The sequence below is a fragment of the Methylobacterium sp. AC832 genome (assembly GCF_979256025.1).
Genome location: NZ_CEEDMV010000001.1, coordinates 1329150 through 1385876, shown reverse-complemented (window position 1 = coordinate 1385876; position 56727 = coordinate 1329150). Strand labels below are relative to the sequence as shown.

Below are 56727 nucleotides of genomic sequence, written 5' to 3'. Positions count from 1 at the left end.
TTCCTGGGTCGACCAGAACATGAATATCGATGAGGCCTTCACCATGCTGAAGCAGGCCGTCGATGCGAGCCCGCGCGACGGCATGATCATCGACAGCCTCGGCTGGGCTTATTTCCGCCTCGGGCGCTACGACGATGCCGTGCGCGAGCTGGAGAAGGCCATCGAACTCAAGCCCGGCGACCCCACGATCAACGACCATCTGGGCGATGCGTACTGGCGCTCGGGCCGGAGGCTCGAAGGCAAGTTCCAGTGGCAGCACGCCAAGGACCTGAACCCCGAGCCGGACGATCTCGTCAAGATCAACGCCAAGCTCAAGGATGGCCTGCCGGAACTCGAAAAGCCCGCCGCTACCGCCGAGAATCCTCCCGAGGCGGAGAAGGTGAATCCGGATCTGCCGAAGGGCGCCCCGGCTCCGAGCGAGCCCCCCGGCGCGGCCGACAAGAAGACCGGCGGCTGAGACCCGGCTTGACGGGCGGGGGATCGCGGGGCCAGACCGGCCACGCATTCCCGCGGTCGACAGATCCGCCCCTCTCCGACAGAGCAAGCCTTGCCCATCCTCGTCACCCGCGCTCCGGCGAAGATCAACCTGACCCTTCACGTCCTTGGCCGTCGTGAGGGAGACGGCTACCACGAGCTCGAAAGCCTCGTGGCCTTCACCGGTTCGGGGGATACGCTCAGCCTGACGCCGTGCGACGACCTCACCCTGGACGTGTCCGGGCCCACTGCCGGACCGGCCGGTCCCCTCGACGACAACCTCGTGATCCGTGCTGCCCGAGGACTGGCCAAGGCCATCCCCGGGCTTCGCATCGGCGGCTTCCACCTCATCAAGCGTCTGCCCGTGGCGGCCGGGATCGGTGGCGGATCGTCGGATGCCGCCGCCGCCCTGCGGTTGCTGGCACGACTCAACGACCTTCCTCTGGATCACCCCGCAATCGTCGAGGCCGCCCGCGCCACCGGGGCGGACGTTCCCGTCTGCCTCGATCCGCGCGGTCGGATGATGAGGGGTGCCGGAGAGGATGTCGGACCGGCGCTGGGTTTCGCGCCGTTGCCGGCCGTGCTGATCAATCCCGGTGTGCCGGTCGCCACCGCGCCGGTCTTCAAGGCACTGGGGCTGACGGCGGGGCAGCGCCACGCTGGCGAGGCCCACCCGCTCCTCGCGCGAGGTCTCGGCTTCGGCGAGATCCTGGCGGCGGTGACGCCGGCTCGTAACGATCTGGAAGCGCCGGCGCTCACGGTCGCTCCCGTCATCGCCGACACGCTTACGAGCCTGCGCGATCATGCGGGATGCCGGCTCGTCCGCATGTCCGGCTCGGGCGCGACGGTGTTCGGCCTGTTCTCGACCCGCTCGGATGCGGTTCGTGCTGCAATCGCTATCCGGTCAGCGCAGCCTTCCTGGTGGGTCCGGGCTGCCTTACTGCGGTGACGGCCTTCCACCGACCGGCTCGCGTCACGAGCCGGGATCGGCGGGCAGCTATCGTGTCAGTGCGCGCGGGCGATGCAGAAATCCACTACCTGAAGCAGGGCCGATTTCATCGGCCCGTTGGGGAACAACGCCAGTGCGTCACGGGCGATGGCGCCGTAATGCCGAGCGCGGTCGATCGTGTCTTCGAGAGCCCGGTGTTTCCGCAGGATGGCAAGCGCCGTGTCGAGGTCGGACTCTTCGACCTGACCGTCCTGGAGTGTGCGACGCCAGAAGGTCCGCTCCTCCTCGCTGCCCCGTCGGAAAGCAAGGACGATCGGCAGGGTGATCTTCCCCTCGCGGAAATCGTCGCCGACATTCTTGCCCATCGAAGCACTGGTGCCGCCGTAATCGAGCACGTCGTCGATCAACTGGAAGGCGATCCCGAGATTCATGCCGTAGGAGCGGCACGCCGCCTGCTCCGCCCTCGGGCGGTCGGCGATCACCGGGCCGACCTCGCAGGCGGCGGCGAACAACTCCGCGGTCTTGGCGCGGATGACCGCAAGATACTCGTCCTCCGAGGTCTCGGTGTTTTTGGCCGCGGTGAGCTGCATCACCTCGCCCTCGGCGATGACGGTGGCGGCGGCCGAGAGGATGTCGAGGGCGCGCAGCGAGCCGACCTCCACCATCATGCGGAAGGCCTGGCCGAGGAGGAAATCACCGACGAGCACGCTCGCCTCGTTGCCCCACTTGATCCGCGCCGCAACGCGGCCGCGCCGCATGTCGCTCTCGTCCACCACGTCGTCGTGGAGCAGGGTCGCCGTGTGCATGAACTCGACACTGGCAGCGAGCTTCACCGCCCCCTCCCCGGCCCCGTAGCCGCAGAGATCGGCGGTGGCGAGGGTGAGGATAGGGCGAAGGCGCTTGCCCCCGGACGCGATGAGATGGTTGGCCACCTCCGGAATCATCGCGACATCGGATCCGGTTCGCGACAGGATGGTCGCGTTCACGCGCTCCATCCCCTTGGCGACCAAGGCCACAAGATCGTTCAGGCTCGACTCCGGATCGGAGCGGCCCTCATCGAAGGAAACGACGACACCCAAACTCGATGCCTCCCGAGCTTTTCACACCAGGCAGATCCCGGCGGCGCACCCGCCGCTCGGGCCGATCCGCTCGGCCGGGCTATCTCCCGTGACCAACATCCACGCGGGCACCCCTTCGCATGCGCGCCGAGGCGCTGCAACATCCCGCGTTTCTCGCTGTATACAAAGGGTGGCGGCAGGGAGCCGCCGATGGGGCGGGTGGACGCATGAGAGAACTCATCCGGAGCAACGACATCGTCCTGATGGGCTTTGCCGAGTCGCTCCTTCAGGGGGCGGAGATTCCGGTCCTCGTTGCAGACATCCACATGAGCCTGCTGGAAGGTTCGATCGGCGCCTTCGCACGAAGGCTTCTCGTGCCCGACGACCATGCGACCGAAGCGCGCCGTCTTCTCGAGGATGCCGGCCTCGCGCACGAACTGCGCGATGCGTGAACCGGGTGACGAGCAGGCGGAGCCTGGGCCGAATCTCTGGCTCGGCGGACGTCTTCGTCTGTATCAGCCGCCGCGAGGCGCCCACCGCGCGGGGACGGATGCGGCATTACTGAGCCGGTTGGTGCGACCGAAGTCGGATTCCACGATCGTCGATGTCGGTGCGGCAAGCGGAGCGGTGGGTCTCGCGGCGGCGCTAGAGGAACCGAGCGCCAGGATCGTCCTGGTGGAGAGAGACGCGGACCTCGCTCGTCTCGCCCGCAGGAATATCGAGGAGAACGGACTTCAGGGTCGGGCGGTCGTCATCGCCGCGGACGTCTTCTCGGTCGAAGCCCGCCGGGCGGCCGGGCTCGGACCCGAGATGGCCGACATCGTGCTCACCAACCCTCCCTTCTTCGAGGTGGAGCGTCACAGGCCATCGCCCGTCGCGGGGAAAGCCTCGGCCCATACCTTCGCGGAGGGCGGGCTCGAACCCTGGCTGAAGGCCTGCCTCGATGTGCTGAAGCCCGGAGGGACGCTTGGCCTGATCCATCGCGCCGATGCCCTCCCCGACTGCCTCGCCGCCATGAGGAGGCGCTTCGGAGGGATCATGGTTCGACCGGTCCATGCGCGAGCGGGGCGGCCCGCGATTCGCGTTCTGATCACGGGCATCAAGGGAAGCCGCGCGCCTTTTTCCCTGGCGCCGCCGCTCATCCTGCATGGCGAGGACGGCGTGATGTCGCCGGAGGCCGACGCTATCCATCGCGGGCAGCCCTGGCCGGCTTGAACAAGGCGACGGCGAGGGCATAGGCCCCCGCCGCCAGACGATACGGCACGTTCGCTGAAGCGTCAGTAGAACCGGCGCCAATGGTGGTGGCGGTGATGCCAATGCCGGCGGTGCCAGTGGTGACGATGCCAGTGATGACGGCGATGCCAGTAGGGCCGGCGCCATCCATAGGCGGGACGGTGGTAGCCGTAGACCGGGCGGTAGAAATGTGGCCGCCAATAATGCCGCCTGTAGCCGTAATGCGGCTGGTGCCAGACGTGACGACGATGCCAGTAATGGCGGCGATGCCAGCGGTGACGGTGCCAATGGGCCTGCGCCACAAGCGGCGTTGCGGCAGCTCCCTCGACGGCGGTGACGGGCAGTGGAGCGGCGCGCGCCTGGTTCAAGGAACCATAGGCCCCGCCCAATACCCCCATCAGAACGACCATCCACGTTGCGATACGCATGATGCTCTGTCTCCCTCCTCTTGTCCGAGCGTCGCCCGGTGGCCTCCGCGCTGCGGCACCGTGCTGCAACCCCGGCAGAGAAGAACGGCGAAGCCTGTAAATCGGTTCGGTCATCTCCATTTCGTGACTGTTGCCGGGTGGGGAGATGTCGCTCGTTCCACGATCCAAGCGGCCCAGAACTTTCCAGCGAGACGAGACTGATGTCCCTTCCCCTTCCACGCTTCCTCCACCCAATCCTCCCCAAGGCGTGGCGTGGCCGCAAACCGACCGTGGCGGTCATCCGTCTCAGCGGCGTCATCGGTGCCGTCTCGCCGTTGCGGTCCGGCCTTTCCATGGCCACCGTGGCCTCGAGCCTCGAGAGCGGCTTTGGAATGACCGGCATCTCGGCGGTGGCGCTGGTCATCAACTCGCCCGGAGGATCACCGGCCCAGTCCCACCTCATCCACCGCCGCATCCGCGCGCTGTCGATCGAGAAGAAAGTGCCCGTCTACGCCTTCGTGGAGGATGTCGCTGCGTCCGGCGGCTACATGATCGCCTGCGCGGCGGACGAGATCATCGCCGATCCGACATCGTTGATCGGTTCGATCGGGGTGGTCTCGGCGGGGTTCGGCTTCGACAAGCTCATCGAACGGATCGGCATCGAACGCCGGGTCCATACTCAGGGCGAAGCCAAGGCGATGCTGGACCCGTTTCGCCCGGAGAACCCGGAGGACATCGTCCGCTTGAAGGCGATCCAGGCGGATGTGCAGGATCTGTTCACCACGCTCGTGTCCGAGAGGCGTCCGGCGGTTCGCGCTAGCGGCGACAACCTGTTCACCGGCGCGGTCTGGACGGGGCGGCAGGCGCTGCCGTTGGGCCTCATCGATGGCCTGGGTGATGCCCGCTCGACGTTGCGGGCGCGGTTCGGGGACGACGTCGTGCTGAAAGTCGTGGCCGAGAAGCAGGGCTCGTTCGTGAGCAGGCTCTTGCGCCGGGCCGTTCCGGGCTCCACGGTCGTCGACGGCCTTGCGGCCGACGCCCTCGCGGCGGTCGAAGAGCGGGCGGCCTGGGCTCGCTACGGGTTGTGAGGTCTCAGCGAGTCGCGATGGTGCAGGCCGAGGACGGCGCGCCGTAGCCGGAATACACCACGCGCACTTTGCGGGTGCAGGTCTCGGGCAAAGCAGGAGCCGGCACGCTAGCGACTTCGATCGGCGTCACCAGAGCAGGCATGGCGACGAGATCGGTCTTGTCCGTGGTGGCCAGCGCATTCGATGCCCCCATGACGAAGGGCGTTGCGGTCAGGGAAGCTGCAATGAGAGCCGCGAAGACAGTGAACGACTTGCGCATGGTCCGGTTTCCGCAATGTTCGCCGGTCGGTTGCGACCGGGCTGATCCCTTGATTTGTGCTAAGAACTTAGATCAAGCGAGACAGTTCCGGACGTAATGGCAATCGTGGCGGAAATGTGTGCCGCCGCGCACCCGCGTGGGTGCGGGGCTTCGGCTTGACAGCGCGGGTACGCCTCTTAAACGCTGGCCGCTTTCCCGCTTACCGGAAGCTAGCCATGTCGAGCGCACAAGCCCTGCCGAGCGCTGTCGATCTCGCCCCCAAGACCTCCTTCCAGGGCTTGATTCTCACCCTGCAGAATTTCTGGGCGGCGCAGGGCTGCGTGATCCTCCAGCCTTACGACATGGAGGTGGGCGCCGGCACGTTTCATCCGGCGACGACCCTGCGCGCCCTCGGGCCGAAGCCTTGGAAGGCGGCCTATGTCCAGCCTTCCCGCCGGCCTAAGGACGGGCGCTACGGCGAGAACCCCAACCGGCTGCAGCATTATTACCAGTTCCAGGTCATCCTGAAGCCTAACCCGCCGAACCTGCAGGAGCTCTACCTCGCCTCCCTCGACGCCATTGGTGTCGACCTGAAGCTGCACGACATCCGCTTCGTCGAGGACGATTGGGAGAGCCCGACATTGGGCGCCTGGGGCCTCGGCTGGGAGTGCTGGTGCGACGGCATGGAGGTGAGCCAGTTCACCTATTTCCAGCAGGTCGCCGGTGTGGAATGCGCACCGGTGGCGGGCGAACTGACCTACGGGCTCGAGCGGCTGGCCATGTATGTGCAGGGCGTCGAGAACGTCTACGACCTCAATTTCAATGGCGGTACGGGCGACGAGAAGGTCACCTACGGTGATGTCTTCCTCCAGGCCGAGCAGGAATACTCGCGCCACAATTTCGAGGCGGCGGATACCGCGATGTTGTTCCGCCAGTTCACCGACGCGGAGAAGGCCTGCCGCACCTATCTGGATGCGGGCGCGCCGGCGGAAGATTCGGGAACCCACCGGATGGTCCAGCCTGCCTACGACCAGTGCATCAAAGCGAGCCACGTCTTCAATCTGCTCGACGCTCGCGGCGTCATCTCGGTGACCGAGCGCCAGAGCTACATCCTGCGCGTGCGCGAACTGGCCAAGGCCTGCGGGGCCGCCTGGCTGAAGACGGCGGGCGGCGGAGCGGGTTGAGTTGCGGCACTGCTGCTCTTGCACGACTTCAGGCGCCCGGCATCGTCTTCGTGACATGCCCGGTCATTCTCTTACCTTCGCATGATGATCGTCGGGCGCGCCCTTGGCGCCGACGACATCCTGGAACAACATCTCGGACGCCCGCTCCCCATGCCTGATCTTCTCCTCGAACTGCGCTCCGAAGAGATTCCTGCCCGCATGCAGCGGCGTGCCGCGGAAGATCTGAAGAAGCTCGTCACCGACGCATTGGTGGAACGCGGCTTCCTCTACGAGGGAGCGAAGGCCTTCTCGACTCCGCGCCGTCTGGCATTGCACGTGGCAGGCCTCCCGCCACGCGGGAAGGACGTCCGCGAGGAACGCAAAGGGCCCCGCGTCGGCGCGCCGGACGGAGCAATTCAGGGATTTCTCAAGAGCGCCGGTCTCGCGAGTCTCGATCAGGCGACCATCGTCACCGATCCGAAGAAGGGCGAGTTCTATGTCGCCGTGATCGAGCGGGCCGGCCGCGAGACGCTCGACGTGCTGGCCGAGATCCTACCCGCCATCATCAAGAGCTTCCCCTGGCCGAAATCCATGCGCTGGGGCGCGGCGTCTTCCCAGCCGGGGAGCCTGCGCTGGGTGCGGCCGCTGCAATCCATCGTGGCGACCTTCGGTCCCGAGACCGAGACACCCGAAATCGTGCCTTTCACCGTGGACGGGATCGCGGCCGGCACCACCACCTACGGGCACCGCTTCTTGGCCCCGGATGCCATCGAGGTGCGGCGGTTCGACGATTACATCCAGGCGCTGGAGCGCGCCAAGGTCGTGCTCGACCCGGATCGGCGCAAGGACATCATCCTGCACGATGCGCGTGACCTGGCCTTCGCGCGCGGTCTCGAACTCGTGGAGGACGAGGGCCTGCTCGACGAGGTCGCCGGCCTGGTCGAATGGCCCGTCGTGCTGCTCGGCACCTTCGATCCGAGCTTCCTCGACATCCCGGCCGAGGCGATCCGTGCCACCATCCGCGCCAACCAGAAGTGCTTCGTGCTGCGTGAAACGGGCACCGACACGCTGGCTCCCGCCTTCATCCTGGTCTCGAACCTGATCGCCAGCGATGGCGGCCTCGCGATCACCGGCGGCAACGAGCGCGTGGTGCGTGCCCGCCTCTCGGACGCGAAGTTCTTCTGGGAGACCGACAAGGCGATCAGTCTGGAAGACCGTCTGCCGAAGCTCGACAGCATCGTCTTCCACGAGAAGCTGGGGACTCAGGGTGAGCGGGTGGCGCGCATCGCGTCGCTGGCGCGCGGGATAGCACCCAATATCGGCGCGGATGTACAACTCGCCAGTCGCGGCGCTCAACTTGCAAAGGCCGATCTCGTGACCGAGATGGTTGGAGAGTTTCCCGAGCTTCAGGGCCTCATGGGCCGCAAGTATGCGGCGCTTCAAGGCGAACATCCGAGTGTCTGCGCGGCGGTGGAAGAGCATTACAAGCCCGTCGGTCCATCCGACCGAGTACCGACCGATCCTGTTTCGATCGCCGTGGCCCTGGCCGATAAGTTCGACACCCTTGCAGGTTTCTGGTCCATCGATGAAAGGCCCACCGGCAGCAAGGATCCCTACGCGCTTCGTAGGGCAGCCCTTGGCGTGGTCCGGCTGATTCTTGAGAATGGATTACGTCTGAACCTCCGAGAGGATGTGCTGGAGGACGCCTTTTATGTTCAGAAGAACCGTCACGTCGTCGACATATCCCTTTCCGGGAATGACGAGCACGATATGGCCGCGCTGGAGAACAATGGCAGCCTCGACAACCCCATGCCTGGCGATCTCCTCAACTTCTTCGCCGACCGCCTGAAGGTCTATCTTCGCGACCAAGGCGCCCGCCACGACCTGATCGACGCCGTCTTCGCCCTGCCCGGCCAGGACGACCTCCTGATGGTCGTGCGTCGGGTCGAGGCGCTGGGCAAGTTCCTCGAGACCGATGACGGTAGGAACCTGCTCGCCGGCTACAAGCGCGCGGCCAACATCCTACGGATCGAGGAGAAGAAGGACGGGCGCAGCTACGAGGCCGAGCCCGACCGCGTCGCCATCGCCGCCTCCGGCGAGCCGGAGGAGCAGGCTCTGTCCGAGGCGCTGGTGACCGCCCGGGAAGCCGCGTCTGCGGCCGTGGCGGCCGAGGATTTCTCCGGGGCCATGCGCGCTTTGTCGATCCTGCGCGCGCCCGTTGATGCTTTCTTCGAGAAGGTCATCGTCAATGCCGACGATCCGGCCCTGCGTGAGAATCGCCTCGCCTTGCTCAACGCCTTGCGGGCGGCGACCCGGGAGGTCGCAGACTTCTCGAAGATCGAAGGATAGTACGCGACCCTACCTGCAATGGAAGAATTTGGCAGGTTGGGGTGCGAAATGGGAACGGTCTAGCTCGTATCGCCGTTGGGCGCATGGTTTTGAAGGAGATTGCCATGCGTCATTCCATGCTTGCCACTGCTGCCCTGCTGACGCTCTTCGGGGTTTCGGCGGTTCAGGCCCAGACCACGATCATCGAGCGCGAGGCGCCCGAGCGCGTCATCGTCGAGCGGCCGGAATCTGAGTCCCGTACCGTGGAGACGCGCGAGACCCGTGACGGCTGCCGCGTAAAGTCGGTCACCCGCGAGAACGAAGTCGGTGACCGCAAGACCGTCACCCGCGAGAACTGCGACTAAGCCCTTTCCGCTCCCTCCCCGATACCGGGGAGGGGCAACGGCCTACAGAGACTTCTCGTAGCGCCAGGCTTCCATGCTGTCCTCGTAGTACTCTTCGAGGACAGCGAAGCGCACGTAGCCGTGACGCTCGTAGAGTCGGATGCCGGCGCCGTTATCGGCTCTCACTTCGAGTCGCAGCTTCGTGCATCCATGCGCTCGTGCGTCGTCTTCCGCGGCATCGAGCATGATGCCGCCAAGACCCTGACCCGCGCGTCCGGGAGACACCGCGATGGAGGAGAGCCTGCAACTGCGGCTTCCCTTGCGGCGCTCCAGCGTGGCCGCCGCCACCAGGATCGAGCGGTCTTCGGCATCCAGAGCGACCAGCAGCGACATCGACGGAGAGCCGATGGCATGGCGGATCGCCCGCCGTTCCGCCCGGTCTCCCGAAAACGCCGCGTGTTCCAGGGCGACCAGGGCGTCGAGGTCGCCCAATGTCGCCGGACGGATGGTGACCGGAGCGACCGTCTGCCGTTTGTGGGCTTGGGCGCTCACGCTGTGGTCCAGGGATAGACCCAGGTTTCCGACAACGCTCGACCGCTAGCGCGCAGGAAGGCGCGGAGATCGGTAGATTGGTCCGCCGCGTCGAGGGTGATGTCGATTGCTGCCCGCAATCCTCCGATATGCGGGTTCGGAGTGAGCGAAGTGGCGGTGATCCGTCCCTGTGAAGCTCCGGCTACCACCTCCACCTTACTCGGGTCCGAGAGATAATAGGGCAGCTCGCCGCCGGCGAAATCGATGAGGAAGCGGCGGCTCAGCGTCCCTTTCGCCTCTTCCCCCTTGGCGGCACCGCTGGCGCTTGTGGCGGCCAGGAAGGTATTGGCCACATATCCGCCCGGATGCAGTCTGGTGTTCGAACTCCTGGCGCGCACGCGGTACGACATGCGGACCGGTTCGCCGGCCGGATAAGGCTGCTTCGGACGCCAATAGGCGACGATGTTATCGTTGACCTCGGTATCGGTCGGCAGTTCCATCAAGGTCACGGCGCCCTCGCCCCAGTCACCCTCGGGTTCGACGAAGTAGCTCGGCCTCCGCCCATAGGAGGCTTCGAGGTCTTGGTAGGATTCGAAGGCGCGGTCCCGCTGCATCAGTCCGAACCCCTTCGGATCGCGATCGACGAAGGACGAGATGCGTCGCACCTTCGGATTGTCCAGGGGGCGCCAGATCCATTCGCCCGATCCGGCCGCGATCTGAAGACCATCGGAATCGTGGAGTTCGGGCCGGTAATCGTCGGAATGGTGCCGGTCGTTCTCGCCGATGAAGAACATCGAGGTGAGCGGTGCGACGCCCACCGATGGGAGCGCAACCCTTGGGATCAGCGTCGAGCGAACGGCGACGCTGGTCTCGTCGCCCGGCTTTACCGTGAAGGCGAAGGCACCCGTCACCGAGGGGCTATCGAGAAGGGCATGAATCAGCAGCGAATCGGCGTTGGTCTCCGGCATCGTCACCCAGAATTCGCGGAAGACCGGGAATTCCTCCGGAGCGCCCTCCCCCTCGACGTTGAGGGCGAGCCCGCGCGCGGACAGGCCATACAGCTGATCGCGCCCAAGGAAGCGGTAATAGCTGGCGCCGAGAAACACGATGAGTTCGTCGAGCAGGTTAGGCTTGTTGAGGTAGCTGTGGAAGCGGAGACCAGCGAAGCCGAGATCGACCGGCAGCGGCTTGTCGAGCTTCGTCCGTCCCATGTCGAACAGGCTCGACTGATAGGCGATCGGCGTCGCGATGCCGCGACGCACGAGGTTCACGGTGACGGGTCGGTTATAGAGGAAGCCGACATGGAAGAGCTGCAGCCGGAACGGGCTGTTCTCTCCGCCGAGAAAGGCCTTGTCGGGCTTGAAACGGATGTCACGCCAGGCGTCGTAATCGAGCTTTGCGATGGGAGCCGGAAGGGGCGGTACCCGCGCATCGTAGGCGACCTTGGCGAGCTCTCCGGCGCGACGCTCCACCTCCTCGAAATCGAAGGGCTTGGGTGCACGCCCCTCCTGCGCCGTCGACGCGGTGCCGGCGACGGACAGGGCGGCGATACCGGTGAGAAGCGCGCGGCGGGTGGGCTCGGTCATGGTCCTGCGGCTCTGGTCGGTGGTGAGGGACGATCGGGCTTCCCCGCACGGTCCCATCCAGCCCACCTCACCCCGAGGTGCCCATCTGAGCGGGCCTCGTAGGAGCCTCCCAGAGGTCGCAATGCGTGATGGAGCCCTGCCTCGAGGCCTCCGCTACGCTCTGGCACCTCGGGATGAGGCGGTGGATCGGACTGGTTCGATCAGCATGAAAACCGCCTGCTCAATGACCCGTTCGTGACGCCTTGGAAAGGGCCTACCGACCGGGGTGCGCTTTTTGGGTCACATTGAGGCGGTAAGGTCGGGTTTCGGGTGAGAGAAAACCGGTTTTTCCTTGTCGCGGAGACGCATCGAACGTATATGCGCCTTGCCCAATTTCGCACGTGCCTGTGGCCGCGTGTCGGTTGGTGGGCATCCGGCCAACTGCCGGACAGCCGCCAGGGGTCTTAAAGGATCGATGGTCGACAGGGTGGATTCCCTCCGGCCGGCATCCAGGTGGCAACACCGGACCCCGACAACAACCGGCAGCCGGAGGCGAAACCGGCGAACCCCGCTCTCCACGGGGGACGCAGCTTAAAGCAACGACGAACGGGCTTTTTTGGTCTCGTCGGCCCTCCAAAGGCCGGCACCGAAGAGGCTTGTTTCTCTTTGCCCGGCGTGCGGTGGGGATCTCCCTTCCAATCCACGGCAGCTTCCGGGTGCTGATGCGCCCGCGGTCGACGACGTGTCTCCAAAGCACGTCGCGTATCGCGTCGCGTCGCCCCCAGACGCCGGACGGCTCATGGCCGTCCCGATTTCGATAGCGCGCCCCACGAACGGGCGCTCGCGAACCTGTGGGTTGGAACGACCATGACCGATCGTATCCGCGATTTTCTGCGCGCTCGCCGTGACATGGGCCAGGACGAAGGCCCGGTGATGGTGCTCGACCTCGATGTCGTGCGCGACAACTTCACCGCCTTCGCCCGTGCATTGCCCGATACCCGCGTCTTCTATGCCGTAAAGGCGAATCCGGCGCCGGAAGTCTTGCGTCTGCTTGCCGAGATGGGCTCCTGCTTCGACACGGCCTCCGTGGTCGAGGTGGAGATGGCGCTTGCCTCCGGCGCCACCGCCGACCGGATCTCATTCGGCAACACCATCAAGAAAGAGCGCTGCATCACCCGTGCGCTCAAGCTCGGCGTTCGCCTGTTCGCCGTCGATTGTCAGGTCGAGGTCGAGAAGATCGCCCGTGCTGCCGAGGCCGCCGAGGTCGAACTCGGCTCGGTGCAGGTGTTCTGCCGTATCCTCTGCGACGGGGCCGGCGCCGAATGGCCCCTGTCACGCAAGTTCGGCTGCGTGCCGGGGATGGCCGTCGATGTTCTGGAGCATGCCTGCCGCCAGGGTCTGCATGCTTACGGCGTGTCGTTCCATGTGGGTTCGCAGCAGGGCAACACCGAAGCCTGGGACGGGGCGCTCGCTTCGGCCTCCGCGATCTTCCGTGAATGCGCCGACCGGGGCATCACCCTGTCCATGGTCAATCTCGGCGGCGGCTTCCCCACCAAGTACTTGAAGGCGGTGCCCGGCGTGGAATCCTACGGCGATGCGATCTTCCGCGCCCTTACCAAGCATTTCGGCAACCAGCTGCCGGAGACGATCATCGAGCCCGGTCGCGGCATGGTCGGCAATGCCGGCATGATCGAAGCCGAGGTGATCCTGGTCTCGAAAAAGTCCGATGCCGAGGACGAGATCCGCTGGGTCTATCTCGATATCGGAAAGTTCGGCGGCCTGGCCGAAACCATGGACGAGTCGATCCGTTACGCGATCCGGACGGAGCATGACGAGGACCGCATGGCCCCCTGCGTGCTCGCGGGACCGACCTGTGATTCAGCCGATGTCCTCTACGAGAAGGTGCCCTACCCGCTCCCCGTCTCGCTTTCCATCGGCGACAAGGTGCTGATCGAAGGTGCCGGAGCCTACACCACCACCTACGCGGCGGTGGCGTTCAACGGCTTCCCCCCCCTTCAGCAATACGTCATCTGACCGCCATATAATCGGGGCTCGGGCGGCTTAAGCGCCGCCCGGCAGCGGGCGAGGACGGTTCCATCGCATGTGACTGGTGCGGGATCCGCGCCGTCACGTCAGATGGGTTGACCAGCCAGGACTGGGAAAGGGCACGGCCTTGATCGAGATTCGTGACGAACGGCCGACCGATGTTTCGGCTCGGGAGCAATTGCTCGATACTTGCTTCGGCCCGGCGCGATTCCTCAAGACGTCCGAGCGGCTGCGCGAGGGGCGCCTTCCCGCTCACGGATTGTCACTGACCGCGGAACTGAATGGCCGGATCGTCGGCACCGTCCGTCTCTGGCATGTGGAAGCGGGACGTGGACGGCCTGCCTTGCTTCTGGGGCCGCTCGCGGTCGATCCCTCGCTCCAGGGCCATGGCCTCGGCAGCACCTTGATGTGGGCCTCGATCGGTAAGGCACGCGCCCTCGGTCACGGCGCCATCGTCCTCGTCGGCGATGCGCCGTATTACGCCCGCTTCGGTTTTTCCGGTGATCTCATGAGTGGGCTGTCGATGCCGGGCCCGTTCGAAAGGACGCGGTTGCTCGGTGTCAACCTGCGCAGGTGCGCGCTCGACGGCGCGACCGGTATCCTCTCCGCTTCAGGCATCCTGAATGAGGCTGCCTGTCCGGAGGGATTAGATTCACGACGACAGGCGGCGTGAGCGCTAGACGGCGGTCGTGGTCGTCGCCTGCTCGCAGCGGCGGCGGAAGGCTGCATCGTGCTGGCGGCGAACGGCACGGATCAGAGCCGCCGCGAGGGTGATGACGCCAGGATCGCGATCGATCGGCTCTTCGGCCGGCGCGGGGGTATTGGCGATAAACAAGGATAACATCGGAACTCCGTGATTTGGCGTTCTGGCGTTTCCCGTCCCGTAGGTGTGTCGATGTCGTGTTTGTTGCATTGCAATATCGGCGCGTCGCGGATCATTCGCAACGGTGCCCAATGGGAAGGCGACCCGCGTCTGAATCATGCGTCGACGTAACTTCATGTTAATGATCTTCCCGCGTGGACCACTCGTGGTCCACGAAGCTGAAGCCGGCGATGTGGTTGACCACACGCCCTCAACCGGCCACTAGCCCGTCGCCTGACCGTCATTTCCGCCGACTAAGGACGTGCCTCGCTCGTGAGTTCGAGCGGGGCCGAGAAGAAGGATTGCCCGCATGACCGAAGCCGCCACCTCCTGGCCCGTCCACGGCCGCATCAGCGGTCCCATCGTGATGATCGGCTTCGGCTCGATCGGCCGCGGGACCCTTCCGCTCATCGAGCGTCATTTCGAGTACGACAAGGCGCGCTTCACCGTCGTCGAGCCTTCCGATGCGCATAAGGCCCTGGCCGATCAACATGGCCTCCGCTTCGAGCAGGTGGCGCTGACCAAGGACAATTACCGCGAGATCCTCACGCCCCTCCTCACCGAGGGCGGCGGCCAGGGCTTCTGCGTGAACGTGTCCGTGGACACCTATTCCCGCGCCATCATGGAATTGTGCCGTGAACTCGGCGCCTTCTACATCGACACCGTCGCCGAGCCCTGGCCCGGCTTCTATTTTGACAAGTCCAAGGGACAGGGCGACCGCACCAACTACGCCCTACGCCAGGACATCCTCGACGCGCGCGCCGCGAACCCCGGTGGCACCACCGCCGTCTCGTGCTGTGGCGCCAATCCGGGCATGGTCTCGTGGTTCGTGAAGCAGGGACTCCTCAACGTCGCGTCCGATCTCGGCCTGACCACGCCCGAGCCGAAGACCCGTGACCAGTGGGCCGCCCTCATGCGCGAGGTCGGCGTCAAGGGCATCCATATCGCCGAGCGCGACACCCAACGCGCCAAGGGCCCGAAGCCCATGGGCGTCTTCGTCAACACCTGGTCGGTGGAAGGCTTCGTTTCCGAGGGCAACCAGCCGGCCGAACTCGGCTGGGGAACCCACGAGACCTGGCGCCCGGACAATGCCCGTGATCAGGAGAAAGGCTCGCGCTGCGCGATCTACCTTCTCCAGCCCGGTGCCGACACCCGCGTGCGGTCGTGGACGCCGACGGCCCAGAGCCAGTTCGGCTTCCTCGTGACGCATAACGAGGCGGTTTCGATCTCCGACTATTACACCGTGCTGGAGGGCGAGCGCGCTGCCTACCGCCCGACCTGTCACTACGCCTACCACCCCTGCAACGACGCGGTGCTCTCGCTGCACGAGATGTTCGGCAAGGCTGCCGAAGTGCAGGAGAAGCACCACATCCTCGACGAGAACGAGATCGTCGATGGAATCGATGAACTCGGCGTGCTCCTCTACGGCCACGAGAAGAACGCCTATTGGTTCGGTTCGCAGCTCTCCATCGAGGAGACCCGTCGGATCGCGCCGTACCAGAACGCCACCGGCCTTCAGGTCACATCGGCGGTGCTCGCCGGCATGGTCTGGGCGCTGGAGAACCCAGAAGCCGGCATCGTCGAGGCCGACGAGATGGACTTCCGTCGCTGCCTCGAAGTCCAGATGCCGTATCTCGGTCCCGTCGTCGGCGTGTACACCGACTGGACCCCGCTGAGCGGGCGCCCCGGCCTGTTCCCCGAGAACATCGACGAGAGCGACCCCTGGCAGTTCCGGAACGTCCTCGTTCAGAGCTGAATGGACGAACGGAGCGCGGGATCGTCCTCCCCGCGCTCCGTGCCCTCTGCTTGGCGCCAAGGGCCAGACCATGATGGGCGAGGACCAACGCCACGTCTTTCCCCGGGCCGCGCTGTGGAGCCCGGGATCCCGCCCGAGCACGACTGCATAGCGGCTTCCGCTGCACGGATGTTGCAGGGTTTCGGCGGGATGCTACCATCCCGTATCCGATCGGGAGCCCCCACCATGGCCGTCGCCGCGCGCCGCGATACCCGCATGACCGTCGCCGAGTTCCGCCTCTGGGCCGAGCCCCGGCCCGACGAGGAACGCTGGGAACTGATCGACGGCATAGCCCTGCTGATGTCGCCGCCCACCGCGCGCCACCAGCGCATTGTGATGAATCTCGGCAGACGCCTCGACGAGCTCGCGGAACGCCGGGGCCGCAACGCGCTTCCCGGCCTCGGCGTGCTCAGCGCGGCGATGGACGATTTCGCGCCGATCCCCGACATCGTCGTGACATTCGGCCCACTGGGTCAGGATGGATATACCAGCGCCCCTTTGCTGGTGGCCGAGGTCCTGTCCCCGAGCACGATGAGTCTCGATCGTGGCCGCAAGACCGATTTCTACCGCTCTGTGCCGAGCCTGCGGACCTTCCTCATCGTTTCGCAGGACGAGGTCAGGGTCGAGGCCTGGCGCCGGACCGAGGCGGGGAGCTGGACGGTCGAGGCCCTGTACCGTGACGACAGCCTCGACCTTCCCGAACTCGGTGGCGCCGTGCCGGTGGGCGCCCTCTATACCGGACTGCCTCTCTAAGCTTCCCATCGCCCTCGCCGCGTCAGGTCCCGCCCTTGCCCCACTTTGAAGATTTCTACGCCGACAAGCTGCGCGGTTCTCTAGGAGTCACTGATGCGGAATCCGTTCTCGACCTGCGTGGGACGAACCGTCCGACGGCCGAAGCATCGTTGAACGACATGCTGGAGCGCAGCCGCTTCGGCAAAGGCAAGACTGTGGCGATCCGCTTCGATCCGCCGCCGGAAGGCGGTGGAGAGACCCTGTTCCAGCCCGTCGGCAGGCTGTTGCTGGACGCGAAACGCAAAGGCATCGTCGATCGACTTCAGACACTTCCGGCCGGCGATGGCCTCGGTTTCTACGTCGCGCTCGCCGGCAAAGCGACACGTGCCGGCGACTAGGAGGCTCCGGTCTCGCGCCGGCAAAGAAATGACGGCCATGCCGGAGCGGTCCGAGCCCGAACGGCGTTGGAGGGAACGCGGTCCGTCCGCTCGTCTCCGCCACAGGTCATCGTGAAAGTCTCCTCGTGAAGCGAATGGGCCGCAATACGATCGAGCGTCTCGCCCGCATGGGGTTCGGTGCGAGAGGCATCGTCTATTGCATCGTCGGCGGGCTGGCGCTTCTCGCCGCTCTGGGCCAGGGCGGTCGGGCGGGCGATAGCGAGAGTGCGATCCGGTGGGTCTTCCTCGGACCGTTCGGGGCCATCCTCGTCGGGCTCATAGCGCTGGGACTGTTTTGTTTCGCCGCCTGGAGGTTCGTCGAATCCGTCACCGACGCCGACCGCCACGGCACCTCGGCGAAGGGGCTCGTCGTTCGGCTGGCGCATTTCGGCAGCGGCATCGTGGCTGTCGGCCTCGGCATCACGGCGGCCAGTCTCGCCCTCGGCCTCGGCAGACGCGCCAGCGGCGGCGGAGGATTGCAGGATTGGACCTCGTGGCTGCTGGCCAAGCCATTCGGCCCATGGCTGGTCGGCCTCATCGGCCTTGGCATCATCGGTGGAGGGATCGCCTTCCTGTTGAAGGCCGGGAAGGGCGATGTCACCGACCGGCTTTCTCTCAACGAGGCCCATTGCCGATGGGTCAAGCCGTTGGGTCAGTTCGGATACGCTGCGCGCGGGGTCGCGTTCGTGATCATCGGCGGCTTCGTGCTGGTCGCCGCGTGGTACCAAGCCTCCTCGGAGGTGAAGGGTTTGGCAGGCGCTTTCTCCGCCTTGCGAGCTCAGCCCTACGGTTCCGTCCTTCTTGGCATCGTCGCCGCCGGGCATCTCGCCTTTGGCGTGTATGGCCTGATCCAAGCCTGGTACCGCCACATCGACGCACCGGATCTCGACGAAACCGACGATGCCGTCCTGCGTGCCGTGCGCAATCTGAACTGATGTGTAGCCCCGTGGTTCGTGGGGTGCGTTGACAGAGGGGCGTTCCGTCGCCGATACCGCGCCCGGCCCGGAGCCCATGCAGCAGCGCATCTACAAGACAGCGGTGATGGTGGTCCACGATTGCGTGGCGACCGTCCTAGCCGTGACACTCACCTTTGTTTTCCGCTTCAACGGTGAGTTGCTCGCCGAACGCCTCGACGCGCTTCCACTTCTGCTGCCGCCGTTCGTGGCTTTCGCCGCGCTGGTCTACGGTCGATTCAAACTCTACCGGACAAAGTGGCGCTTCGCCTCGCTCCCCGACCTCGCCGGAATCGTCAAGGCGGCGAGCGTCCTCGCCCTCACGCTCCTCGTCGTCGACTACGTGCTCGTTTCGGCGGACATGTATGGATTCTACTTTTTCGGAAAGATCGCCATAGCCCTGTACTGGGTGCTGCAGATCTTCCTGTTGGGGGGCACCCGGCTCGCCTTCCGCTATCTGAAATACACGCGTTCGCGGCAGAGCCAAGCTCGTAGCGCCACGACCCCGACGCTGCTGCTCGGGCGTGGCAGGGATATCGAACTTCTGCTTCGCGCCATCGAAGCGGGCTCGGTGCGGCGCCTGTCCCCCAAGGGCATCCTTGCGCCACGCGCAAACGAGACCGGCCAGATCATGCGCGGCGTCCCCATCCTGGGGGCCTTCTCCGACCTTGAGCGAGTCGTCGCTAACCTAGCCAGTGAGGGTACCCCGGTACGCCGCCTCGTCGCCGTTCCAAATGCCCTGACACCGGAGGCGGAGCCCGACGACCTGATCGCCCGCGCCCGTCGACTCGGCCTTCCGCTGTCGCGGGTCACCAGTCTCGGCGAGGGCATGCGCGATGCCGAACTGGCGCCCCTGGAGATCGAGGATCTCCTCTTACGACCCACCGTCTCCATCGACCGGCCGCGCCTCGAGCGTTTCCTCAATGGGACGCGCGTCATCGTCACGGGTGGCGGAGGTTCCATCGGCTCCGAGATCGTCGCCCGGGCCGTGGCGTTCGGCGCAGCATCCGTCCTTGTCGTGGAGAATTCAGAGCCTGCCCTGCATGGCATCCTGAGCCAGCCCGCCATCGCAGCGGCCGATGTCACCGGTGCACTCTGTGATATTCGCGACCGTGAACGTCTGCACGCGGTTTTCGCCGGTTTCCGGCCGGATTACGTGTTCCACGCCGCAGCCCTGAAGCAGGTGCCGTATCTGGAGCGGGACTGGTCGGAGGGCATCAAGACCAACGTCCTGGGTTCCATCAACGTCGCGGATGCGACGGTAGCGGCTCGTGCGCGCGCCATGGTGATGATTTCCACCGACAAGGCGATCGAGCCCGTCTCCCAACTCGGCGTCACCAAGCGCTTCGCCGAGATGGTGGCCCAGGCGCTCGATGCCGAGCAAGCGACCGCGTCGCAGGGCAAGCCGACTCGTCTGATCGCGGTGCGGTTCGGCAACGTGCTCGGCTCGGTCGGTTCGGTGGTGCCAGTGTTCAAGGCGCAGATCGCCCGAGGCGGCCCGGTCACGGTCACCGATTCGGAAATGGTGCGCTACTTCATGACCGTGCGCGAGGCCGCCGACCTCGTTCTGACCGCAGCCTCGCATGGCGACCGCGAGGGACGCTGCCTGTCTCTGACCGCCCCCGAATCCGACCAGCGGGCTGCAGTCTACGTTCTGAAGATGGGTCAGCCCGTGCGCATTCTCGATCTCGCCGAGCGGATGATCCGGCTCGCTGGTTTCGAGCCCGGCGAAGACATCGAGGTGGTCTTCACCGGCTCGCGGCCGGGGGAGCGTTTGAACGAGATCCTGTTCGCCCGCGAGGAGCCGCGTGTCGCCCTCGACGGGATCGACGGTGTCATGGCGGCCAAGCCCGTCTTCGCCGACCGTACCGTGCTGGAGGGTTGGATCGCCGCGCTGAAACAGGCGGTCGCCACACATGACAGGGCTGCCGCCGATCTGGTGTTCGAAACTGCTGTCCCGGATTACCGCAACCGGCCGAAAGCGGTTCCCGTGTCACAACCTGCGCCAATGACCATCCCCGCCTAGGCTGCACCCTCCGTGCGGGCTAGGGCTGCAAGCCCCTGGAATGAGGTCGATTGCGGGGACCAACCCAACGTAGACAGCCCCTTGGATTGCGCCACGAGGTCGCCCGACAGGCGCTCGAAGATCTCCCGCCGACCCGTCATCCGGCAGGCGAGGCCGAACAGGCTCGGCGGACAGGGTACAAGACCGGCGCGGCGGTCGAGGCCGGCGCGTAAGGCCGCGATCATGCCGGGCAAGGTCAAGGCGTCCGGCTCTGCCGCCACCAGCGCCCGGCCAAGCGATCCTTCGTGACGAAGCACCGTGACGATGGCTGCGGAGAGGTTCTCCACCGAGATCAGGGACCGACGCCCCGTCAGGCTCGCGAGTGGGAGGGGATAGGGCGTTCGCGCGAGCCGCAGGAGCGCGGCCATGTTGCCTTTCACCCCTGCGCCGTAGACGAGGACAGGGCGCAGGGCGACCCAGTCGATCCCGATCTCGGCCAAGGCTTCCTCGGCGGCGAGTTTCGAGCGGCCATAGGCGTCGGTGGGATTTGGATGGTTGTCTTCGGTCACGGTTCCGGCCGCGCTGATGCCGGTCTGCGCCCTGATCGAGGAGAGGAAGACGAAGCGCCCGACCCGCGCCTTGGCCGCTGCTTCGGCGAGACGTCGCGTCGCCTCGATGTTCGAAGAGCGGTAATCGTCCTCCGGCGTGCCGGACATGGCATGGGCGAGGCCGGCGGAATGGACGATGGCGCCGACGCCGGAAAGGGCCGCCGCCATGTTCATGGGCCGGCTCAGGTCGCCCACCACGGCGCCGCTGGCGCCGGGCGGCAACTCCACTGGGCGTCGCAGCAGCACCCGGACCCGATAACCCTGATTCGCGAGCGAGCGCAGCAGGTGACGGCCGATAAAGCCGGTGGCACCGGTCAGCGCGATGACGTTTCCGCTCAAGCGGCGATTCCTTCTCGCAAGGTCGAGAACCGACGCAGCGTCGCGGCGACCAGGGCCGCGCCTGCAGCAAGTGCTGCGAGCGTGACAAGCCGGGACGGCCAAAACAAGGTGGCGCCCGCCAGAACCGCCAGCGCCGTGTTGAGGACGAAGACCCGCCCGACCACCTCCGTCACCGTGAAGCCGTTCGAGGTCGCGCGCTGGTAGTAATGGCTGCGATGCGCCTTCCAGACAGGCTCGCCCTTGGCCGCACGGCGCAGCAGCGTCAGCGTGGAATCGGCGATGTAGTAGAGCGGAAGAAGGACTGCTGCCGCCAGACCGTGCTGAAGGCCGAGGCGGTAGAGCAGCCACGCCACCAGAAGGCCGATCGGCAGGGACCCGACATCCCCCAGGAAAAGGCGGGCCACCGGGCGATTGAAGGGTGCAAAGCCGATCAGCGCACCGAGGAGGGACGCGGCCACGAGGGTCGGCAGCGGCGGTAATTCCCCGCCGAGTCCGGCGAGCATCAGCGCGGCCGAGACCGGCACCATGGCCGAGACCGTCATCCAGTCGAGCCCGTCCATGAAGTTCGTCAGATTCACGAACCAGACTCCGGCCAGGACAGCGAGGGAGCGCTCAGCAATGAGCGGAATCTCGGGTAGGAGCCGTCCCTCCACCGACAGGACGAGGCCGGTCACCGCAAGCGTCTGGAGACCGAGTCTCAGCGTGGCCGGCAGCGGCCTGATATCGTCGACAGCACCCACGATGGCGAGGAACACCGTCGCATGAGCGAGGACCAGCGCCTCCATCGTCGCTGGCATAGGCTGCATCAGGGATGCCAGGAGCCCACCGGTCGCCAGGATGGCGAGGACGATCGCGATGCCGGCCCCTTGGGGGGTCGGCACGCTGTGGCTCGACCGCGCGTTCGGCCGGGCGAGCGCATAGCGTTGAAGGATCGGTTTGAGCAGCACTATCAGGACCGCGCTGAGGCAGGCGGCCAGCGGTACGGCGACGAGCGGCGCGAAAGGCATTGTCGTGTGAGGGTCCGCTGATGTCGCGAGGTCGTGCGGAGTGCCTACCTGTTTTTGCCGCTGGCGGGGAGAGTGCACCTTTCGGAGAGGCAGCCTCTCCGAACCGGTTGCATAGGCACCTTCCCCCGAAGAGGGAGGAAGGTACGTAGACGCGTCAGAACACCTTTTCGCCGCCCTCCCTGACGGAGGATCCGCCGATGCCGGCCGCGGCATCCGCCTTCTCTGCGGCGCGCTTGTCGAGGGCGCGGCCCACCACCTTGGCGATGCCGATCATGATCGTGTCGAGGATGTAGTCCTTCGGCGTGTAGACCGCCGTGACGCCCATGTTCTTGAGGACGAGTTCGTCGTCCGGCGAGATGATCCCGCCGACGACGAGGGGGACGTGGTCGAGGCCCGCCTCCCGCATCTTCGCCTTTACGTCGCGCACCAGCGGTACGTGACTGCCGGACAGGATCGACAGTCCGACCACGTGGGCGCCGGTCTCCTTGGCTTTCGCCACGATCTCGGCCGGGGTCTGGCGGATGCCGTCATAGGTCACGTCGAATCCGACGTCGCGGGCGCGGAGCGCGATCTGCTCGGCGCCATTCGAATGGCCGTCGAGACCGGGCTTGCCGACGACGAGCTTGGGCGTCTCGCCCAGGCGCTCCCCGAGATCGGCGATGAGGAGCTTGGCGTCCTCGGCCGCACCCGAGGAGATCGTCTCGAGGCTGACGCCGGTGGGGGCTCGGTATTCACCGAAGACCTGGCGCAGGCGCGTGCCCCATTCGCCGGTTGTGACGCCGGCCTTCGCCGCCGCGATCGAGACCGGCATGATGTTGGCGCCCGAGCGCGCGGCGGCTTCGAGTTCGTCGAGGGCCTTCTCCACGGCCTTGCCGTCGCGCTTGGCCCGCCAGTCGCGGATGCGCTGCTCGGCTTCCATCTCCACCGTCTCGGAGACCGTGAAGATGGCGCCCTCCCCGGCAGTGAGCGGCGAGGGCTCGCCGGCCTGGAACTTGTTGACGCCGACGACGACCTGATCGCCCGCCTCGATGGCCGAGATGCGCTTGGCGTTGGATTCCACGAGGGCGCGCTTCAGCGCCCCGGTCTCGACCGCCGCCACCGCGCCGCCGATGCCGCCGATCTCTTCGAGGGCCTTGCGGGTCTCCGCCTTCAGAGCTTCGACCTTCGCGTCGATGACCTTCGAACCGTCGAAGATGTCCTCGTACTCGAGGAGGTCGGTCTCGAAGGCGAGGATCTGCTGCATCCGCATGGACCATTGCTGGTCCCAGGGGCGCGGCAGGCCCAGAGCCTCGTTCCAGGCCGGCAACTGCACCGCACGGGCGCGGGCGCGTTTCGACAGGGTGACGGCCAGCATCTCGATCAGGATGCGGTGGACGTTGTTCTCGGGCTGCTGTTCCGTCAGTCCGAGCGAGTTCACCTGGACGCCGTAGCGGAAGATGCGCTTCTTCGGATCGGTGATGCCGTAGCGCTCCTGGGCGATCTCGTCCCAAAGCTCCGAGAACGCCCGCATCTTGCAGATCTCGGTGACGAACCGCATGCCGGCATTCACGAAGAAGGAGATGCGGCTGAACACGTCGGCGAAGCTCGCCTCGTCGAAATCGGGGTCGTCGCGCACCGTGTCGAGCACCGCGATGGCGATGGCCAGCGCGTAGGAGAGCTCCTGCACCGGCGTCGCCCCGGCCTCCTGCAGGTGGTAGGAACACACGTTCATCGGGTTCCACTTCGGCACTTCCTTGGTCGTGAACAGGATCACGTCCTTGGTCAGGCGAAGGGATGGAGCCGGCGGGAACACGTAGGTGCCGCGCGACAGGTATTCCTTGATGATGTCGTTCTGCGTCGTGCCCTGGAGGCCGCTGAGCGGCGCGCCCTGCTCCTCGGCGACCGCGAGGTAAAGCGACAACAGCCACGGTGCCGTGGCGTTGATCGTCATCGAGGTGTTCATCTGCTGCAGCGGAATCTGATCGAACAGCGTCCGCATGTCGCCGAGATGAGCGATCGAGACGCCGACCTTGCCGACCTCGCCGCGTGCCAATTCGTGGTCGGGATCGTAGCCGGTCTGCGTCGGCAGATCGAAGGCCACCGACAGTCCGGTCTGCCCTTTGGCCAGATTGCCCCGATAGAGTTCGTTCGATTCCTTGGCGTTGGAATGGCCGGCATACGTCCGGATGATCCATGGCTTGTCGCGCTTGACCTCGGCGACGGTCGCACTCGCGCTCATTCCACTGACTCCACTCGATTCCAAGGCTGCGCGATCTCACGCTTATTGTGCGGCACCCTAACCAAGCCTCGGCCATACGTCATCTGGCCGATGGTCCAACTTGGCGGTCGACGGCCCAGAATGCTTCGAAAAATTCTAGACGACAGGATCAAGCGAATTGAAGAGCGCTTTGTCCGGCAACTGAGGTGAACTTCCTGTAAATCCTTGACCTCGATGCGGAATATCGAAAACGAGCCGTTCTGCATCAAAGACTTTATTATGAATACATCAATAGGCGACGGGTCAGCGCACGCACTCGAGGACGCAGCACCCGATCCTGGCCTTTTAGGGGGCCTTGGAGCAGTCCAGGTTCGTGGATATAGGGTCGCACAGAAAGAATAATGGGAGAGCCAAGATGTCGGCGAGTGCTGCCTTGAATACGACCGAGGGCAAGGACCTCTACGAGCTGGGTGAAATTCCGCCCCTCGGCCATGTTCCGGCGAAGATGTATGCCTGGGCGATCCGGCGCGAGCGCCATGGCCCGCCGGAGGAGTCGATGCAGGTCGAGGTGGTGCCGACCTGGGAGATCGGCGACGACGAAGTCCTGGTCTACGTCATGGCGGCCGGCATCAACTACAATGGTGTCTGGGCCGGACTCGGCGAGCCGATCTCTCCCTTCGACGTGCACAAGGCCGACTACCACATCGCCGGTTCGGATGCCTCGGGCATCGTCTGGGCCGTGGGCGCCAAGGTGAAGCGCTGGAAGGTCGGCGACGAAGTCATCGTGCATTGTAACCGCGACGACGGCGACGACGAGGAGTGTAACGGCGGTGACCCGATGTTCTCGCCTTCACAGCGGATCTGGGGCTACGAGACGCCCGACGGCTCGTTCGCGCAGTTCTGCAGGGTCCAGTCGCGCCAGCTGATGAAGCGGCCGCAGCACCTCACCTGGGAAGAAGGTGCCTGCTACACACTGACCCTCGCCACCGCCTACCGGATGCTGTTCGGCCACGCTCCGCACACGGTGAAGCCGGGCCAGAACGTGCTGATCTGGGGCGCCTCGGGCGGTCTCGGCGTGTTCGGCGTCCAGCTCTGCGCCGCCTCCGGTGCGAACGCCATCGCGGTCATCTCGGACGAGTCGAAGCGCGACTACGTGATGAGCCTTGGCGCCAAGGGCGTCATCAACCGCAAGGACTTCGATTGCTGGGGCCAGCTGCCCAAGGTGAACTCGCCGGAATTCCACGCCTGGACCAAGGAAGCGCGCAAGTTCGGCAAAGCGATCTGGGACATCACCGGCAAGGGCAACGATGTCGACATCGTCTTCGAGCATCCCGGTGAGGCGACCTTCCCGGTCTCCGCGCTCGTCGTGAAGCGTGGCGGCATGGTGGTGTTCTGCGCCGGTACCACCGGCTTCAACATCACCTTCGATGCCCGTTACGTGTGGATGCGCCAGAAGCGTATTCAGGGTTCGCACTTCGCGCATCTGAAGCAGGCTTCGGCCGCCAACCAGTTCGTACTGGACCAGCGCATCGACCCCTGCATGAGCGAGGTGTTCCCGTGGGATAAGATCCCCCAGGCGCACACGAAGATGTGGAAGAACCAGCACCCGCCCGGCAACATGGCCTGTCTCGTCAACGCTCCCCGCGCTGGGCTCCGCACGCTGGAAGACGTGATCGAGGCCGGCCCGAAGCGCTGAAATCGAGGATGGTGCTCAGCGCTTGCCGCCGCCCTCGGCCGGCAGGTGCTGGGCATAGGCCTCGCGTTCTTCGCGCTCCTTGATGAGATCGGCATAGGCCTGGCGCATTTCCGGTGACACGGAAACGCTCCGGGCCTTTTCCTTTTTGCGCTTGGGCGCCTTCTTGAACTGATTGCTCGTCTCGTTCATCGCGTCGCCCCGGTTGTCCGTCGACGATAAGCATAGCCAAGTTGCGTGACGGCTACGAGATGGCACCGCCTGCTTTCGAGATGCCAAGGCGACTGGTAAGGAGAGGAAACAGGATTATCCGGTGATTGCCCTTCCTTTCCCGAGCGCGGGAGAGGCGCGGGCGACGGGCCGGTTCACGAACGGCGAAGCATCATGGAAAAGTTCACCACCCTCACCGGCGTTGCCGCGCCGATGCGCATCACCAATGTCGATACCGACCGGATCATCCCGAAGCAGTATCTCAAGACGATCAAGCGCACCGGGCTCGGCAAGGGCCTGTTCTCCGAGATGCGCTACAACGACGATGGCTCCGAGAACCCGGATTTCGTCCTCAACCAGCCGGCTTACCGTAATGCCAAAGTGCTGGTGGCCGGCGACAATTTCGGCTGCGGCTCTTCGCGGGAGCACGCGCCGTGGGCGCTCGCCGATTTCGGTATCCGCTGCATAATCTCCACGAGCTTCGCCGATATCTTCTTCAACAACTGCGCCAAGAACGGCATCCTTGCCATCATCGTTTCGCCGGAGGATCTGGAGAAGCTGTTCGACGATGCCGAGCGCGGCTCCAACGCCACCCTGACGATCGATCTCGAGAGCCAGACCATCAAGGGGCCTGATGGCGGCACGCTGCATTTCGACATCGATGCCGGGCGCAAAGAAAGCCTGCTCAACGGGCTCGACGAGATCGGCCTGACCCTCAAGCGCGCGCCGAAGATCGACGCCTACGAGGAGAAGCTCGCCGCGCGCGGATTTGCCTGAGCGCCGACATCATCACGGTTCGTTTACCATGCGCGCCGCTTAAAGGTCGGGAAACGCCGAAAACCGCCGGGAGACCGCCCATGACGTCGCGCGCGAAGCTGACCGCCCTCCTCTGCCTCGCGAGTGCGGCAGCGTCCGTTCCTGCCAAGGCCGACTTCCGCTCCTGCCTCGCCTCCCTCCAGGGCGAGGCGGCGGCGCAAGGGATTTCGGCCCAGACGTTCCGCGCGGCGACCGACGGGATCGCCTTCGACGACAAGGTCATCGAACTCTCCCAGGCGCAGCCCGAATTCAAGACGCCGATCTGGGACTACATGGCCGCCCTCGTCGACGAGGAGCGGGTGGACGACGGTAAAGCGGCGATGAAGCAGCATGGCCAGGCCCTCGCCAATGCCGAGGCACGCTACGGCGTCGACCGCTACACCATCGCCGCCGTCTGGGGGGTCGAATCGAATTTCGGCAAGAACCTCGGTAAGATGCCGCTGGTTCAGTCCTTCGCCACCCTGATCTGCTCGAATCACCGCCGCGCCGCGTTCTTCAAGGGCGAGTTGATGGCCACGCTCAAGATCATCGAGCGGGGCGACATCGACCCGTCTCGCTTGACGGGCTCGTGGGCCGGCGCCTTCGGCCAGACCCAGTTCATGCCCACCACCTACCAGCGCCTCGCCGTCGACGGCGACGGCGACGGGCGCCGTGATCTCGTTGATTCGGTGCCCGACGCGGTGGCCTCCACCGCCAACTTCCTGCGCGTGGCCAAATGGTCGAACGGTCAGCCCTGGGGCTACGAGGTTCGGGTGCCGAAGGGTTTCAATGCCGGGGCCGCCGGGCGCAAGAACAAGCACGCCGTGGCGCATTGGGCCTCCATGGGTGTCACCCGGATCGACGGACGCCCGCTCTCCGGCGACGGCCCCGCTGGCATCCTGCTCCCGGCCGGTATCAACGGTCCGGCCTTCCTGGTGACCCGGAATTTCGACGCGCTCTATTCCTACAACGCCGCCGAATCCTACGGTCTGGCCATCGCGGTGCTGTCCGACCGCCTGCGCGGCCGCTCCGGTGTCCAGGCGGAATGGCCCACCGATGATCCGCCCCTGTCGCGCGCCGAGCGCCGCGATCTTCAGACCAGATTGGCGGCCCAGGGCTACGATGTCGGCGAGCCGGACGGTAAAGTCGGCGCAAAGACCCGCGACGCGATCAAGGCCATCGAGCGTAAGCTCGGCATGCCGCAGACCGGGCGACCGGGTGGAAAGGTGCTCGAGGCCCTGCGTCGGGGATAGTGGTGTGAAGGGGTCGGCACGTCTTCATTCGATCAGCCGACCCGACCTCCAATCCGCCCTTTCCGGGACGCTGATGAAGCTGACCCATCCTCCGAGGCGGCGCCGGTCGCTGCCACGGGCTATGACGGCCGGGGCTCCGGCCTGAGGGAATGGTTCCGAAGATATCCTCTCATCACTTGGACCCAAGCGGCCTGGTCGCTTTTGTAAGATGATGCAGATATCTATCGATACTTATCGAGATCTATTTCGAAGTGAATCTCTGTTTATTTTGCTATGTTCCGCTATCTTGCTGATGGTCTTCTTCATATTGCCTTGGCGAGACCACGTTCGGATCGCGTCAGGAGGTTAATCCGCGCCTTCGAACACGATGTCAGGCCTTTCCTCTCGGCCCGTGTGACGCCGCACCTTGTTCACAGACTGGGCTGATTGGCGCAGGATTAGGCATTGTTGGCCGTCCGTTGACCCTTATGTTGCTGAAACATGCACTAAGGAAAATCATGCTGTATAAAAATGTAGCAATTGCTGCCGTGCTCATTCTCGCGACGGCTTCCTCGGCGGCGGTTGCCCAGATGGCGGGGAAGCGCGGCGTTCAACAGCGTCACCAAGATATCGATGCGACCCATGCGATCGACCAGCGCTACGAGCCGTCGCGGATGTTGAGCCCTGCGCCGAAGCAGGAAATGAAAATGATCCCCTTCCCCCGTGGTGGTCGGATGGAGATGATCCTCGTGCCGGCCAATCCGTCCTCATAGATGTTGCAGTCGAGGATGGGGGGCGAGCATGTCTCGGGATGCGAGACTGCTTTGGATGGATGCCGGTGCGGCGCCCATCCGCCAACGAAAAAGGCCGGGCAATGCCCGGCCTTTCGCAATTCTAACGAGGCTCGCCGTACAGCTTATTCGGCTGCGGTCTTGGCAGCGGACTTTGCGGCCTTCTCGGCCTTGCGGGCGTCCTTGTTGGCCTTCGAGGCATCGGCCTTGGCGGCCTTCTCGGCCGGGCGGTCGGCGCGCTCGACGATACGGGCCGACTTACCGCGACGGTCGCGCAGGTAGTACAGCTTGGCGCGACGCACCTTACCGCGGCGCACGACGGCGATCGAATCGATCATCGGCGAGTAGACCGGGAAGACGCGCTCGACGCCCTCGCCGTAGGAAATCTTGCGGACGGTGAAGCTCTCGTTGAGGCCGCCACCGGAGCGCGCGATGCATACGCCTTCATAGGCCTGCACGCGGGTACGCTCGCCTTCCTTCACCTTCACGTTCACGGTCACCGTGTCGCCGGGCTGGAAGTCGGGAATGGTCTTGCCGAGCGCAGCAATCTGCTCCTGCTCGAGCTGCTGGATGATGTTCATGGTCAAGTTCCTGCCGGTGCGCGCCCGCGATCCCAGGAGGGGAATGCGTGCGTCAGGATTTCGGCATCCTGTTTTGAGTTGCCGCGGGCCATACAGGAAGCATCGGCGCTTGTCGACATCCCCGTCGAAGAACACGAACGGGCCTGTCCACCGCCCGGTGCGTGCAGGTTGAGAAAATCCCGCATACGGTCCACATGGATAGGTAAGCGCGGGGCGTTCCTCGCGCCCTTCCCGGCCGGCCTTGAACCGGCGCAGCGGACGAGGATACGACACAGCCATGTTCATCCAGACCGAAGCCACTCCTAATCCCGCCACCCTGAAGTTTCTGCCGGGGCGCGTGGTACTTCCCGAATCGACCTTCGAGGCTCGGGATGCCGAAGCCGCTGCTCGCTCGCCGCTGGCCCAGCGCCTCTTCGACGTACCCGGCGTCGCCGGCGTTTATTTCGGCCACGACTTCATCTCCGTGACCAAGATCGAGAACGAGCACGGCTGGCCGCAGGTGAAGCCGGCGATCCTCGGTGCGATCATGGAGCATTTCCAGTCGGGCGCCCCGGTCCTGGCAGAGGGCGTCGTTCTCGGTAGCGACGATGCCGAGGAATTCTACGATGCGGCGGATCACGACACCGTCGTCACCATCAAGGACCTGCTCGAGACCCGGGTGCGCCCTGCGGTTGCCAGCGATGGCGGCGACATCACGTTCCGTGGCTTCAAGGAGGGCGTGGTCTATCTCGAAATGAAGGGTGCCTGTTCCGGCTGCCCTTCCTCCACCGCCACGCTCCGGCATGGGGTGCAGAACCTGTTCAAGCACTTCCTTCCCGAAGTGCGCGAGGTCCAGGCGGTCTGATTGCCGTCGCAAGCGCGCAACACCCTGCGTCCTTCGTTGCTCCCGAGGGCCGTCCCGCACTGACGGGGCGGCCTTTTTCATCGTAAACTCGTGCGCCCGACGGGCATCCCGATCTGGAGTGACGTTGCGTATCCTGGCTATCGACACGGCGCTGGACGCCTGCTCCGTCTGCATTGCGACGGATCTCTCCGACGATCTCCTCGCCGAAGAATCTATGACCTTGGCCCGTGGCCATGCCGAAGCGTTGCTCCCCATGCTGGAACGCGTGATGGCGCGTGTCGAAGGCGGGTTCGAGAGTCTCGACCGGGTCGCGGTCACCGTCGGTCCAGGGAGCTATACGGGCCTTCGCGTCGGCTTGTCGGCCGCTCGCGCCGTCGGCCTCGCGACACAGGTCCCGGTGGTCGGCGTCACGACATTGTCCGCGCTCCTGGCGCCCTTGCTCGCCACTAACGGCCAGGGCCTGATCGCCGCGGCGATCGATGCCCGGCACGGCTCGGTGTATTTTCAGGCCATGAACATGGCGGAAGGCATCGTCGTTCCCCCGAGCCTCCTGCGGATCGAGGAAGCGGCCGATCACGTCGGGCGTAGCCCCGTCACCCTGGTCGGTTCCGGCGCGCCGGCACTGAGCAGCCTGCTGAGATCCCGTGGCGTTGCGGCATCTATCAGTGATGCCGGCCCGCCGCAGATTGCCTGGATCGCCTCTCTCGGCATGCTGGCCGACCCTGCCCAAGCCATGGCGCGTCCGCTCTACCTGCGTGGACCGGACGCCACTCCCCAGGATCACGCGAGGCTGGCCCGTCGATGATTCGTCCCGTCTCTCCGCTTTGGGCTCTCGATTGGTGGCTGGCCTGGTGGGACGCCTGGGGCGGCGAGCCCTACGTGACGCCTCTGCGCGATTCTTCCTCCGCCTCCATCCTTGCCCGCCTGCACGCCACCTCCTTCGCGCGGCCCTGGGATGCCCATGAATTCGAGCGGATGCTGTGCGAGCGCTCCACCGAGGCTCACGCGCTCTGGCGCGCCGGCACGATCCAGGGCTTCATTCTTTCGCGCCGCGTCGCCGACGAAGCCGAGATCCTCACCGTCGTCCTGGCACCTGCCGCACGGGGCGGTGGCCTGAGCCACAAGCTCGTACGTGAGCATCTCGGGCATCTCGCGCTGAACGGCGTGCGCCATGTCCATCTCGAAGTGGACGAGGGCAATGCCGCCGCACTGAAGCTCTACGCCAGGCACGGCTTCCAGCGGGTCGGCGAGCGCACGGGGTATTACACCCGCGCCGATGGCACTCGCGCCACCGCCTTCACCATGACGGCGACCCTGTCGTGATCCGCGCTTCTTGATCGACGTCGGACGATGACGCGTCTCGGCACCGCCCTTCGGCTTCTCGTCTGCGTCCTGGCCTTCGGGGTGCTGGTCGGTCCGCATCTCCTCAGCCTGAGATTCGGGCGCGGACGGATCGCTGCCCATGCGCCGACCTACTTCCACCGGATCTTCCTGGCGCTGTTCTCCGTGAGAGTGACCCAGAGCGGCACGCCCCCTGCCCTGGGGGAGCCGGCCCTCGTTCTGTCCAACCACATCTCCTGGCTCGATATCCTCGTCCTCGGATCCTTGCGGCCGCTCTCCTTCGTGGCGAAATCGGAGATTTCCGGGTGGCCCGTCGTGGGAACCCTGGCCCGGCTCCAGCGCACCGTCTTCATCGACAGAGCGCGCCGTGCCGCGACAGCCAGCGTCAACGCCACGGTGGCGAGCCGGTTGACCGATGGCGATCTCATCGTTCTCTTCGCCGAAGGTACGACGGGTGACGGGACACGTCTGCTGCCGTTCCGCTCGTCCCTCGTGGGAGCCGCCCGCGCCGCCATCGATTCCGAGGGCGGCACCCGCGACCGTGTCCGGCTCCAGCCGCTCGCCCTCACCTATCCGCGCCGCAACGGCCTGCCCGTGATCCGGTCCGAGCGGCCGGGCATCGCTTGGTACGGTGACATGGAGCTGGCCCCGCATCTTGCGGTCTTCCTTCGGGAGGGGCCGATCGACGTTCATGTCGTCTGGGGCGATCCCATCGCCTTCGAGGCCGGCACCGACCGCAAGCGCGCCACCGCCATGGCCGAAGCCTCGGTGCGCAGGGCGATGCAGGCATCCGTAACGGGCCGGTGGGAGGGCGTGGCGGTGGCACTGCCCGTCGCGGAGCCCCTCATCGCAACGCTCCCCTCCTCGAATGTCGCCGCCTGAACCCCTTCGGCCGTGTTCGTAATGTCGCAAGGAAGCGACGGGCCGGGTGAAACGTGCTAGCACCGCCGGCAGCAGGGGGCGTCCAAGCGACGCCCGAGGTCTATCCGGTGCTGGAACGGTCGCGTTGAAGAAAGCCTACGTCAAATCCTACGGCTGTCAGATGAATGCCTACGATGCGGGTCGCATGTCCGACCTGCTCGGTAGCCAGGGCTATGCCGCCACGGAAAGCGTCGAGGAGGCGGATGTCGTCATCCTCAATACCTGCCACATTCGCGAGAAGGCCGCCGACAAGGTCTATTCCGAACTCGGCCGACTGCGCGTTCTGAAATCGGCTCGTGCCGAGGCTGGGCTGGACACACGGATCGTGGTCGCGGGCTGCGTCGCACAGGCTGAAGGCAAGGAGATCCTGGCGCGTTCACCCGCCGTCGATGTGGTCGTGGGCCCGCAGAACTATCATCGTCTGCCCGATCTTCTGGCTCGTTCCGGCTCGGCGCGCGTCGTCGACACGGAGTTTCCCGTCGAGGACAAGTTCGACCACCTGCCCATCAGGCGGACGGCTGCGGTCTCGTCGTTCCTGACCGTGCAGGAAGGCTGCGACAAGTTCTGCGCCTTCTGCGTCGTCCCCTATACGCGCGGGGCCGAGGTCTCGCGCTCGGTGGAGGCGATCCTGGATGAGGCGCAGAAACTCGTTCGGGGCGGTGCTCGCGAGATCACGCTGATCGGGCAGAACGTCAACGCCTATCATGGGGTCGGCGCCGATGGCGCATCGGTGACGCTTCCCACGGTGATGCGCGCGCTCGAAGCGATACCGGGCCTCCTGCGCCTGCGCTACACCACGAGCCACCCCAACGACATGGCTGACGATCTGATCCGGGCGCATGGGGAAATCGCCGCGCTGATGCCTTACTTGCACCTGCCGGTTCAGTCGGGCTCCACCCGCGTGCTGCAGGCGATGAACCGCAAGCATACGGGCGATGCCTATCGCAGGCTCATCGAGCGCGTGCGCCGGGTGCGGCCGGATATCGCCCTGTCCTCCGATTTCATCGTCGGGTTCCCCGGCGAGACCGATGTGGAGTTCGAGGAGACGATGCGCCTCGTTTCCGAGATCGGCTTCGCGTCGGCCTATTCGTTCAAGTACAGCCCACGCCCCGGTACGCCGGCCGCCGAGCGCGAGGACGCCGTGCCCGAGGCCGTGAAGTCCGAGCGCCTCGCAGCACTCCAGGCCTTGCTCGATGACCAGCGCCACGCCTTCAACGCGTCCGCCGTGGGCCATGTCGTCGAGGTGCTGGTGGAGAAGGCCGGACGTCATCCGGGGCAGGTCGCCGGCAAGACACCGCATCTCCTGCCCGTCCAATTCGACGCTCCGGCCGCCACCATCGGCACGGTCGTGCCCGTGCGCGTGATCCGCGCCGGCTCGAACAGCCTGTTCGGCGAAGCCGTTACCGACGAGGCGGCGGCCGCTTGACGAGGCTCATGCCACGCTACCGCACCTCCATCCCGGGAGACGGGATGGCCGCGTCATGCCGTCCCGACTCCATTCGTGACGCTCAGCGATACTCACAGCAAGGAGCCTCTGCGTGCCGGCATCTGACGGTCTGAGTGGACGGGGAGCGCCCCTTCGTGGGCGTGGTCCGGCGGCGCGAGTGGGAGAGATCGTGGAGACGGTAGACGTCTCCCTGACCTTCGATGACAACCGGCTCGCCAGCCTCGTTTTCGGCCAGTACGACCAGAACGTCGCCCATATCGAACGGCGTCTGGCCGTCACCGCCACGGCTCTGGGCAACCACCTCGTGGTGAAGGGACCGCCGGATGCCGCCGAGAAGGCGCGCAAGGTGTTCGAACGGCTCTATGCGCGTGTGAAGGCCAGCGGCACCGCCCTGACCCTCGGCGATGTCGACGGCGCGATCCAGGAGACGACGCTTCAGGGCAACCTCTTCCCCTCCGCGGAGGTGAGCGCCGAGCCGGATCGCCCGCATTTCGACCAGATCGCCACGCGCAAGCGCGGCGCCGTGCGGGCCAGGAACGCGGCCCAGGACACCTATATCAAGCTTCTTCGCAACCATGAGCTCGTCTTCGCCGAAGGCCCCGCCGGCACCGGGAAGACCTGGCTCGCGGTGGGCTACGCGGTGTCCCTGCTGGAACAAGGCCATGTGGAGCGCCTGATCCTCTCACGGCCCGCCGTCGAGGCCGGCGAGCGTCTCGGCTTCCTGCCCGGCGACATGCGCGAGAAAGTCGATCCCTACCTGCGTCCGATCTACGACGCGCTCTACGATTTCATGGAGGCGCGGCACGTGGACCGCAGCCTGCAGACCGGCGTCATCGAGATCGCGCCGCTGGCGTTCATGCGCGGGCGGACCCTGACCAACGCCGTGGTCCTGCTCGACGAGGCGCAAAACACCACCTCGATGCAGATGAAGATGTTTCTCACCCGTCTCGGCGAGAACTCGCGGATGATCATCACCGGAGACCCGAGTCAGGTCGATCTCCCGCCCGGCCAGAAATCCGGGCTCGTCGAGGCCGTGAACATACTCGATGGTGTCGAGGGGATCGGCCGGGTGACCTTCCGGGACGTCGACGTGGTGCGCCATGACCTCGTTCGCCGCATCGTCACCGCCTACGAGACGGCTGCCCATGGCGAGGGCGATGCGGACCGCTCGCCCATGTCCCGTCGCAGGCCGCTTTCGTGATGCCGGGGTCTGAGATCGAATCCGAGATCGACGTCGCCGTGGAGGACCACCGTTGGGAGACCGTGGTGCCGGACCTCGAGGCTTTCGTCATCCGGGCGGTAGAGGCGGGACTTGCCATCGCGCCCGATACGCCGGCCCATCCGATCGAGGTGAGCGTGCTGCTGACCACGGATGAGGTGGTCCAGGACCTCAACCGGACCTGGCGTGGCAAAGACAAGCCCACCAATGTCCTGTCTTTTCCCGCTTCGCCGCAACCCGCCCATGCGGGTGTCGCGGTGCCGCTCGGCGATGTCGTTCTTGCGTATGACACGATGCTGCGCGAGAGTGCCGAGCAGGGAAAACCGCTTCAAGACCACCTCGCGCATCTTCTGATCCATGGCACGCTTCATCTTCTCGGCCAGGACCACGAGACCGGCGACGCGGACGCGACCGCCATGGAGGCCTTGGAGACCGAAGCCTTGCACGGCCTCGGCATCGCCGACCCCTATGCCGAGTGAGGGGCGATTCCGCCCGCAATTCCAGATCAGAGAGACATGACGAACGATCGAAGTCGCGGCGCGGCTCAGGCTGCGCCCAGTAGCGGTGACGGTGAGGCTCAGGCGCGCGAGCCCTGGTACGACCGTCTGCTGCACGCCTTCCATCTCCGGCCGCGCGATTCGTTGCGCGACGATATCGAGGATGCGCTGGCCGAACCCGATTCGGGTGAGAACCTGTTCTCCCCCCTCGAACGGGCCATGCTCAAGAACGTCCTCGGGCTGCACAAGGTGCGCGTGGACGACGTGATGATCCCGCGCGCCGACATCGTCGCCGTCTCCATGGAGACGAGTCTCGGCGATCTGTTGAAGCTGTTCCGCACCGCCGGCCATTCGCGCCTGCCGGTTTACGGCGAGACGCTCGACGATCCGCGCGGCATGGTCCACATCCGCGACTTCGTCGATCACATCGCCGCCAAGGCTGAAGCGACCACCCGCCGACCGAGCGCCGCGATCGCCACTGCACTTCCCGATACGGCGGGCGATGTCGCAGCCGTGGTACCTCCGCGCCCGCGCCGTGGCACTCGTGCCCTGAAGGCACTCAACCTCGGCAATGTCGATCTTTCGGCGACCCTGGCCTCGACCCGGATCCAGCGCCCGGTCCTGTTCGTGCCACCATCCATGCCGGCCATCGATCTGTTGGTACGGATGCAGGCGACGCGCACGCATATGGCCCTCGTCATCGACGAATATGGCGGGACCGACGGGCTCATCTCCATCGAAGACCTCATCGAGATGGTGGTCGGTGATATCGAGGATGAGCACGATGTGGCCGAAGGCCACCTGGTTCAGCGCGTCGAGGGCGATGCCGACATGTTCATCGCCGATGCCCGCGCCGGACTCGCCGAGGTATCCGAGGTGAGCGGCGTCGATCTCGTCGCCGCGGTGGGCGAGATGGCCGAGGAGATCGACACGATCGGCGGCCTCATCGTCACGCTCGCCGGACGCGTTCCCTCGCGCGGCGAACTCATCACCGGGCCGGGCGACCTCGAATTCGAGGTGCTCGATGCCGACCCGCGCCGGGTGAAACGGCTGCGGCTGCATCGCGGGCCGATGAAGATCGCCCCGCTCATACCCCTGGCCCTTCCGCCGCCGAGCAGCAGTCCGATCGCCGAAGCTTCCTAGCGCCTGACTGTGCGCTGCGGACCTCGCGCCAGGCTTTCGTCTCACATCAGCTTTTCACAGGACGTGGCGGACACGCCTCGGGCTGATGCTCCAGCCGGGATGACCCGAAGATGAGCTACGCCTTCGACGGTGCCGGGTCGCGCCCTGCGCCCGTGCACGGAAGCGCGACGGGGCCGCTCGCTCACCTCGCGCAATGGATCATGCTCACCTCCGGCTGGCGTCGCCTGCTCGTGTCGATCGCCGCCGGCGCCGTCGGCGCATTGGCGATGCCGCCTTTCGGTGCCCTGCCCGCCCTCGTCGTTTCGCTGAGCATCGCCGTCTGGTTGATCGACGGGGCGGCAACGGGGCGGCGGGGAAACCGCGGTGCAGTCCTCGCCTGCGCGGTCATCGGCTGGGCCTGGGGCTTCGGCTACCTCACCGCCGGTCTGTGGTGGCTCGGCTGCGCGTTCCTGGTGGAGGCGGACGAATTCTTATGGGCGTTGCCCCTCGGTGTGATCGGCCTGCCCGCGGTGCTCGCGCTGTTCTACGCCGCGGGTTTCGCGCTGGCGCGCGTGCTCTGGTCACAGGGTCCCGCACGTATCGCCGCTCTCGCGGTCGGCATCTCTGTCTGTGAGTGGCTACGCGGCCACCTCTTTACCGGGTTTCCTTGGAACACCCTCGGCATGGCGCTCGGCCAGAACCTTTGGCTGATGCAATCCGCCTCGGTGATCGGGCTCTACGGCCTCACGCTTCTCGCTGTCCTGATCGCAGCCGCGCCCGCGACCCTCGCCACGGGTACAACGGCACGAGGGCGTTACGCACCGGCCCTGGCGGCCTCTGCCGGACTCGCCGCGATGGCGCTGTTCGGGATCGTTCGTCTGCCGCCGACCGCCACGGCGACGGTAGAAGGGGTACGTCTGCGGCTGGTGCAGCCGAACCTCAACCAGGACGCGAAGTTCCGCCCGGAAAATCGGGCCGACATCATCGACTGGTACATCGGTCTCAGTGATCGTGCCGCCGCGCCAGACCGTACCGGCATTGCTGACGTCACCCACGTGATCTGGCCCGAATCGGCGTTCCCCTTCCTGATCCAGCGCGATCCGGACTCGCTCGCACGCATCGCCGCCGCTTTCCCCCCGGGGCGGCAGCTCATCACCGGCGCGGCCCGCGCCGAGGAGCCGTTGCCGAATGAGCGCCCGCGTTTCTTCAATTCGATCCTGACGATCTCGTCCGGTCCGAAGCTCGGCGACATCTACGACAAGGTCCACCTCGTGCCGTTCGGCGAGTATCTGCCGGGGCCACTCGACGCAGCGTTGAGGGCGATGGGTCTACGCCAGTTCGTGTCGATTCCCGGCGGATTCACGCCCGGCGCCCGGTCCGGCCAGCGTCTGCTCGACATCGCGGGACTTCCCCCCGTTGTCGCGACGATCTGCTACGAGGCGATCTTTCCCGGCGAAATCCTGCCCGGACACGCGCCCGACGGGTCGTCTCCCGTTCCGGGGCTGATCCTTAACGTCACCAACGATGCCTGGTTCGGCGATACGCCCGGGCCGCGCCAGCACTTCGCCCAGGCTCGGCTGCGGGCCGTGGAGGAGGGATTGCCGATGGTGCGCGACGCCAATACCGGCATCTCGGCGGTGGTCGACCCGTATGGACGCATTACTGCCAGCCTGCCCGTGGGGGTAGAAGGCATCCTCGATGCGGATCTCCCCGTTCGGTTGCCCGGCCGCACAGTCTACGCCGTCCTGCGTGACCTGCCCTTCGCCGGGATGCTTGCCGGCCTCGGCCTCATCGCCCTCCTGGTAAGGCGCCGCATCGCGTGACCGATCCCACCTTGCGGAACGCCCGCCCGGTCCTCGTCGGGCTCGGGATGATGCTGGTCGCGTTCAACATGCGCCCCGCCCTCACCTCCCTCGGTCCCCTACTGGACGCCATCCGCGCCGAGACTGGCCTGACCGCTTCGGGGGCGGCGTTCCTGACGACCCTGCCGGTCCTCTGCCTCGGCCTCGCCTGCGTGCTCGGCCCCGTCATGGTCCGGCGGACGGGGGCGGAGCGTGGTGTGCTGGTCGCGATCCTGGTCATCGCCCTCGGCTCGGCCCTGCGCGGGCTCGGAGGGCTCCCTCCCCTTTTCGCCGGGGCCTGTATCGCGGCCGTCGGGATCGGCCTTGCCGGCGTCCTGTTGCCCGGATTGGTGAAGCGAGACTTCTCCGGGCAGGCCGGTTTGATGACCGGACTCTACACGATGGTCCTCTGCCTCGGCGCGGCGACGGGCGCCGGATCGGCGGTGCCCGTCGCCGATGCCTTCGGAGGCTGGACGCGTGCGATGGCGGCCTGGGCCGTACCGGCCGTGGCGGCGGCCATAGCCTGGATCGTCTTCGTCCCCCATCGCGAGAAGGGGCCGCCGCCCGCCCGCCGCCGCCCGCTCTGGCGCGATTCCCTCGCCTGGCAGGTCACCGGGTTCATGGGCCTGCAATCGTCCCTCGCCTACATCACTTTCGGCTGGCTCCCGGTCGTGCTGCAGAGCCGTGGCCTATCGGCGGTGGAGGCCGGATTCGTCACCTCCATCATGAGCATCGGACAGGCGCCGAGTGCCCTCCTCGTGCCGGCTTTCGCCGCGCGGCTGCGGGACCAGCGCGGTATCGCGATCGCCCTTCTCATCCTGTCGGCGGCGAGTTTCCTCGCCCTCGTCGATGGACCGGTCGCACTCGTACTCCCGTTCAGCATCGGGCTCGGTCTCGGAATCGGCGGTTTGTTCGGACTCGCCCTCACCATCGTGGTGCTGCGCGCCCGCGATGCGGTCGGCGCGGCCGACCTCTCGGCGATGTCCCAGGCGGTGGGCTATTCCATCGCCGCCCTCGGCCCGCTGGGATTCGGCCTGGCGCACGACCTGTTCGGGGGCTGGCGCGTCTCGGCCGGTCTGTTCTGTGCCATCGCCCTGGCGTCCGGAATCTTCGCCCTCGGCGCGGGCCGCGACCGGAAGGTCGGCGCGCCTCCCGCCGCGGAATGACCGCATAAAAAATCCCCGCGATCACGAGGATCGCGGGGAGGTCATGGTTCAGTCCGAACGACCGGAACTTATTCGGCGGCGACGCGATGCGCCTGGCTGCCATCCGTGTAGGTCTCGGCCTGGAGGCGCTTGCCCGGAGCCGCGCGGCCCGGCAGCGGCGGCAGGGCCTTGGCCTTCTCCAGATCGATGCCGGCACCTTCGGCGACGCGACGGCCGTAATCCTCGTCGGCATGCCAGAAGTGCCAGACCATCCGCAGTTGGATGGCTTCCGGGCACTGCTTCATGTCGCCGACGAGATTGGCGATCAGGTCGTCACGCTCCCAATCCTGGAACGAACGGTAGCGGACGCCGGCCTGGGTGTAGTCGTCCTCGGTGCGCGAGGTCTGGTAGCGGCCGAGCTGGCCCTGGACCGGCTGGTGGTAGTCCTTGGCGGGCTTCGGAGCCTCGCGCAGGCCCTCGGCCAGCGTCGAAGGCTCGTAGTTGATGTGCCGGTTCGGACCGGTGCCGTCGACCGAGTAGGTCATCTGGCCATCACGCTGGTTCGAATAGACCTTCACGCCGGGCTGCGGCGCATTGATCGGCAGCTGCAGGTAATTGGCGCCGACGCGGTAACGCTGCGTGTCCGAGTAGGACAGCGTCCGGCCCTGGAGCATCTTGTCGTCCGAGAAGTCGATGCCGTCCACGAGGACGCCGGTACCGAAGGCCGACTGCTCGACTTCTGCGAAAAAGTTGTCCGGCACGCGGTCGAGCACCATGCGACCCACGGGCAGAAGCGGGAAGTCCTCGACCGGCCACAGCTTGGTGTCGTCGAGGGGATCGAACGACAGGTGGTCGTTCGGGCCGTCCGGCATGATCTGCACGCAGAATTCCCACTCGGGGAAGTTGCCCTTCGAGATGTTGTCGTAGAGGTCACGCGTGGCGTGGCCGACATCCTTGGCCTGGATCTCGGAGGCTTGGGCCGAGGTCAGATTGCGGACGCCCTGCTTGGGCTCCCAGTGGAACTTGCAGAGCACGGCTTCGCCCTGGTCGTTGACCAGCTTGTAGGTGTTGACGCCCGAGCCCTCCATCTCGCGATAGTTGGCGGGAATGCCCCAGGGTGACTTCAAGTGAGTCACCATGTGGATGGCCTCAGGGTGCTGGGACACGAAGTCGAAGAAGCGCCACGCCTCCTGACGGTTCGTCACCGGGTCCGGCTTGAACGCGTGGATCATGTCGGGGAACTTGATCGCATCGCGGATGAAGAAGACCTTGAGGTTGTTGCCCACGAGGTCCCAGTTGCCGTCGACGGTCTTGAACTTCACCGCGAAGCCGCGCGGGTCGCGCTCGGTCTCCGGGCTCTCCTTGGCACCGGCCACGGTGGAGAAGCGCACGAACATCGGCGTCTTCACGCCGGTCTCGTTCAGGACGCGGGCGCGGGTGTACTTGGAGGCCGGCTCGTTGCCGATCTTGCCATAGGCTTCGAAATAGCCATGGGCGCCGGCGCCGCGGGCATGGACGACGCGCTCGGGAATGCGCTCGCGGTCGAAATGAGTGATCTTCTCGATGAACTGGTAGTTCTCGAGGGTCGCCGGTCCCCGCTCGCCGACCGTGCGCGTGCTCTGGTTGTCACGGACCGGATGGCCCTGGCGGGTGGTCAGTATCGGGCGTTGATCGCTCATGCGGAACTCTCTCCTAGAATGTCGGGACGATCCGGATCGGGCGTGCGGTGTCGCGTCGCCATCCTGGAATCGTTCTGAGACACCCTTATGAACCGTGCCTGATCGTTTGGCTAATGCATCGTCGCAAAGGCTGCGATAGACAGAGCCTATGAACGTATCGGGTCTGTCCCTCCGGGATCTGGAATATGCCGTCGCCGTCGCCGAGGAGAATCACTTCGGACGGGCGGCCGAACGCTGCAATGTGAGCCAGCCCACACTCAGCGTGCAGGTCCGCAAGCTCGAAGAGGCCTTGGGCCTCGTTCTCTTCGAACGTGGCAACCGGCGGGTGATGCTGACTCCGGCGGGTCAGAGCATCGTCCGCCAGGCCCGCACGGTGCTGGCCGAGGCGCAGCGGCTGCTGGCTCTGGCGAGCGAAGGGCGCGGCGCGCCCCTTACCGGACGCCTGGTCCTGGCCGCCATCCAGACCCTGGGGCCGTATCTGTTTCCCCTTGTGCTGAGAACATTGCGGCAGGAATTTCCCATTCTGTCCCTGGCATTGAGTGAGGCGAAGACGGCGGAGATCCTGGAGGGGCTGCGCGACGGCAGGGTCGACGCCGCCTTGATCTCCCTGCCGATCCCCACGTCCGGTCTCACCGTCTCGCCGCTGTTCATCGAGCCGTTCCTGCTCGCTTGTCCCGCCGACCATGCCCTCGCCCAGGGCGGGGCGTTGCGGGCGACGGACATCGCCGGGCCGGACCTCCTTCTCCTCGACGAGGGTAATTGCCTTCGCGATCAGGCCGTCGCCGCGTGCGGGGCCGGCTCCGCGGCGGGTCGCCATGCCACCTCGCTCGAAACTCTGCGCTCGATGGTGGCCGCCGGCGCCGGCTACACCCTGCTGCCCGCTCTTGCGGTGCCGGCTGGGGCCGATGCCAGCGGCCTCACCGTCACGCGTGGCTTCGATCTCGACGGGCCGGGCCGGACCATCGCTCTGGCCTGGCGCTCCAGCGACCCGCGCGCCAGCGGCCTTGCGCATTTGGCGAGCTTCTTCAGGGCGCACGCGCCCGCAGGGACAACGGCGTTTCGCGACGATGCCCCGGCGGGTCGTGACAGCGTCGCCGAACCGGTGTAGCGCCGGCTGCCTTCCATAGAATGGTCCCCCGTGCTCAGCCCGCGCTCCCTCGGCCTCTGGACGGCGCTCGTCGCCGCCTCGGCGGTCATTGCCTACAGCCTCACCCTGGCGCAGTTTCCGGCAGCGCTCCTCCTCGGGCCGATGCTCGTCGCCATCGCTTTCGGGGTCGGCGGTGCGAGCCTGTCGTTGGCGAAACCGGGTTTCCAGGCGGCGCAGGCCATCATCGGCTGCCTCGTCGCCAAATCCGTGACCGCCGACATCGTCGGTACACTTCTCGATGACGGGCTGCTGATCCTCGCCGTGGTGTTGGTCACCGTCATGGCCGGCGCCCTTGTCGGCTGGGCGCTGACCCGCCTGCGAATCCTCCCGGGTAGTACCGCCGCCTGGGGCTCGTCCCCTGGCGGAGCCGCCGCCATGACGGCCATGGCGGAAGAATACGGCGCGGATCCGCGCCTCGTCGCCTTCATGCAATATGTCCGCGTCGCTGCCGTGGTCCTGTCGGCCTCGGTGGTTGCCCGCATCCTCACCGACACATCGATCCCGGCACAGGCCGCATCGCTGGAGGAGGCCGGTATCCTCCCTGTGCTGGTGACGCTCTCAGTCGCCGGGATCGGCGCCGTGCTGGCCCGCTTTCTGCGCCTGCCGGCGAGTGCTCTCGTCGGGCCGATGATCCTGGGCGCCGTGCTCCACGCCATGGGCCTCGTCTCGATGGCCCTGCCGGAGCCGCTCCTCGATCTCGCCTATGCTTGCATCGGCTGGTATGTCGGCCTGCGTTTCACCGCGCAGACGTTGCGCGAGACCGTCGCGGCCCTGCCGGGCATCCTCACCGCCACCCTTGCGGTCATCGCCCTTTGCGGCGGCTGGGCCTTCGGCTTGACCTTCCTGCTTCCGGTGGACTTCCTCACGGCGTTTCTCGCGACGAGCCCCGGTGGGCTCGATTCCGTGGCGATCATCGCCGTCGGCTCGAAGGCCGACGTCTCCTTCGTCCTGGCGGTGCAGACCCTGCGCCTGTTCGTCGTCCTGATCACCGGGCCGCTTCTGGCCAAGTGGATCGCGCGCGGCGCTCCGGCGGATCGCTGAAAGCATGCGCGCGCTCTACTTCGCCTTCCTCAATTCCTGGCGCGGGCTCGTCTTCGGCGCCCGGACCGAACGGGCCTTGCGCCTGGAGCTCGTCCTGTTGGTGATCGGCGTTCCGGCGGCCCTTCTGCTCGGCGGAACGCTCTGGATCCGCGTGGCACTCCTGGCCAGCCTGCTCCTCATGCTGGCGGCCGAATTTCTGAATACGGCGATCGAGAAACTCTGCGACCACCTCCACCCGGACCACCATGCGCGGATCGGCGTGGTGAAGGATCTCGCATCCGCCGGGGCCTTCATGGCGCAGGCCGTGGCGGCCCTGGTGTGGCTGGCAGCCCTGGTCGACAGGTTCTTTTAAAGTCGACCCTCGTTCGCCATCTCCGCTACGGGCGGCGCCTTGTCCCACCGGGCCGGTGGATCGCCCCTCGCTTCTTCGTCGCCTCGGGCGTATCCCGAGGCACACCCGACATCGATTCTGAACCACCGACGGAGCACGCGTCTCCTTGACCGACTATATCCGCAAGATCCTCACCGCCCGCGTCTACGACGTCGCCATCGAGAGTCCGCTCGATCCGATGCCGCGCATGTCCGCGCGCCTGGGGCGCCCGATTCTGCTCAAGCGCGAGGATCTGCAGCCGGTCTTCTCGTTCAAGCTGCGCGGTGCTTACAACAAGATGTCCGGCCTCTCCTCCGAAGTCCTGGCGCGCGGGGTCGTCTGCGCTTCGGCCGGAAACCACGCGCAGGGCGTCGCCCTGGCGGCGGCCCGTCTCACCGTGCGCGCCGTCATCGTGATGCCGCGCACGACCCCCGCCATCAAGGTCGATGCCTGCCGCGCGCGCGGAGCCGAGGTCGTGCTGTTCGGCGATACGTTCGACGAGGCGCTCGGCCATGCCCGCCAATTGGAAGGCGAGCAGGGTCTCACGTTCCTTCACCCGTTCGACGATCCCGATGTGATCGCCGGACAGGGCACCATCGGCATGGAGATCCTGACCCAGCATTCCGGGCCTATCGAGGCGATCTTCGTGCCGGTCGGCGGCGGCGGTCTCGCCGCCGGCATCGCGACTTTCGTGAAGTACCTGCGGCCGGAGACGAAGGTCATCGGTGTCGAGCCGGACGATGCCGCCTGCATGGCGGCGGCCCTGGCCGCCGATGAGCGTGTCGTTCTGCCGACCGTGGGATTGTTCGCCGACGGTGTCGCCGTGCGCCAGGCCGGCGAGGAAACCTTCCGTCTCTGCCGCGAGCATCTCGACGGGGTCATCACCGTCGATACCGACGCCATGTGCGCGGCAGTCAAGGACATCTTCGACGACACCCGCGCCGTCTCCGAGCCGTCCGGAGCCCTGGCTCTGGCCGGTGCCAAGGTCTATGCGGCGCGCGAGGGCGGCTCGGCGGGGACGCTGGTGGCGATCTCCTCCGGGGCCAACCTCAACTTCGATCGCCTGCGCCACATCGCCGAGCGTGCCGAGATCGGCGAACAGCGCGAGGCGCTCCTCGGCGTGACGATCCCTGAGCAAGCAGGCTCCTATCGCGCTTTCATCCGCCATCTCGGCCCGCGTGCGATCACCGAGTTCAACTACCGCTACGCGCCCTCCGCCGAGGCGCAGATCTTCGTGGGCATCAACTTGCCCGGCGGAATCCCCGAGAAGCGCGACCTCATCGCCGGCCTCAGGGCCGACGGCTACAGCGTGGTCGATCTCAGCGACAACGAGATGGCCAAAGTGCATATCCGCTACATGGTCGGCGGTCGCTCGACCGAACTCACCGACGAGCGCATCTACCGCTTCCAGTTCCCGGAGCGTCCGGGTGCCCTCCTGCGATTCCTCGACGGTTTGGCGGACGGGTTCAACATCACCCTATTCCACTATCGTAACCACGGCGCCGATTACGGCCGGGTGCTCGCTGGAATCAGCGTTCCCCGAGAAGAGCGCCAGCGCTTCGATACCGCCCTGGACGATCTCGGATACCCGTATGTGGATGAAACGGACAATCTCGCCTACCGCCTGTTCCTGGCGACGGGAGAGATTGCCCGGTCGGAACTCGAAGTTTCCGATCGTACTTCTGGCTAATGAAGGCGCTGCAATTTTCGGTTGAAGCGCGGTCGCGCGGACACGCTTCAATGAGGGAAAGGCGTCGAGGCCTCGGATGAAAGATTTTTTTTATGTTTGCCTTGGCGTCCTTCCACGTAAGCCAAGGGCATGCCGAAGCAGCATTCCTCGGCCGTGAAAATTACGCAGTCCCCACTCTAAGGAACACTTTCTAAATTTGTCATAGGATAATTTGCGCCCTAGTTTTCCCAGGGGCCTACTTCCTTATGTCCATAGCCAGCAGTCTCAACGTCCGCCTTCCCGTGATGATCGTCGGTCTGGCAATGGTCAGTACTGCCCTCATGGGCAGCCTGAGCTGGTATTCGGCTAGGTCCGGATTGACATCCGCCGTGCAGGAGCGACTGGAATTCGCCGCTACGGCTCGTAAGACCGGGCTGGAACTGATCGCCGACCGCGCCCGCGGCGATCTGATCGCCACTGCTGGCAACAATCAGGTCTCCAGCAATGTCGGCGATCTGGTCGAAGCCCTCGATCCCAATAAGGCCGATTATGCCAGCCTCGTTCAGGCCTTCACCAGCCCGACGACCGTGCAGGAACGCATGGCCGTCGAGGGTACGGGCACGATGTATGGCCGACGCCACGCCAAGGTTCAGGAAGTCGCCCGCAAACTCCTAGAGCGTCCCGGCTATGCCGACCTTCTCTTCGTCGATGAGGAGGGGCGTATTGTCTACACCACGACGAAGGGCGCGGATTTCACCCATAGCCTCGCGGAGCCGGACCTGCAGAAATCCGGTCTTGCCAAGCTGATCGAGCGCCTGAAGACCGCCGAGCCCGACAGTGTTCTATCGCAGGACTTCGCCGCCTATCCCACCGATTCCGGTCCCTCCGCCTTCCTGGGACGTGGCATCTACCGTCGCGCCAACGTCGCCATGGGAACCGGCCAGGCCGCCTCGCGGATCGGCTTCCTCGTGCTGCGCGTGACGCCCGCCCTCTTCGACGCTTCGCTGTCCGAACGGAACGGCCTGGGCGATACGGGACAGGTCATGGCAGTCGGTTCCGATGGGCTGCTGCGTGGTAACCCACCCCTGAACTCTGCCGTGAAGGCGGGCATGCCCGTCACGATGGCCGGGCTTGACGCCGAGAGCCTGAAATCCGGCAAGCCCTTCGTCTACGGCAGCGGCGACAAAGCCCGCCTGGCCGCCACCGCCTCGATCTCGATGCTGGGTTCGCCCTGGACGATCGTCGCCGAGCAGGCCCAGAGCGAGGCGCTGCATTCCGTGAACAGCCTGACGAAATCGCTGCTCATGTCGGCTCTCGCGGTTCTCGCCGCCACGGCTCTTCTCGGCCTGCTCTTCGCCCGCAGCATCGTCCGGCCCCTCGGCGCCCTCGCCCGTGCCCTCCAGGCCTTGGCCCGTCGTGAGACCCTCGACGAGGTCCCTGGCAGCCGTCGTGCCGACGAGATCGGCGAGATCGCCCGCGCCGTCGTCACCATCCGCGACATTTCTCTGGAAGACGCTGCCCAGCAGCTTCAAACCACCGAGGCCTCCCGCATGCGCGCCGAGATCGAGCGCCGCGCCCTGCTCAACGAACTCGCCGACAATTTCGAGCGCTCCGTCGGCCGCATCGTGGATGGCGTGTCGTCCGCCTCGGCGAGCCTGCATGATGCGTCGAACAGCATGACCATGACCGTTGACGGCACGGTCAGCCGTTCGACCTCTGTCGCTGCTACCGCCCACCAGACTGCCGGCAACGTCAACGCGGTGGCCGCGGCCGCCGAGGAACTCGGCGCCACGGTGCAGGAGATCGGCCGTCAGGTCGAGCAGGCCGCCGATATGTCGCGCTCCGCCGTCGAGGAGGCGAGCCGTACCGCGGAGACCATGCGCACGCTGTCGGTTGCCGCGACGCGCATCGGTGACGTGGTCGGCATGGTCCAGCAGATCGCTTCGCAGACCAACCTGTTGGCCCTCAACGCGACCATCGAAGCCGCGCGTGCGGGCGAAGCCGGACGCGGGTTCGCCGTCGTGGCGGCCGAGGTGAAGAGCCTCGCCGAGCAGACCTCCCGTGCCACGGCCGAGATCCACCAGCAGGTGGAGGCGATCCAGGGCGCGACCAACGGCGCATCGGGCGCGATCCAGGGCATCGTCTCGCGGATCGAGAGCATGAGCATGGTGACCAGCAGCATCGCTGCGGCGGTCGAGGAGCAGAGCCTCACCACCCAGGAGATTGTCCGCAACATGGGGCAGGCTTCGGCCGGGACCGGCGCGATGACCACGGACATCGAGGAGGTCGCCCGCTCGGCGGCCGAGGCCGGCACCTCCGCCGGCCGGGTCCTGGTAGCCTCGGAAGACCTGTCGACACAGTCCGACAGCCTGCGTTCGGAAGTCGGTCAATTCCTCGCGACGGTGCGGGCCGCCTGACCCATCATGGGCCTCCCGCGTCGACCGAGGGTTGACGCGGGAGGCCCGGAACGTCCACAGCCGGCCCCATTCCTGGAGGCCAGCCGATGCCGCCGTTGCTCGCCCTGCCCTTTCCCGCCATCGATCCGGTGGCGGTGGCGATCGGCCCGATCACGATCAAGTGGTACGCCCTGTCCTACATTGCCGGCCTCGTCGGCGGCTGGTTCTATGCCCGCCGGCTGGTGGCGGCGGACCGGTTCTGGGGTGTCGTGCGGCGGCCGAGCCTCAACGACATCGACGACCTCATTGTCTGGGTCGCCCTCGGCGTCGTCCTCGGCGGCCGCATCGGCTACGTCCTGTTCTACAATTTGCCGCTTTATCTCAATGATCCCCTCGAGATCCTGGCGATCCGCAACGGCGGCATGTCGTTCCACGGCGGCTTTCTCGGCGCGGTGCTGGCGATGGTGCTGTTCGCCCGATCGCGAAAACTGTCGCCCTATACCCTTCTCGATCTCGCCGCCGTCGTCGTTCCCATCGGCCTGTTCTTCGGCCGCATCGCCAATTTCGTGAATGGCGAATTGTGGGGGCGGATCGCGCCGGATTTCGCCTACGCGGTCGTGTTTCCCTCCGGCGGCCCGCTGGCGCGGCATCCCAGCCAGCTTTATGAGGCGGCCACGGAAGGCGCCCTCCTCTTCGTGGTGATGGCGTTGGCCGTCCGTCGCTTCGGTTTCCGTAAGCCAGGTCTCCTCGGCGGGATCTTCGTCCTCGGCTACGCCCTCGCCCGCACGTTCTGCGAATTCTTTCGCGAACCCGACCGGCAACTCGGATACCTCTTCGGGACCGGGGACTGGCGCTATGGCGGCATCACCATGGGGATGCTGCTCTGCGTGCCCATGGCGCTGATCGGCCTCACCTACATCGCCCTCGCGCTCCGCGGCGTGACGCGGCCGCGCCGGCCCGTCGAGGAGACGGTGCGGGCTGATACGGCATGACCACGCCGCTCTTCGTCGAGATTCGCGACGAGATCGTCGAGGCGGGGCCGATGAGCCTCGCCCGCTACATGGCCCTCTGCCTCGGCCACCCGATCCATGGCTATTACCGCACCCGCGATCCCCTCGGCGCGCGCGGCGATTTCGTGACGGCCCCCGAGATCAGTCAGATGTTCGGCGAGCTGATCGGGATCTGGATCGCCGTCACCTGGGCCTCCATGGGAGGGCCGAGCGATCTCGTCCTGACTGAACTCGGCCCCGGGCGCGGTACGTTGATGGCCGATGCCCTGCGGGCGCTGGGTCGGGCGGCGCCGGATTTCCAGCCCGCCGTCCATCTCGTGGAGACGAGCCCCCTGCTTCGGGCGGCACAGGCCTCCCGCCTCGGAGCCGTGTCTCCGACCTGGCACGATGGGATCGAGACCCTGCCCGAAGGGCCGATGATCGTGGTTGCCAACGAATTCTTCGATGCGCTCCCCGTTCGCCAGTTCCAGCGTACGGAACGCGGCTGGTGTGAGCGTCTCGTCGGCCTTTCGCCGGATGGCGGTCGTCTCACGTTCGGTCTTGCCGCCGAGCCCGATCGCGAGATCAGCGCACAGGCGCCGGTCGGCGTGCTGATGACCGTTCCAGCACCGGCCCTCGGCATCTCGCGAAATCTCAGCCGCCGGATCGTTGCCCAGGGCGGCGCGCTGCTGGCCATCGATTACGGGCATGCCCGACCCGGATTTGGCGATTCGTTCCAAGCGGTATCGGCTCACCGCTTCGCCGATCCCCTGCTGTGTCCCGGTGAGGCGGATCTGACGACCCATGTCGATTTCGCCGCCCTCGGCCGAGCGGCCAGGGGTGAAGGCGCCCGTATCGACGGTCCGCTGGACCAGGGAGCGTTCCTCCTGAACCTGGGACTGCGCCAACGCGCCGATCGCCTGAAAGTCGGGGCGAGCCGTGCGCAGGCCGACGCGCTCGATACCGCGTTTCATCGGCTCACGGCATCGGGAAAACGAGGCATGGGCAGCCTGTTCCAGGCCATTGGGATCGCCGATCCAAGACTGCCCGTTCTCAGCGGTTTCAACCCGGCCTAACTACGATCTCGGCGGTCTGCGACGACGCTCGGGGCACGGGCGATGCGGTCGCGCAGGTCCTGCACCTACCCAGGATCTCTCGAAGACTTCGAACAGATGCGGCCGGAGGTGGAGGTGGTCATCGCGCCTATCCGTGCCACTCGAACAGCTTCGCTCTATCGAGCCGAACCTCCTCCGGCTCGGATTGCCGAACATTGGCGTTGGGCCTTGTCCGGCCGAGGATTTGCCGAGATGACGCCTGACGCATAAGAACATTCGCCACACCGGGCGATGAAGCGAGGGCCAAGCGCATGAAGGTTGTCGATCTCGATCGGGAAACGGTCAAACGCGGGCTCGACGACGGTTCGATCCTGCTCATCGATGTGCGGGAGCCGCACGAATATTCGGCCGGGCATATTCCGGGTTCGGTCACTCACCCGCTATCGACCTTCGACACGCAAGCGTTGTCGGCCCTCATCTCCGAGGACGGGCGCCGCCCGGTGTTTTCGTGCGCGGCCGGTGTCCGTTCGGTTCATGCCTTGGCCGCCGCGCAATCCGCCGGGATCCCGGTGGAGGAGCATTATGTCGGCGGGTTCAAGGACTGGTATCGTGCCGGCGAAACGGTCGAGTCCTGAACATCCGGTGTCCGAAGTCGGGCCGGTCGGCGGTTCGGCGATTATTCCACGCCTCAATCCCATCGCTCCACGGGCTATGTGCGGCAGCGCACGACATCGCGGGAACGGTGCCTTTAGCTCGCTGGGCGCAGGGAAAAGCAACATGATCAAGCGTCCGCTCTCCGGATGGTCGTCCGCGATCCTCCTGTCCGCAGCATTTCTAGCCTTCGCATCTCCGGTCTCCGCGCAGGCGCCCGGTGGGCCGCCTCCCAAAGTCACCACGGCCAAGCCGGTGGTGCGTGAGATCGTCGAAACCGACATGTATACCGGGCGGTTCGATCCGGTAGAGATCGTCGACGTCCGGGCGCGGGTCACCGGTTATCTCGAGAAGGTCAACTTCGTGGATGGCGCGACGGTGAAGAAGGGCGACCTGCTCTTCGTCATCGACCGCCGCCCTTACAAGGCTGCCCTCGACCAGGCCAAGGCCGCCCTCACCTCCGCGCAGGCCGGGCTGACCTTCTCGCAGACTGACCTCGAACGCGCTCAGACCTTGAGCCGCTCGGGCAACATCTCAGAGCAGGTGACGGATCAGCGCCGTCAGGCGTCGCAGACGGCACAAGCCAATGTCGACAGCGCCGATGCCCAGCTTCGACAGGCTCAGCTCAATTACGACTTCACCGAAGTCCGCGCCCCGATCTCTGGCCGGATCAGTCAGCGCCTCGTCACCGAGGGCAACATTGTCATCACCGATCAGACCCAGCTGACGACCATCGTCTCCCTGGACCCGATCTATTTCGGCTTCACCGTCGATGAGCGCTCGTTCCTGAAATACCAGGGCAGCCTCGGCATAGGCATGGGCCAGACCCAGAAGGGCAAGGGCGTTCCGATCCTGATCGCCTTGACCAACGAGACCAAGCCCACCCGCAAGGGCACGCTCGACTTCGTGGATAACCGGGTCGACAACGCCACCGGTACGGTGCTGCTGCGCGCCACGGTCGAGAACCCGGACGGCTTCATCAAGCCGGGCCTGTTCGGCATCGTTTCGCTGCCGGCGACGAAGCCGTTCCAGGGTATCCTGCTCCCCGACGAGGCCATCTCGGCGAACCAGGACAAGCGCATCGTCTACATAGTGGCCGACGATGGTTCTGTGAGCACCCGCGACGTGAAGCTCGGGCCGAAGGTCGATGGATACCGCGTGATCCGCGAAGGCTTGAAGGGCGACGAGAACGTCGTCGTCAACGGCCTGTCCCGCGTCCGCCCCGGCGCCAAGGTGACGGCAGAGGCGAGCACGCTGCCGCCGAGCCGCAGCTGACGCGACCCCATTCTAGACCGGGCCCGCTCGTTTCCGCCTTCCGTTTCAGGGGCGTGACATCAGGCGGGCTCGTGACGGCGAACGAAGAAACATTCCCGCAGAGGTTGCCCAGGGCTCCTATGCGGCGAGAGGTTTGACCGATGCGCTTTGCCCACTTCTTCGTCGATCGGCCGATCTTCGCGTCGGTGACGTCGATCATCTTCCTGATCCTCGGCTACGTCTCCTACGAGTCGCTGCCCGTCGCGCAATATCCCGAGATCGTTCCGCCGACCGTCGTCGTGCGCGCCTCCTACCCGGGCGCCAATGCCGAGACGGTTGCGGCGACGATCGCGACGCCGATCGAGCAGGAGGTGAACGGCGTCGACAACATGCTCTACATGACGTCGTTGTCGACCAATGACGGCAACATGCAGCTGACCGTCACCTTCAAGGTCGGCACCAACCTCGATATCGCCAACGTGCTGGTGCAGAACCGCCTTTCGGTGGCGCAGCCGCGTCTTCCGCCGGACGTGCGCAACCTCGGCGTCACGGTGCGTAAGTCGTCGCCCGATCTGATGATGGTCGTGCACCTGCTCTCGCCCGACAACACCTACGACCAGAACTACCTCTCGAACTACATCTACCTGCGGATCCGCGACGAACTGCTGCGCCTCGATGGCGTCGGCGACATCACCGTGTTCGGCGGCAGCGAATACGCGCTCCGCATCTGGCTCGATCCGAACAAGCTGTCCGCCTACGGGCTCTCGACCACCGACGTCATCTCGGCCCTGCAGGAGCAGAACGTCCAGGTCGCTTCCGGCGCCCTCGGCGCCCCGCCCGCGCCGAAGGACAACGCCTTCCAGCTCGTCGTCCAGTCCCAGGGCCGCTTCCAGACCCCGGAGGAGTTCACCGAGGTCATCGTCAAGGCCAGCGACGGCCGCCTCGTGCGCGTAAAGGACATTGCCCGCACCGAGATGGGCCAGAAGGACTACACCACGCAGTCCTTCCTGAACGGGACCCCCGCCGTCGGCGTCGGCGTGTTCCAGCGTCCGGGGACGAACGCACTCGAAGCCGCCTCGCAGGTGCGGGCGACGATGGAGACGATCAAGAAGAGCTTCCCGCCGGGGGTCGAGTACCGCATCGCCTACAACCCCACGGAGTTCATCGAAGAATCGGTCCACGAGGTCTACAAGACCCTGTTCGAAGCCGTGGCCCTCGTGGTCGTCGTGGTCATCGTCTTCCTGCAGAGCTGGCGCACGGCGCTGATCCCCGTGATCGCGATCCCGGTCTCGCTCATCGGCACCTTCGCCGCCATGCAGGCCTTCGGCTTCTCCATCAACAACCTGACCCTGTTCGGGCTCGTTCTCGCCATCGGCATCGTCGTCGACGACGCGATCGTCGTGGTGGAGAATGTCGAGCGCAACATGGCCGAGGGACTCTCGCCCGGAGACGCCGCGCACAAGACCATGGACGAAGTGGGCGGCGCGGTACTCGCCATCGCCCTCGTCCTGTCGGCGGTGTTCATTCCGACAGCGTTCATCCCGGGTATTTCCGGCCAGTTCTACAAGCAGTTCGCGTTGACCATCGCGGCCTCGACCATCATCTCGATGTTCAACTCGCTGACGCTGTCACCGGCGCTCTGCAAGCTGCTGCTGAAGCCCCACCACGAACATGCCAAGCCGAAATTCTTCCTGACGCGGTTCTTCGGCTGGCTCGCCGACTTGTTCAATCGGGGCTTCGACAAGCTCTCGCATTGGTATGCAGCTACGATCGGCTTCCTGACCGGACGCATGATCGGCTTGCTCGGTATGATGGTGGTGTATGCCGCGATCATCGCCGGAACGCTGCATGTGGCCACCACGACGCCCACCGGCTTCATCCCGCAGCAGGACCAGGGCTACCTCATCGGCGTCGTCCAGCTGCCGGCGGGCTCGGCTCTGGAGCGCACCACCGCCGTGGTGCGGCGGGCCGCCGACATGGCCCTGAAGGTCGACGGCGTCGCCGATGCCGTCATCATCTCGGGCTTCGACGGGGCGACCTTCACCAACACCACCAACGGCGCCGTGATGTTCCTGGTCCTGAAGGGGGCAAAGGAGCGTGCCACGACGGGTAGGACGGCGGCGGCCATCACCGGCGACGTGTTCAAGGCCACGGCCTCGATCCAAGAGGCCCGCGTCCTGTTCATTCCGCCGCCGCCCGTCCGAGGCCTCGGTACCGGCGGTGGCTTCAAGATGCAGATCGAGAGCCGCCAGAACTCGGCCATCGCTCCGCTGCTGGCCGCCACGAACGAGATTCTCGGTCAGGCGAACCAGAGCAACGACGTCCAGCGCGTGTTCACCACCTTCGGCAACGACACACCTCAGCTCTTCATCGACATCGATCGCACGATGGCGCGGATGCTGAACGTGCCGCTCGCCTCGGTCTTCGCCACGCTGCAGACCAATCTCGGCGGTGCCTACGTCAACGACTTCAACACGTTCGGCCGTATCTATCAGGTGCGTGCCCAGGCCGACGCGGCCTTCCGCCTGGAGAAGGGCGATATCGAGCGGCTGAAGGTGCGTTCCTCCACCGGCGCCCTGGTGCCGATGGGAACCCTCGCTTCGATCCGCGAGATCAGCGGGCCGCAGATCGTCCAGCGGTTCAACCTGTTCTACTCGGTGCCGATCCAGGGCGATGCCAAGCCCGGCGTGTCGACCGGCCAGGCGCTCGCAGCGATGGAGAAGATCGCTCAGTCCCTGCCGGAAGGCTACGCCTACGACTGGACCGAGATCGCCTTCCAGCAGAAGGCGACGGGCAACACCGCGATCTACGTCTTCGGTCTCGGCGTGCTCCTCGTCTTCCTGGTGCTCGCGGCGCAGTACGAATCCTGGGCGCTGCCGCTGGCGATCATCCTCGTCGTGCCGACAGGTGTGCTCTCGGCTCTGGGCGCGGTGCAGTTCAGGGGGCAGGACAACAACATCCTGACCCAGATCGGGCTGATCGTGCTCATCGGTCTGGCGGCGAAGAACGCAATCCTGATCGTGGAATTCGCCCACCAGCTCGAGGAGACGGAGAAGAAGGGGCCGGTCGCCGCCGCGGTGGAAGCCTGCCGCCTGCGCCTGCGCCCGATCCTGATGACGGCCTTCGCCTTCATCCTCGGTACGGTCCCCCTCGTCATCGCCACCGGCCCCGGCGCGGAGATGCGTCAGGCTCTCGGAACCGCCGTCTGTTTCGGTATGATCGGCGCGACGTTCTTCGGGCTGTTCCTAACCCCGGTCTTCTATGTGGCGATCCGCAACATACTGATCTGGTTCGCCAAGAAGCGTGGCAAGGATCCGCACGACACCACCCCCGACAAGCACGATCCCCACGCGACGCCGTCGCACGCGTGAAGACGACAAGGTCCGGCGCATGAAGCTCTGCGCTGGACTCGCGGAAAAGGGGTTGCACGGGAAGGACCGTGAAGCTAAGACCCCTCAGCCCGTTACAGGGCGTCGAAGCGGAGCGCAGCCCAGTCAGCGCGTTGGTCCTCGGACCAAGGACTGGATCGGTGTCTTTCGCAGTCGATCGATAGTCAGGACGGTTCTTGACGGAGTATAGCGCAGCCCGGTAGCGCACCTGTCTGGGGGACAGGGGGTCGCAGGTTCAAGTCCTGCTACTCCGACCATTAAAACACGGTGACATTGGCCTTCGAGCTTATGTCGTCCGTCCTGACGGAAAGGCCGGGGTGCGCAGCCCCGGCCTTTTTCGTTTGCCTGAGAATTCCGGATTTCGGTATCGACTCCGGATGCATCGCGATACGGCCGAATCGATATCAGACGCCGATCGGGCTGCGGGGACGGCTGCGCTCACGGCGAGGTCCGGTGTACCGAGCCTCAGGCCGTCACCCTGCTGAAGGTCGCACCGATGGTCTCCTCGCCGCGCCATACCACGCGGCAAACTTCCATCCCCGCGACACAGGAGGAGTACAGGATGAACGTGTCAGGGACCTGGATGGCTTCCGGGAGGGTGAGGCGCACACCGGAGGCGGATATGTCGTAGACGATGCAGGGGATCGTCGTGTGTTCGTCTATGGCGATCAGGCCAGCCTCGTCCTTGCGGAGCCGCTCATCGATCCGACGCTCTCTCATACAAACCTCGCCATTTGCGCCTTCGAGGATGGGTGAGCGCCTGCGAAGGAAAGGCGAGCGCGATGGATCAAATACGATGCATCGCGGCTCAATCCCGTGTTTTCCGGCCCGTCAGAAGAAGATCGGCCGCGCCGCCGCGTGATGTTCGGCGAGGATCGCGCCCGTCGCCGGGTCGATTTCTTTCAGCACCGCGTCGTAGCCCCAGAGATCCGCCAGATGCTGCAGGACGCGTCTGGCATCGTCGGCCTGGAGCGTGATGCGGTTCAGCGCCTTGTGATGGACGATGAGGCGGCGGTTGCCCTCCAGGTCGACATCCACCACCTCGATAT

The 56727-nt window shown here is 65.8% G+C and carries 53 protein-coding genes and 1 tRNA gene (2 of these 54 running past the window's edge); 40 read left to right on the top strand and 14 right to left on the bottom strand.

The features are described 5' to 3' along the window. Window positions 1-457, top strand: the end of a protein-coding gene (locus tag AC0IXR_RS06445; RefSeq protein WP_056430037.1) for a tetratricopeptide repeat protein. Its footprint begins 1400 nt before the window's first position; the window shows 457 of its 1857 coding nt (coding positions 1401-1857); its start codon lies beyond the left edge, outside the window; its stop codon occupies window positions 455-457. 90 nt (window positions 458-547) lie between these two features. Continuing rightward, on the top strand, window positions 548-1423 hold the full coding sequence (locus AC0IXR_RS06440) for a 4-(cytidine 5'-diphospho)-2-C-methyl-D-erythritol kinase (RefSeq protein ID WP_471760100.1): 876 nt from the start codon (window positions 548-550) through the stop codon (window positions 1421-1423). Window positions 1424-1479: 56 nt separating this feature from the next. Here the strand turns inward: AC0IXR_RS06440 and AC0IXR_RS06435 are convergent, their stop codons facing one another. After that, on the bottom strand, window positions 1480-2502 hold the full coding sequence (locus AC0IXR_RS06435; RefSeq protein WP_056430030.1) for a polyprenyl synthetase family protein: 1023 nt from the start codon (window positions 2500-2502) through the stop codon (window positions 1480-1482). Window positions 2503-2708: 206 nt separating this feature from the next. Here AC0IXR_RS06435 and AC0IXR_RS06430 point away from each other — a divergent pair, with 206 nt between their 5' ends. Both AC0IXR_RS06430 and AC0IXR_RS06425 read left to right on the top strand, forming a co-directional pair. Beyond that, window positions 2709-2933 carry a putative signal transducing protein gene (locus AC0IXR_RS06430; protein ID WP_207410779.1) on the top strand — a complete coding sequence of 75 codons (225 nt, stop codon included), beginning with the start codon at window positions 2709-2711 and terminating at the stop codon, window positions 2931-2933. Continuing rightward, entirely contained in the window at window positions 2926-3696 is a 771-nt protein-coding gene (locus AC0IXR_RS06425; RefSeq protein ID WP_471760099.1) for a tRNA1(Val) (adenine(37)-N6)-methyltransferase, read from the top strand. The genes AC0IXR_RS06430 and AC0IXR_RS06425 overlap by 8 nt, the downstream gene beginning before the upstream one ends. A gap of 62 nt (window positions 3697-3758) precedes the next feature. Here AC0IXR_RS06425 and AC0IXR_RS06420 read toward each other — a convergent pair whose 3' ends face one another. Further along, window positions 3759-4142 (bottom strand): hypothetical protein, encoded by a 384-nt coding sequence (locus AC0IXR_RS06420; RefSeq protein WP_471760098.1) that lies wholly within the window; start codon window positions 4140-4142, stop codon window positions 3759-3761. Window positions 4143-4342: 200 nt separating this feature from the next. Between AC0IXR_RS06420 and AC0IXR_RS06415 the strand changes: the two genes are divergently transcribed. Beyond that, window positions 4343-5209, top strand: a complete 867-nt coding sequence (locus AC0IXR_RS06415) for a S49 family peptidase (protein ID WP_461224783.1) — start codon at window positions 4343-4345, stop codon at window positions 5207-5209. A 4-nt stretch (window positions 5210-5213) separates the two neighbouring features. On the opposite strand, the gene AC0IXR_RS06410 is transcribed toward AC0IXR_RS06415, so the two are convergent. Beyond that, the gene (locus AC0IXR_RS06410; RefSeq protein ID WP_207410723.1) at window positions 5214-5468 is read right to left on the bottom strand and encodes a hypothetical protein; all 255 of its coding nucleotides are present in this window, start codon (window positions 5466-5468) and stop codon (window positions 5214-5216) included. 215 nt (window positions 5469-5683) lie between these two features. Between AC0IXR_RS06410 and AC0IXR_RS06405 the strand changes: the two genes are divergently transcribed. The 3 genes from AC0IXR_RS06405 to AC0IXR_RS06395 all read left to right on the top strand — a co-directional run bounded on the left by AC0IXR_RS06405 (window position 5684) and on the right by AC0IXR_RS06395 (window position 9303). Beyond that, complete coding sequence (locus AC0IXR_RS06405) at window positions 5684-6631, top strand: glycine--tRNA ligase subunit alpha (RefSeq protein ID WP_056430009.1); 948 nt, start codon at window positions 5684-5686, stop codon at window positions 6629-6631. A 150-nt stretch (window positions 6632-6781) separates the two neighbouring features. Then, a complete protein-coding gene (gene glyS / locus AC0IXR_RS06400) occupies window positions 6782-8959 on the top strand; it encodes a glycine--tRNA ligase subunit beta (protein ID WP_471760097.1) in 2178 nt (725 codons plus the stop codon). A 104-nt stretch (window positions 8960-9063) separates the two neighbouring features. Continuing rightward, window positions 9064-9303 carry a hypothetical protein gene (locus tag AC0IXR_RS06395; protein WP_207410726.1) on the top strand — a complete coding sequence of 80 codons (240 nt, stop codon included), beginning with the start codon at window positions 9064-9066 and terminating at the stop codon, window positions 9301-9303. A 42-nt stretch (window positions 9304-9345) separates the two neighbouring features. Here AC0IXR_RS06395 and AC0IXR_RS06390 read toward each other — a convergent pair whose 3' ends face one another. Together AC0IXR_RS06390 and AC0IXR_RS06385 are read right to left on the bottom strand one after the other, a co-directional pair. Beyond that, window positions 9346-9834 carry a GNAT family N-acetyltransferase gene (locus AC0IXR_RS06390; RefSeq protein ID WP_471760096.1) on the bottom strand — a complete coding sequence of 163 codons (489 nt, stop codon included), beginning with the start codon at window positions 9832-9834 and terminating at the stop codon, window positions 9346-9348. Next, window positions 9831-11399 (bottom strand): OpgD/OpgG family glucan biosynthesis protein, encoded by a 1569-nt coding sequence (locus AC0IXR_RS06385; RefSeq protein WP_471760095.1) that lies wholly within the window; start codon window positions 11397-11399, stop codon window positions 9831-9833. Before AC0IXR_RS06385 ends, AC0IXR_RS06390 begins: the two co-directional genes overlap by 4 nt. A gap of 846 nt (window positions 11400-12245) precedes the next feature. On the opposite strand from AC0IXR_RS06385, the gene AC0IXR_RS06380 reads away from it, so the two are divergent. Beyond that, window positions 12246-13412: a type III PLP-dependent enzyme gene (locus AC0IXR_RS06380; protein ID WP_056430001.1), complete on the top strand. Its 1167-nt coding sequence runs from the start codon at window positions 12246-12248 to the stop codon at window positions 13410-13412. A gap of 139 nt (window positions 13413-13551) precedes the next feature. Beyond that, window positions 13552-14097: a GNAT family N-acetyltransferase gene (locus tag AC0IXR_RS06375; RefSeq protein ID WP_471760258.1), complete on the top strand. Its 546-nt coding sequence runs from the start codon at window positions 13552-13554 to the stop codon at window positions 14095-14097. A gap of 3 nt (window positions 14098-14100) precedes the next feature. On the opposite strand, the gene AC0IXR_RS06370 is transcribed toward AC0IXR_RS06375, so the two are convergent. After that, complete coding sequence (locus AC0IXR_RS06370) at window positions 14101-14268, bottom strand: hypothetical protein (RefSeq protein WP_200919145.1); 168 nt, start codon at window positions 14266-14268, stop codon at window positions 14101-14103. A gap of 328 nt (window positions 14269-14596) precedes the next feature. Here AC0IXR_RS06370 and AC0IXR_RS06365 point away from each other — a divergent pair, with 328 nt between their 5' ends. The 5 genes from AC0IXR_RS06365 (at window position 14597) to AC0IXR_RS06345 (ending at window position 20229) form a co-directional block, all read left to right on the top strand. After that, complete coding sequence (locus AC0IXR_RS06365) at window positions 14597-16042, top strand: homospermidine synthase (protein ID WP_207410731.1); 1446 nt, start codon at window positions 14597-14599, stop codon at window positions 16040-16042. Window positions 16043-16267: 225 nt separating this feature from the next. Continuing rightward, on the top strand, window positions 16268-16834 hold the full coding sequence (locus tag AC0IXR_RS06360) for a Uma2 family endonuclease (protein WP_471760094.1): 567 nt from the start codon (window positions 16268-16270) through the stop codon (window positions 16832-16834). Between the two features lie 35 nt (window positions 16835-16869). Then, the gene (locus AC0IXR_RS06355) at window positions 16870-17211 is read left to right on the top strand and encodes a hypothetical protein (protein ID WP_056429987.1); all 342 of its coding nucleotides are present in this window, start codon (window positions 16870-16872) and stop codon (window positions 17209-17211) included. 134 nt (window positions 17212-17345) lie between these two features. Then, complete coding sequence (locus tag AC0IXR_RS06350) at window positions 17346-18185, top strand: DUF1206 domain-containing protein (RefSeq protein WP_471760257.1); 840 nt, start codon at window positions 17346-17348, stop codon at window positions 18183-18185. A 76-nt stretch (window positions 18186-18261) separates the two neighbouring features. Beyond that, window positions 18262-20229, top strand: a complete 1968-nt coding sequence (locus tag AC0IXR_RS06345; protein WP_471760093.1) for an SDR family NAD(P)-dependent oxidoreductase — start codon at window positions 18262-18264, stop codon at window positions 20227-20229. Here AC0IXR_RS06345 and AC0IXR_RS06340 read toward each other — a convergent pair. From AC0IXR_RS06340 to AC0IXR_RS06330, 3 genes are all read right to left on the bottom strand, one after another. Then, window positions 20226-21155, bottom strand: a complete 930-nt coding sequence (locus AC0IXR_RS06340; protein WP_471760092.1) for an NAD-dependent epimerase/dehydratase family protein — start codon at window positions 21153-21155, stop codon at window positions 20226-20228. The genes AC0IXR_RS06345 and AC0IXR_RS06340 overlap by 4 nt on opposite strands. Beyond that, window positions 21152-22162 carry an MraY family glycosyltransferase gene (locus AC0IXR_RS06335; protein WP_311275368.1) on the bottom strand — a complete coding sequence of 337 codons (1011 nt, stop codon included), beginning with the start codon at window positions 22160-22162 and terminating at the stop codon, window positions 21152-21154. The genes AC0IXR_RS06340 and AC0IXR_RS06335 overlap by 4 nt, the downstream gene beginning before the upstream one ends. 154 nt (window positions 22163-22316) lie before the next feature. Beyond that, the gene (locus AC0IXR_RS06330; protein WP_311275369.1) at window positions 22317-24380 is read right to left on the bottom strand and encodes a protein meaA; all 2064 of its coding nucleotides are present in this window, start codon (window positions 24378-24380) and stop codon (window positions 22317-22319) included. Between the two features lie 394 nt (window positions 24381-24774). Between AC0IXR_RS06330 and ccrA the strand changes: the two genes are divergently transcribed. Further along, a complete protein-coding gene (gene ccrA, locus AC0IXR_RS06325; RefSeq protein WP_027172596.1) occupies window positions 24775-26055 on the top strand; it encodes a crotonyl-CoA carboxylase/reductase in 1281 nt (426 codons plus the stop codon). Between the two features lie 15 nt (window positions 26056-26070). Here the strand turns inward: ccrA and AC0IXR_RS06320 are convergent, their stop codons facing one another. Next, complete coding sequence (locus AC0IXR_RS06320) at window positions 26071-26244, bottom strand: hypothetical protein (RefSeq protein WP_200919143.1); 174 nt, start codon at window positions 26242-26244, stop codon at window positions 26071-26073. A gap of 192 nt (window positions 26245-26436) precedes the next feature. Here AC0IXR_RS06320 and leuD point away from each other — a divergent pair, with 192 nt between their 5' ends. The 3 genes from leuD (at window position 26437) to AC0IXR_RS06305 (ending at window position 29062) form a co-directional block, all read left to right on the top strand. Continuing rightward, window positions 26437-27039 (top strand): 3-isopropylmalate dehydratase small subunit, encoded by a 603-nt coding sequence (gene leuD, locus AC0IXR_RS06315; protein WP_419951519.1) that lies wholly within the window; start codon window positions 26437-26439, stop codon window positions 27037-27039. A gap of 80 nt (window positions 27040-27119) precedes the next feature. Next, entirely contained in the window at window positions 27120-28310 is a 1191-nt protein-coding gene (locus AC0IXR_RS06310) for a lytic murein transglycosylase (protein ID WP_471760090.1), read from the top strand. A 497-nt stretch (window positions 28311-28807) separates the two neighbouring features. Continuing rightward, a complete protein-coding gene (locus AC0IXR_RS06305; RefSeq protein WP_311275373.1) occupies window positions 28808-29062 on the top strand; it encodes a hypothetical protein in 255 nt (84 codons plus the stop codon). 143 nt (window positions 29063-29205) lie between these two features. Here AC0IXR_RS06305 and rplS read toward each other — a convergent pair whose 3' ends face one another. After that, on the bottom strand, window positions 29206-29661 hold the full coding sequence (gene rplS, locus AC0IXR_RS06300) for a 50S ribosomal protein L19 (RefSeq protein ID WP_018042354.1): 456 nt from the start codon (window positions 29659-29661) through the stop codon (window positions 29206-29208). A 277-nt stretch (window positions 29662-29938) separates the two neighbouring features. Here rplS and AC0IXR_RS06295 point away from each other — a divergent pair, with 277 nt between their 5' ends. The 10 genes from AC0IXR_RS06295 (at window position 29939) to AC0IXR_RS06250 (ending at window position 40059) form a co-directional block, all read left to right on the top strand. After that, complete coding sequence (locus AC0IXR_RS06295) at window positions 29939-30505, top strand: NifU family protein (protein ID WP_056429959.1); 567 nt, start codon at window positions 29939-29941, stop codon at window positions 30503-30505. Window positions 30506-30629: 124 nt separating this feature from the next. After that, window positions 30630-31310 carry a tRNA (adenosine(37)-N6)-threonylcarbamoyltransferase complex dimerization subunit type 1 TsaB gene (tsaB, locus tag AC0IXR_RS06290; RefSeq protein WP_207410780.1) on the top strand — a complete coding sequence of 227 codons (681 nt, stop codon included), beginning with the start codon at window positions 30630-30632 and terminating at the stop codon, window positions 31308-31310. After that, window positions 31307-31828, top strand: a complete 522-nt coding sequence (locus AC0IXR_RS06285) for a GNAT family N-acetyltransferase (protein ID WP_471760089.1) — start codon at window positions 31307-31309, stop codon at window positions 31826-31828. Before tsaB ends, AC0IXR_RS06285 begins: the two co-directional genes overlap by 4 nt. Before the next feature lie 27 nt (window positions 31829-31855). After that, a complete protein-coding gene (locus AC0IXR_RS06280; RefSeq protein ID WP_056453936.1) occupies window positions 31856-32728 on the top strand; it encodes a lysophospholipid acyltransferase family protein in 873 nt (290 codons plus the stop codon). A gap of 124 nt (window positions 32729-32852) precedes the next feature. Then, window positions 32853-34193, top strand: coding sequence for a tRNA (N6-isopentenyl adenosine(37)-C2)-methylthiotransferase MiaB (gene miaB / locus AC0IXR_RS06275; RefSeq protein ID WP_056429947.1), 1341 nt, complete (start codon window positions 32853-32855; stop codon window positions 34191-34193). A 112-nt stretch (window positions 34194-34305) separates the two neighbouring features. After that, window positions 34306-35415, top strand: a complete 1110-nt coding sequence (locus AC0IXR_RS06270; RefSeq protein WP_207410741.1) for a PhoH family protein — start codon at window positions 34306-34308, stop codon at window positions 35413-35415. Beyond that, entirely contained in the window at window positions 35415-35912 is a 498-nt protein-coding gene (gene ybeY, locus AC0IXR_RS06265; RefSeq protein ID WP_471760088.1) for an rRNA maturation RNase YbeY, read from the top strand. Before AC0IXR_RS06270 ends, ybeY begins: the two co-directional genes overlap by 1 nt. Window positions 35913-35948: 36 nt before the next feature. Continuing rightward, a complete protein-coding gene (locus AC0IXR_RS06260) occupies window positions 35949-37073 on the top strand; it encodes a hemolysin family protein (RefSeq protein ID WP_056429940.1) in 1125 nt (374 codons plus the stop codon). 110 nt (window positions 37074-37183) lie between these two features. Continuing rightward, window positions 37184-38875 carry an apolipoprotein N-acyltransferase gene (lnt, locus tag AC0IXR_RS06255; protein ID WP_471760087.1) on the top strand — a complete coding sequence of 564 codons (1692 nt, stop codon included), beginning with the start codon at window positions 37184-37186 and terminating at the stop codon, window positions 38873-38875. Further along, window positions 38872-40059: an MFS transporter gene (locus AC0IXR_RS06250; protein ID WP_471760086.1), complete on the top strand. Its 1188-nt coding sequence runs from the start codon at window positions 38872-38874 to the stop codon at window positions 40057-40059. The genes lnt and AC0IXR_RS06250 overlap by 4 nt, the downstream gene beginning before the upstream one ends. Before the next feature lie 68 nt (window positions 40060-40127). Here the strand turns inward: AC0IXR_RS06250 and AC0IXR_RS06245 are convergent, their stop codons facing one another. Beyond that, window positions 40128-41717, bottom strand: coding sequence for a catalase (locus tag AC0IXR_RS06245; protein ID WP_056429937.1), 1590 nt, complete (start codon window positions 41715-41717; stop codon window positions 40128-40130). Window positions 41718-41865: 148 nt separating this feature from the next. Between AC0IXR_RS06245 and AC0IXR_RS06240 the strand changes: the two genes are divergently transcribed. The 11 genes from AC0IXR_RS06240 (at window position 41866) to AC0IXR_RS06190 (ending at window position 55935) form a co-directional block, all read left to right on the top strand. After that, entirely contained in the window at window positions 41866-42825 is a 960-nt protein-coding gene (locus tag AC0IXR_RS06240; protein ID WP_056429935.1) for a LysR substrate-binding domain-containing protein, read from the top strand. A 30-nt stretch (window positions 42826-42855) separates the two neighbouring features. Next, window positions 42856-43905, top strand: a complete 1050-nt coding sequence (locus AC0IXR_RS06235) for an AbrB family transcriptional regulator (protein ID WP_471760085.1) — start codon at window positions 42856-42858, stop codon at window positions 43903-43905. A 4-nt stretch (window positions 43906-43909) separates the two neighbouring features. After that, window positions 43910-44257 (top strand): diacylglycerol kinase, encoded by a 348-nt coding sequence (locus AC0IXR_RS06230; RefSeq protein ID WP_471760084.1) that lies wholly within the window; start codon window positions 43910-43912, stop codon window positions 44255-44257. 145 nt (window positions 44258-44402) lie between these two features. After that, window positions 44403-45965: a threonine ammonia-lyase, biosynthetic gene (gene ilvA / locus AC0IXR_RS06225; RefSeq protein ID WP_471760083.1), complete on the top strand. Its 1563-nt coding sequence runs from the start codon at window positions 44403-44405 to the stop codon at window positions 45963-45965. A gap of 245 nt (window positions 45966-46210) precedes the next feature. Then, window positions 46211-48361 carry a methyl-accepting chemotaxis protein gene (locus AC0IXR_RS06220; protein WP_471760082.1) on the top strand — a complete coding sequence of 717 codons (2151 nt, stop codon included), beginning with the start codon at window positions 46211-46213 and terminating at the stop codon, window positions 48359-48361. Between the two features lie 86 nt (window positions 48362-48447). Continuing rightward, complete coding sequence (gene lgt / locus AC0IXR_RS06215; RefSeq protein ID WP_471760081.1) at window positions 48448-49332, top strand: prolipoprotein diacylglyceryl transferase; 885 nt, start codon at window positions 48448-48450, stop codon at window positions 49330-49332. Continuing rightward, window positions 49329-50405 carry a class I SAM-dependent methyltransferase gene (locus AC0IXR_RS06210; protein WP_471760080.1) on the top strand — a complete coding sequence of 359 codons (1077 nt, stop codon included), beginning with the start codon at window positions 49329-49331 and terminating at the stop codon, window positions 50403-50405. Before lgt ends, AC0IXR_RS06210 begins: the two co-directional genes overlap by 4 nt. A gap of 290 nt (window positions 50406-50695) precedes the next feature. Continuing rightward, window positions 50696-51019 (top strand): rhodanese-like domain-containing protein, encoded by a 324-nt coding sequence (locus AC0IXR_RS06205; protein ID WP_311275384.1) that lies wholly within the window; start codon window positions 50696-50698, stop codon window positions 51017-51019. A gap of 142 nt (window positions 51020-51161) precedes the next feature. Continuing rightward, window positions 51162-52310 carry an efflux RND transporter periplasmic adaptor subunit gene (locus AC0IXR_RS06200; RefSeq protein ID WP_461235612.1) on the top strand — a complete coding sequence of 383 codons (1149 nt, stop codon included), beginning with the start codon at window positions 51162-51164 and terminating at the stop codon, window positions 52308-52310. 140 nt (window positions 52311-52450) lie between these two features. After that, window positions 52451-55660, top strand: coding sequence for an efflux RND transporter permease subunit (locus AC0IXR_RS06195; RefSeq protein ID WP_056429910.1), 3210 nt, complete (start codon window positions 52451-52453; stop codon window positions 55658-55660). A 198-nt stretch (window positions 55661-55858) separates the two neighbouring features. Further along, a tRNA-Pro gene (locus AC0IXR_RS06190) sits at window positions 55859-55935 on the top strand. A gap of 208 nt (window positions 55936-56143) precedes the next feature. On the opposite strand, the gene AC0IXR_RS06185 is transcribed toward AC0IXR_RS06190, so the two are convergent. Then, window positions 56144-56398 carry a hypothetical protein gene (locus AC0IXR_RS06185; protein ID WP_056429907.1) on the bottom strand — a complete coding sequence of 85 codons (255 nt, stop codon included), beginning with the start codon at window positions 56396-56398 and terminating at the stop codon, window positions 56144-56146. 111 nt (window positions 56399-56509) lie between these two features. Then, window positions 56510-56727: the 3' portion of a SpoVR family protein gene (locus AC0IXR_RS06180; RefSeq protein ID WP_471760078.1), read on the bottom strand. Its footprint extends 1342 nt past the window's final position; only the last 218 of its 1560 coding nucleotides appear in the window; the start codon falls outside the window, past its right edge — the gene reads right to left on this strand; it ends in the stop codon at window positions 56510-56512.

Coding starts and splice junctions, on each gene's coding strand:
- AC0IXR_RS06345 (WP_471760093.1), top strand. CDS start 18,262: ATGCAGCAGCGCATCTACAAGACAGCGGTGATGGTGGTCCACGATTGC.
- ccrA (WP_027172596.1), top strand. CDS start 24,775: ATGTCGGCGAGTGCTGCCTTGAATACGACCGAGGGCAAGGACCTCTAC.
- glyS (WP_471760097.1), top strand. CDS start 6,782: ATGCCTGATCTTCTCCTCGAACTGCGCTCCGAAGAGATTCCTGCCCGC.
- AC0IXR_RS06370 (WP_200919145.1), bottom strand. CDS start 14,268: ATGTTATCCTTGTTTATCGCCAATACCCCCGCGCCGGCCGAAGAGCCG.
- AC0IXR_RS06310 (WP_471760090.1), top strand. CDS start 27,120: ATGACGTCGCGCGCGAAGCTGACCGCCCTCCTCTGCCTCGCGAGTGCG.
- AC0IXR_RS06240 (WP_056429935.1), top strand. CDS start 41,866: ATGAACGTATCGGGTCTGTCCCTCCGGGATCTGGAATATGCCGTCGCC.
- AC0IXR_RS06285 (WP_471760089.1), top strand. CDS start 31,307: ATGATTCGTCCCGTCTCTCCGCTTTGGGCTCTCGATTGGTGGCTGGCC.
- AC0IXR_RS06350 (WP_471760257.1), top strand. CDS start 17,346: ATGGGCCGCAATACGATCGAGCGTCTCGCCCGCATGGGGTTCGGTGCG.
- AC0IXR_RS06405 (WP_056430009.1), top strand. CDS start 5,684: ATGTCGAGCGCACAAGCCCTGCCGAGCGCTGTCGATCTCGCCCCCAAG.
- AC0IXR_RS06385 (WP_471760095.1), bottom strand. CDS start 11,399: ATGACCGAGCCCACCCGCCGCGCGCTTCTCACCGGTATCGCCGCCCTG.
- lnt (WP_471760087.1), top strand. CDS start 37,184: ATGAGCTACGCCTTCGACGGTGCCGGGTCGCGCCCTGCGCCCGTGCAC.
- AC0IXR_RS06205 (WP_311275384.1), top strand. CDS start 50,696: ATGAAGGTTGTCGATCTCGATCGGGAAACGGTCAAACGCGGGCTCGAC.
- AC0IXR_RS06260 (WP_056429940.1), top strand. CDS start 35,949: ATGACGAACGATCGAAGTCGCGGCGCGGCTCAGGCTGCGCCCAGTAGC.
- AC0IXR_RS06230 (WP_471760084.1), top strand. CDS start 43,910: ATGCGCGCGCTCTACTTCGCCTTCCTCAATTCCTGGCGCGGGCTCGTC.
- leuD (WP_419951519.1), top strand. CDS start 26,437: ATGGAAAAGTTCACCACCCTCACCGGCGTTGCCGCGCCGATGCGCATC.
- AC0IXR_RS06430 (WP_207410779.1), top strand. CDS start 2,709: ATGAGAGAACTCATCCGGAGCAACGACATCGTCCTGATGGGCTTTGCC.
- AC0IXR_RS06295 (WP_056429959.1), top strand. CDS start 29,939: ATGTTCATCCAGACCGAAGCCACTCCTAATCCCGCCACCCTGAAGTTT.
- AC0IXR_RS06200 (WP_461235612.1), top strand. CDS start 51,162: ATGATCAAGCGTCCGCTCTCCGGATGGTCGTCCGCGATCCTCCTGTCC.
- AC0IXR_RS06195 (WP_056429910.1), top strand. CDS start 52,451: ATGCGCTTTGCCCACTTCTTCGTCGATCGGCCGATCTTCGCGTCGGTG.
- AC0IXR_RS06410 (WP_207410723.1), bottom strand. CDS start 5,468: ATGCGCAAGTCGTTCACTGTCTTCGCGGCTCTCATTGCAGCTTCCCTG.
- AC0IXR_RS06280 (WP_056453936.1), top strand. CDS start 31,856: ATGACGCGTCTCGGCACCGCCCTTCGGCTTCTCGTCTGCGTCCTGGCC.
- AC0IXR_RS06380 (WP_056430001.1), top strand. CDS start 12,246: ATGACCGATCGTATCCGCGATTTTCTGCGCGCTCGCCGTGACATGGGC.
- AC0IXR_RS06335 (WP_311275368.1), bottom strand. CDS start 22,162: ATGCCTTTCGCGCCGCTCGTCGCCGTACCGCTGGCCGCCTGCCTCAGC.
- AC0IXR_RS06320 (WP_200919143.1), bottom strand. CDS start 26,244: ATGAACGAGACGAGCAATCAGTTCAAGAAGGCGCCCAAGCGCAAAAAG.
- AC0IXR_RS06365 (WP_207410731.1), top strand. CDS start 14,597: ATGACCGAAGCCGCCACCTCCTGGCCCGTCCACGGCCGCATCAGCGGT.
- AC0IXR_RS06220 (WP_471760082.1), top strand. CDS start 46,211: ATGTCCATAGCCAGCAGTCTCAACGTCCGCCTTCCCGTGATGATCGTC.
- AC0IXR_RS06415 (WP_461224783.1), top strand. CDS start 4,343: ATGTCCCTTCCCCTTCCACGCTTCCTCCACCCAATCCTCCCCAAGGCG.
- AC0IXR_RS06185 (WP_056429907.1), bottom strand. CDS start 56,398: ATGAGAGAGCGTCGGATCGATGAGCGGCTCCGCAAGGACGAGGCTGGC.
- AC0IXR_RS06425 (WP_471760099.1), top strand. CDS start 2,926: ATGCGTGAACCGGGTGACGAGCAGGCGGAGCCTGGGCCGAATCTCTGG.
- AC0IXR_RS06330 (WP_311275369.1), bottom strand. CDS start 24,380: ATGAGCGCGAGTGCGACCGTCGCCGAGGTCAAGCGCGACAAGCCATGG.
- lgt (WP_471760081.1), top strand. CDS start 48,448: ATGCCGCCGTTGCTCGCCCTGCCCTTTCCCGCCATCGATCCGGTGGCG.
- ybeY (WP_471760088.1), top strand. CDS start 35,415: ATGCCGGGGTCTGAGATCGAATCCGAGATCGACGTCGCCGTGGAGGAC.
- AC0IXR_RS06305 (WP_311275373.1), top strand. CDS start 28,808: ATGCTGTATAAAAATGTAGCAATTGCTGCCGTGCTCATTCTCGCGACG.
- AC0IXR_RS06360 (WP_471760094.1), top strand. CDS start 16,268: ATGGCCGTCGCCGCGCGCCGCGATACCCGCATGACCGTCGCCGAGTTC.
- AC0IXR_RS06245 (WP_056429937.1), bottom strand. CDS start 41,717: ATGAGCGATCAACGCCCGATACTGACCACCCGCCAGGGCCATCCGGTC.
- rplS (WP_018042354.1), bottom strand. CDS start 29,661: ATGAACATCATCCAGCAGCTCGAGCAGGAGCAGATTGCTGCGCTCGGC.
- AC0IXR_RS06210 (WP_471760080.1), top strand. CDS start 49,329: ATGACCACGCCGCTCTTCGTCGAGATTCGCGACGAGATCGTCGAGGCG.
- AC0IXR_RS06420 (WP_471760098.1), bottom strand. CDS start 4,142: ATGCGTATCGCAACGTGGATGGTCGTTCTGATGGGGGTATTGGGCGGG.
- AC0IXR_RS06395 (WP_207410726.1), top strand. CDS start 9,064: ATGCGTCATTCCATGCTTGCCACTGCTGCCCTGCTGACGCTCTTCGGG.